This window comes from Aeromonas sp. QDB31, assembly GCF_027707605.1.
Classification (GTDB): Bacteria; Pseudomonadota; Gammaproteobacteria; order Enterobacterales; family Aeromonadaceae; genus Aeromonas; species Aeromonas media.
This window is the reverse complement of the sequence record NZ_JAPCIX010000021.1, coordinates 1-57,295: the sequence shown is the minus strand read 5'-3', so window position 1 is coordinate 57,295 and position 57,295 is coordinate 1. Positions and strand designations below refer to the sequence as shown.

Below are 57,295 nucleotides of genomic sequence, written 5' to 3'. Positions count from 1 at the left end.
AGCAGATCGAGCTCGCCGCAGCCCTGAAGCTGCTGCACCGCCCGCCCCCCTCGGTGGCGCTGGCCCTGCTCGAAAGCGGCCAGCATCCGGCCCAGCAGCGACTGGTTCTGGAAGAGCTGCTGGCCCACAACCTCTCCGTCCTCAAGGTACGCGCCCAGGCGCAGACCCAGCTGGCCCGCACCCTCAAGCCGGCCCCGGCCCTGGTGGAAAAGCTGCTAAGCGCCCTGCCCTTCACCCCCACCGGCGCCCAGAACCGGGTGGTGGCGGAGATAAGCCAGGATCTGCAACGCAGACATCCCATGATGCGGCTGGTGCAGGGGGACGTGGGCTCAGGCAAGACACTCGTCGCAGCGCTGGCGGCGCTGCAAGCCATAGGCAACGGCTGCCAGGTGGGGCTGATGGCGCCAACCGAACTCTTGGCCGAACAGCACGCCATCAACTTCGCCCACTGGCTGGAACCCCTCGGCATCAAGGTGGGCTGGCTGGCGGGCAAGCAGAAGGGCAAGGCGCGGGAGGAGGCGCTGGCCGCCATTGCCGACGGCAGCGTCAAGATGGTGGTGGGCACCCACGCCATCTTCCAGGAGCAGGTGGTGTTCCAGCGCCTGGCCCTGGTGATCATCGACGAACAACACAGATTCGGGGTGCACCAGCGCCTCGCCCTGCGGGAGAAGGGGGAGCGGGAGGGGGTGCATCCCCATCAGCTCATCATGACCGCCACCCCTATTCCTCGTACCCTGGCGATGACCGCCTATGCGGATCTCGATACCTCCGTCATCGATGAACTCCCCCCCGGCCGTACCCCCATCACCACGGTCGCCCTGCCGGACAGCCGCCGTCAGGATGTGATCGAGCGGGTCAAACTCGCCTGCGAGGAGGGCAAGCAGGCCTACTGGGTCTGCACCCTGATTGAGGAGTCCGAGGTGCTGGAGTGCCAGGCCGCAGAAGACACGGCCGCCGAGCTGCAAGCCAGGCTGCCCGGCCTGCACATAGGCCTGGTCCACGGTCGGATGCGCCCGGTCGAGAAGCAGCGGGTGATGGAGGAGTTCAAGGCGGGCATATTGCAACTGCTGGTCGCCACCACCGTCATCGAGGTGGGGGTGGACGTGCCCAATGCCAGCCTGATGATCATCGAGAACCCGGAGCGGCTGGGGCTGGCCCAGTTGCACCAGCTGCGCGGCCGGGTCGGCCGGGGGTCAGTGGCCTCCCACTGTGTGCTGCTCTACCATGCCCCCCTCTCCAAGACGGCCCAGAGCCGGCTCGGGGTGCTGCGGGAGACCAACGACGGCTTCCTGATCGCCCAGCGCGATCTCGAGCTGCGCGGCCCGGGGGAGCTGCTCGGCACCCGCCAGACCGGGTTGGCGGATCTCAAGATCGCCGATCTGGTGCGGGATCAGCCGCTCATTCCCCAGGTGCAGAAGATGGCACGCTTCCTTATGGACCGTCATCCCAACCATGTCGAACCGCTGATCCGCCGCTGGCTCGGCCTGCGGGATCACTACTCAAACGCCTGACAACAAACCTCAAAACAGGAGGAAAGCATCCATGAATTCCTGGCTACGCGCCCTGCTCTATCTGTTTGCCTTCCTGCTGCTATTCGTCTGGGTCGGCCTCGGTCTGTTCGACGCCGAACGGGCCAAGGGCCCCATCGCCGGCTGGATCAGCCAGCAGACCGGCGTGCCTGTCACCATAGGCCGGCTGGTGTTCAACCCGCTTCACCCCTACACCCTGCTGGCGGAGCAGGTGCAATACGGGGATGCGGTGCAGCTGGAGAAGATCTACCTGGAGATAGACAACATCGACTGGCTGAACCGGGACGTGCGCATCGCCCACCTGGATCTCATCCGCCCCGTCATCAAGCTGCCGCTGCCGAACCAGCTGCCGACCCTGCCGGTGCACTCCCTCACCATCAGCGACAGCACCATAGACAACCTGAGCCTGCAGAGCGAGACCCTGACTCTGCGCGGCCTGAGCGCCACCCTGAGCGACTGGGAGCTGATCGATCCGAAACGCCAGCCCCAGGCCAACCTGACCCTGGGCATCAACCAGCTGGAGACGCCGCAGCTCACCCTGGCCCGCCTCAGCCTCAAGGGGCGGCTGGAGGGGCAGGTGCTGAGCACGGACAGGCTGACCACCAACCTGTTCGAGGGTCTGCTGGAAACCGGCATGGTGCTGAACTGGCCAGAGCGCAGCCTGCAACTGCACACCTTGAAGGCCCGTGGCATGCGGGTCGAGCTCGGCGATCTCCCACAGGGTGAGTTTCCCCTGCGCCGCATCACCCTGGACCGGGGCCAGCTCGATCGGGTCAGCGTCAATGCCATAGAGCAGGAGCTCTCCCTCAACAACTTCAGCGGTCAGCTCACCGCCTTCGACTGGCAGGCGGGCAGCCAGCCAAGCGGATATCTCTCCGGCACCCTGGCGGATCTCGGCCGCGGCCTGTTCCAGCTGGAAGCCATCGAGGGCAAGCTCGCCTTCTCCCCCCGGCAGATCGATGCCGAGCTGCAGGGCAAAGCATACGAAGGGGAGTTCAATGTCGAGTTTGCCCTCGACACCCAACTGCAAAAACTGACCCTCAAGGACATGGCCCTGAGCGGCATGGACATCAGCCTGCCGGAAGGGTGGTGGCAGGAGTGGCAGGGCTGGCGCCCCCAGCAGATCGACGTGCGCAAGCTGGCCTTCGACAAGCTCAAGGTGCTCTCCTTCGACGATGCACTGCCCCTCTCCCTGACTGGCTGGCAGCTCTATCTGAGCGATCTCAGCCTGCGAGGCACCCAGCCGGGCCCGCTGCTCGGCCGTACCCGCATCGAGAGCAAGTGGTTCGAGCTGGTGTGGGACGGCTTGAGTGCCCGCAACGGCGTGCTGGACGGGGAGCTGACCCCCAGCACCTGGCAGCTCAACAGGCTCAGCAGCGAGCTGCCGGATGAGGGCTCCCTCAGCCTCAGCGGCCAATGGGGCAAGGTGCCCGGGCAGGAGAGCCGCCTGCAACTGCAGGGCAAGCAGCTGGATCTGGAGAAGTGGGGCGAACTACTGCATGCACCTGTCTCGCTGGCGGGCAAGGTGGATCTGGAGACGGATCTGCAGGCCGATCTGGCCCCCCAGCCGGAGCAGACTCCCGGCAACTGGCGCCGCACCCTGCAGGGCAGCCTGAGCCTTGAGGCCAGGGATCCCTTCTGGGACAAGGTCGGGATAGACCCGCTGCTGGACAACTGGTTCAAGGAGGCGACCCCGCCCACCCTGACTCCCGAGACCCTGTGGCAGGCGATGCAGCAGGGAGATACCCCCTTCTACCACATCAGGCTGAAGGCCAGGGCTGAGCAGGGCAAGCTGCAGATCGAGCAGGGCGGGGCTTCCACCATCACCCACCTGCTCGGGTTGCAGGGCGGGGTCGATCTCGCCAGCGACCAGTGGCAGCTGGATCTCGGCGTGCTGAACAAGCGGCGCTGTGCCGAACTGCTGGCGCGCTGGCGAGGCCCCCTTGAGAGCCCGGCCCTTGAATGGCGCTTCCCGAGCGGGGAAGCCACTTGCGACTGGGAGACTGGCGTACGCTACCCGGCCCAGGGGCGCAGCGGCCCGCTCTGGCGTCCACCACAGCCCAAGCCGGCAGCGCAATAACGAACAAGGCCTCATCATGAGGCCTTGTTGCTATCGGATGCCAGACGACGGGGTCAGTGCCCCGCCCGCTTGATGGGCAGCACCACGTACTGGCCGACAAACTCCACCGCCAGCTTGCGGCCGCTGAACAGCTGCACCCGCAGGCTGAACTTGGCGGACTCCCCGTTCTTTAGCGGCGCCAGCACGGCGGGCATCCCCTCCCGGGCGACCCTGGCCTCAGGCTCCTCGCTCACGGGTCTGTAGTATTTGATGTTGCCCTCCGCCAGCACAGTATCCCCGCCCAGACCGGCCTCTTTGAGCTGCAGCCAGATGAGGCCCCAGCCCGCCAGCACGCACTGACTGTAAATGCTGCCGGCAAACATGGTGTCGTGGACGTTGAGGTTGGCCGCCAGGTTGGCCTTGAGGTGGAAGGTCTGGCCATCGTAGTGGGTGATGTGCACCCCCATCTTCTCGCTGATGGGGATCCCCCTCGACCAGCGGGTGGTGAGATCCTGACACCACTCGGGGCGATACTGTATGGTCTGCAGCGGGCTGATGGATTTGATCATCTGACGATGGGGAATGCGGCCGAAGGAGACGGGCCCCTCACCCACCTCGAGAAAACCGCACCTGCGATAGAACTCCACCGCCTCCTGGCGTGCGTTCATCACCAGCCGTTTCACCTTCTCGTCACGGGCCAGCTGTTCGAGATCCTCCACCATGCGGGCTCCCAGCCCTTGACCGCGAAACTCCGGACGCAGCGCCATAAAGCGGATCTGGGCCTCGTCACCCCCGATGAAGAGGCGGCCGACGGCGATGGGGGTGCCGTCTTCGGCCAGCATCAGCCGATGAATGGCGACGGTATCGTATTCATCACGCTCGGAGCCCACGGGCAGATTGAAAGGCTTGCGCAGTAGTTCCCAGCGCAACTGGTAGTAGGCATCCAGCTCCGCTGGTGTTTCTGGGGTGACTACCCGATACATAAAGAGATCCTTGAGTTTGCGCCGACGGGCAGATTGAAGGGCTTGCGCACCAATGCCTCCCGGCGCAGCGGGTAGCTGGCATCCAGCTCCGCTGGCGTTTGGGGGGTGACCACCCGGTACATAGCGACATCCTTGAGTTACACTGGTCGAAAGCCATCTTGCCGTGCAAATTCATGGACTTCAATCTGCAAGCGTACCAAGCCGATCACTTATTGCACCTCAGCGCCAAACCCGAACGCCGCCTCTCCATCCTGGAAAATGCCCGCCACCGCTGGCTGGAAATGGACGGCGTGGTGCAATCCGCCATGAGCCTGAGCCAACCGGAACACCTCTGCCTGCCCCATCAGCAGAGCATCGCCGAGCGGCTGCCCGCACAGGCGAGCCGGATCCTGGAGCTGGGATTAGGAGGGGGGGATCTCACCCGTCATCTGGGGGCGCGCTGGCCCAAAGCCCGCCACGACTGCGTGGATCTGGACGCCGAGATCCTCACCCTGTTCCAGCAGTTTTTCCTGCCCTCGACTGGGGGTGCGCCACGGTTGCACCACGCCGATGCACTGCACTTCCTGCTGGAGAGTCGGGAGCAATACGACCTGGTGCTGCTGGACTTGTTCAGCCAGGACGGCAATCCCCTGCTGCTGTTCCAGGCTCCCATCTATCAGGCGCTGGCCAACTGCCTGCGCGGCACCCTCATCATCAATCTGTTGCCACGGACCCATCTCGAACTGGCGCAGGCCAAAAAGCTGGCCGAGGAGTGGATAGGCCCCACCACGGCCCACGGGGTGCCGGGCTATCGCAACGTCATACTGCACGCCACCAATCTGAGCGCCTAGGACCTGCTGCGGGCCCCTCACTCTTGCTGGCGGGTCGCCGCGAGAGCCCTCGACAGGGTGAACAGCTAGCGCAACCCGGGCGCCAGCAATGACGCCTACACCTGCAGCCAGAAGGTCACGGGGCCGTCGTTGAGCAGCCTGACCTTCATGTCGGCGGCAAAGCGTCCCGTCTCGGTCGGCACGCCGCTTTCCCTGGCCCTGGCAACGAAGTAGTCGTAGAGCCGCTCGGCATCGCTCGGGTGGGCACCGCCGGAGAAGCTGGGTCGCATCCCCTTGCCGGTATCCGCCGCCAGGGTGAACTGGGAGACTACCAGCAAGCTGCCCCCGACCTGGCCCACATTGAGGTTCATCTTGCCCTCTGCATCGGAGAAGATGCGATAGCCGCTCACCTTGTGCAGCAGCTTGTCGGCCTTGGTCTCATCGTCCCCCTGCTCTACCCCGAGCAGTACCAGCAGCCCTTGCCCTATGGCCCCGGTCACTTCTCCCTCGACGGTCACGCTGGCCTCGGATACCCGCTGAATCAATGCAATCACATCCCTCTCCTCTCAAAACAGAACGACCGCCGCCGTCGTCATGACGGGAGCGGTCGTTGATGCTACCAATAAATGCCCTGCCCGGGCCAACGCCTTTCCCACCCGGGGTCCGGCACACGATGGAAGGCAGGCCTCAGGCCAGCTCCTCTGCTCCCGGTTTCTCGTATTCCCCCAGGCAGGCGGTGGTCTCGGCGCCGAGCAACACCACCAACCAGCTCAGATAGACCCAGACGAACAGAATGGGGATGGTCGCCAGGGCGCCGTAGATGGCCTGATAGGAGGGAAAGTTGGTGATGTAGATGGCGAAGCCGCGCTTGGCCAGCTCAAACAGGGTGGCCGCCACCAGGGCGCCGATCAAGGCGTGGGTCAGCCGCACCTTGCAGTTGGGCACCACCGTATAGATGAGCAGGAAGCCGAACACCGAGAACAGGAACGGCAGGCTGCGCAGCACCAGATAGCCGGCGCCAAACAGGCTGTCAGCGGCAAACAGCTTCAGCGACAGTATGTAGGAGGAGATAGCGAGACTGGCCCCGATAAGCACGGGGCCCAGGGTCAGGATCATCCAGTACATGGCGAAGGCCTGAGCCAGCGGTCGATTCTGGGTCGAGCGCCAGATGTAGTTGAGGTTCTTGTCGATGGCCGAGATCAACATCAGGGCCACCACTATCAGGGCGCCTATGCCAACCGCAGTGGTGTTGGTGGCATTGGCCACGAAGCCGTCTATGTACTCCTTGAGCATCTCGCCGGCGGTGGGTACGAAGTTGTGATAGACGAACTGTTCCATCTGCTGTTTCAGGGTCTGGAACACCGGGAAGGCCGACATCATGCCGAACACCACGGCGACCATGGGCACCAGAGAGAGCAGGGTCACATAGGCCAGGTAGCCGGCGGTGACCGTCAGCCTGTCCTGCTGGAAACGACCCCAGACAAACTGGGCGAAATGGGCACCATCGTGGCGCAAGAAGGAGAGTGCGTGGGCCAGGCGGCCGCGGATTTGCTGCTGCATCTTGATTCTCGTAAGCGTCATCATGCAGATATTGTGTCAGATAGGGTGCCCATCTGACCACCCATGAGCCGGTTCAGTGCCATCCCGGAGGCGAGAAGCTACCACGCGACCATAAAAAAGAGGCCATAAGGCCTCTCTTTGGTCTGTCGATGAACAGCTATCGATCAAGCACGACCGGCGCGCTTGCGATCCATCTCGGTCAGCAGTTTCTTGCGGATACGGATGGCCTTCGGAGTGATCTCAACCAGCTCATCGTTGTCGATGAACTCGAGAGCCTGCTCCAGGGTCATGCGGATCGGCGGAGTCAGCACCTGGGCTTCGTCGGTACCGGAGGCACGCATGTTGGTCAGCTGCTTGCCTTTCAGGCAGTTGACGGTCAGGTCGTTGGAGCGGGAGTGGATCCCGATCACCTGGCCTTCGTACACTTCGGTCGCGTGACCGATGAACAGACGACCACGGTCTTGCAGACCGAACAGGGCGAAGGTCAGGGCCTTGCCGGTAGCGTTGGAGATCAGCACGCCGTTCTGACGCTCACCGATGCTGCCACCCTTGTGCGGACCGTAATGGTCGAAGGTGTGGTACAGCAGGCCGGTACCTGAAGTCATGGTCAGGAACTCGGTCTGGAAGCCGATCAGACCACGGCTCGGGATCATGAAGTCGAGACGGACACGACCCTTGCCATCCGGGGTCATGTTGGTCATCTCGCCCTTACGCAGGCCGAGTTGCTCCATGACGGAACCCTGGTGGATCTCTTCTACGTCCACGGTAACGGTTTCGAACGGCTCGTGCAGAACGCCGTCAACGGTGCGCAGGATAACTTCCGGACGGGATACCGCCAGCTCGTAACCTTCGCGACGCATGTTTTCGATCAGGATGGACAGGTGCAATTCACCACGGCCGGAGACGCGGAACTTGTCCGGATCTTCGGTCTCTTCCACGCGCAGGGCCACGTTGTGGACCAGCTCCTGGTTCAGACGCTCCAGAATGTTGCGGGAGGTCACGAACTTGCCTTCTTTGCCGGCGAACGGTGAGGTATTGACCTGGAAGGTCATGTTCACGGTCGGCTCGTCAACGGAGAGCGGAGGCAGGGCTTCGACGGCATTGTTGTCACAGATGGTGTCGGAGATCTTCAGCTCGCCCAGACCAGTGATGGCGATGATGTCGCCCGCTTGCGCGTCGGCCACTTCGGTACGGGACAGACCCAGGTAACCCAGCACCTGACCAACCTTGCCGGTACGGTTCTTGCCGTTGGCACCGACGATGGTGACCTGCTGGTTGGTCTTGACGCGACCACGGGTGATGCGGCCGATACCGATAACACCCACGTAGGAGTTGTAGTCCAGCTGGGAGATCTGCATCTGGAAGCCACCGGCGGGGTCACCCTTCGGCTGCTCGACGTTGTCAACGATGGCCTGGAACAGGGGTTCCATGTTATCGGACTCGACGCTCTGGTCCAGGGTGGCCCAACCGTTCAGTGCAGAGGCGTAAACAACCTTGAAGTCCAGTTGCTCATCGGTGGCACCCAGGTTGTCGAACAGGTCGAATACCTGGTCCATTACCCAGTCAGGACGCGCACCCGGACGGTCGATTTTGTTGATGACAACGATAGGCTTCAGACCCTGGGCGAAGGCTTTCTGGGTCACGAAACGGGTTTGCGGCATCGGACCGTCAACGGCGTCGACCAGCAGCAGCACGGAGTCAACCATGGACATGACGCGCTCAACTTCACCACCGAAGTCGGCGTGACCCGGGGTATCGACGATGTTGATGCGGTAGTCATTCCAGCGGATCGCAGTGTTCTTGGCGAGAATGGTAATACCACGTTCCTTTTCCAGATCGTTGGAATCCATCAGACGCTCTTGACCATCAGTGGTACGGTCCAGGGTTCCAGACTGCTGCAGCAGCTTATCAACCAGGGTAGTTTTGCCGTGGTCTACGTGCGCAATAATCGCAATATTGCGTAAATTCTCTAACATTCTCGCCTCAATCACCGGGTAAAATTGGGCGCTAATTGTACTCTCGCCTTTGTGATCTGCCTAGCATAATTGCAGACCATTCGCGCACAACAGGGGATCAGGATCATAGACCCCATGCTGAAAGCCTGCTTAGATGGTGGCTGATTGTGCTGGCGCACCACGATGGTGCACCAAAACGATCCAAGGTTGCACCACTTTGAAGCGCAACCAAGCATGAAAGCGGGTGTCCCGGCAGCCTGAAACGGTGCAAATGCCCTGAAATCAAGCTGTCACAAACTTGGCACGATACTGGCTTATGTGAATGTGATGACGCATTCACCCAAAGAGTTTTAACACCGGAGGTTACTTAGCATGTCAGCCCAGAACGTTTTGGCCCTGATCCAGGAACACGAAGTCAAGTTTGTTGATCTGCGTTTTACCGACACCAAGGGTAAAGAGCAGCACGTATCCATTCCCTCCCACCAGGTCGACGAAGACTTCTTCGAAGACGGCAAGATGTTCGATGGCTCCTCCATCGGCGGCTGGAAGGGCATCAACGAGTCTGACATGGTGCTGATGCCGGATCCGGCCTCCGCCAAACTGGACCCGTTCACCGAAGAGACCACGCTGAACATCGTCTGTGACGTGCTTGAACCTGCCACCATGCAAGGCTATGACCGCGATCCGCGCTCCATCGCCAAGCGTGCCGAAGATTTCCTGAAAGCCAGCGGCATCGCTGACACCGTGCTGTTCGGGCCGGAGCCGGAATTCTTCATGTTCGACAACATCACCTTCTCCAACACCATGGGCCACAGCTTCGTGAAGATCGAATCCGAAGAAGCTGCCTGGAACTCGGGTACCGAGTACGAGCACGGCAACAAGGGTCACCGTCCCTTCGTCAAGGGTGGTTACTTCCCGGTTGCGCCGGTTGACTCCTCCCAGGACATCCGCGCCGCCATGTGTCTGGTGCTGGAAGAGATGGGCCAGGTCGTTGAAGCTCACCACCACGAAGTGGCCACTGCCGGTCAGAACGAGATCGCAACCCGCTTCAACACCCTTACCCTGAAGGCCGACGAAGTGCAGGTCCTGAAGTACGTGATCCACAACGTGGCCCACGCCTACAACAAGACTGTCACCTTCATGCCGAAACCCATGTTCGGTGACAACGGCTCCGGCATGCACTGCCACCAGTCCCTGGCCAAGAACGGCGTCAACCTGTTCGCCGGCGACCTGTACGGCGGTCTGTCCGAGATGGCACTGCACTACATCGGCGGCATCATCAAGCACGCCAAGGCCATCAACGCCTTCGCCAACCCGACCACCAACTCCTACAAGCGTCTGGTGCCGGGCTATGAAGCCCCTGTCATGCTGGCCTACTCCGCTCGCAACCGCTCTGCCTCCATCCGTATCCCGGTGGTGCCGAGCCCGAAAGCCCGCCGCATCGAAGTGCGCTTCCCGGATCCGGCTGCCAACCCCTACCTGGCCTTCGCTGCTCAGCTGATGGCCGGTCTGGACGGCATCATCAACAAGATCCATCCGGGCGATGCCATGGACAAGAACTTGTATGACCTGCCGCCGGAAGAAGCCGCAGAAGTGCCGACCGTTGCCGGTTCCCTGGACGAAGCCCTGTCCGCACTGGATGCTGATCGCGAGTTCCTGACCCGTGGCGGCGTGTTCAGCGACGACTTCATCAACTCCTACCTGGAGCTGAAGCAGCATGACGTGGATCGTGTCCGCATGACCCCGCACCCACTGGAGTTCGAGCTGTACTACTCCGTTTAATCCGGTGCCCATTGCTTCATCATGACAAACCCGCCATCTGGCGGGTTTTTTATCTAAGGGGCTGAAATATCATGACTCATGGCATGATGCCTCAGAGTCGTCCGGCTCATCGAGCCCATGCTTCACCGCACATCCGACAATAGGCCCGACATTTTTTTCTCTGATAGGATTAAGGTGAACCCCGTCAAGGAGAGATGGATGAAAACAGTACACCCGACATGGACGCTGGGCCTCTTGCTGATGATCTCCTGCACCGCCCAGGCGGCCAGAGTCTATTCCTGGGTCGATCCCAAAGGGGTAACGCATTACACCGATGCCCCTCCCCCTGGCAAGAACGCCAGGGAATTAGACCTGCGGGTCTCCCCCCTCATCGGCACCTCACCCCATTCGGTCCAGGTTGATGATTTCAACCATCTGACCGGTGTCGATGCAAGGAAGGCTCTGGAAGCCGCCCCTCTGGAGATAGAGCTGCTCTCCCCCGAGCCGGGCAGCACACTGCGCGACAACACGGGCAACATCGTCTTCCAGGCACAGGTCCATCCCCAGGCGCCGGTGCAATATGACGTACGCCTGCTGCTGAACGACAAAGCTATTCCCCTCGTTCACAACAGCCTGGCCATCCGGGTGGAGAACCTGGATCGTGGCGCCTACGAGGCGCGGCTCGAGCTCCTCGCCAAAGACGGTACGATCCTTGCTAAATCCAAAGCAGCCACCTTTTACCTGCATAGAACGACTGTGAATCAGGCTCCCAAAGCCACCCCCAAGGCCAATTAGGGGTGATGTGACGCACCGATGCGGGTAAACTCAATGCACCATATCGGTGCATAATAGGTGTAAAGCACCGTTTTAGGGAGAAACCTGTGCCAACCCGCCTGGATCACGCCAAGACACTCTTGGACAACCTGCTGACCGCCGTCATCCTGATGGATGAACGGCTCTGCATTCAATTCGTCAACCCGGCGGCCGAACAGTTGCTTTCTCTCAGCGAACGGCGACTGATCGGGATCGAACTGCCCCATCTGCTGGAGCACATCTCCCTCGACCTGCAACGATTCAAGCAGTGCCTCATTTCAGGGCAGGGCTTCACCGACAGCGAAGTCACCTTGGTGGTGGAGGGAGAGCCCAGGCTGGTGGAGATCAGCGTAAGCCCCATGGCCGACCACGAGCAGCGGTTGATGGTGGTGGAGCTGCGCAAGATCGATCAACAGAAGAAGATCAGCCAGGAGCTGCAGCAACATGCCCAGCAGCAGGCCGCCAAGGAGCTGGTGCGCGGGCTGGCCCACGAGATCAAGAACCCCCTCGGGGGCCTGCGCGGCGCCGCCCAGCTACTACAAAAGGAGCTGCCGGACCCGGCCCTGCGTGAATACACCGGTATCATCATCGAACAGGCCGACCGCCTGCGGGTGCTGGTCGATCGGCTGCTCGGCCCCCAGCGGCCGGGACGCCATCAGATGCACAATGTGCATTCGGTACTGGAGCAGGTGCGCCGCCTGGTGGATCTGGAACTGCCGCCCCAGATCCGCATCGAGCGGGATTACGACCCCAGCATTCCCGAGTTCGAGATGGAGCCGGACCAGCTGCAGCAGGCGTTTCTCAACATAGTCCGCAATGCCGCCGAGGCCCTCGGTGATCAGACCGGGCTCATTCGCATCAAGACCCGCACCGCCTTCCAGATCACCATCCATGGTCAGCGCTATCGCCTGGCCGCCGAGATCAAGATCATCGACAACGGCCCCGGCATTCCCGATGCCATTCGCGACACCCTCTTCTATCCCATGATTACCGGCAAGGAGGGGGGCACCGGCCTTGGCCTCTCCATCGCCCAGAATCTGATCGATCAGCACAAGGGACGCATCGACTGCATCAGCTGGCCCGGCCACACCGAATTCACCATCTATCTACCACTTCGCAAGTAAGGGAACCTCATGACAGCAAAAGTGTGGATCGTCGACGACGACAGCTCCATCCGGTGGGTCCTGGAGCGTACCCTTGGCAGCGAAGGCTTCGAATGCGAGAGCTTTGCCGATGGCGAAGCCCTGCTGAGCTCGCTGGAGATGCGCTCACCGGACGTGATCCTCTCCGATATCCGCATGCCCGGCATCGACGGCCTCAGCCTGCTGGAGCAGATCCATCGCCGTCAGGCGGATCTGCCCATCATCATCATGACAGCGCATTCGGATCTGGACAGCGCGGTCAACGCCTACCAGCGCGGCGCCTTCGAATACCTGCCCAAGCCGTTCGACATCGACGAGGCGGTCACCCTGGTGCGTCGTGCCGAGAACCATCTGAAAGAACAGCGAACCAAGCGCAAGGCGCGCCAACAGGAGGCCACCACCACCCCGGAGATCATCGGTGAGGCCCCCGCCATGCAGGAGGTATTTCGCGCCATCGGTCGACTGTCGCGCTCCAGCATCTCGGTACTCATCAACGGCCAGAGTGGCACCGGCAAGGAGCTGGTCGCCCATGCTCTGCACAAGCACAGCCCGCGCGCCCACAAGAATTTCATCGCCCTCAACATGGCCGCCATCCCCAAAGATCTCATCGAATCCGAGCTGTTCGGTCATGAAAAAGGGGCCTTTACTGGTGCCAACAACATACGTCACGGCCGTTTCGAGCAGGCCGACGGCGGCACTTTGTTTCTCGATGAGATAGGCGACATGCCGCTGGACGTCCAGACCCGGCTGCTGCGGGTGCTCGCCGACGGTCAATTCTATCGGGTAGGCGGCCATCAACCGGTGCAGGTGGACGTGCGGATCATCGCCGCCACCCACCAGAATCTGGAGAAACGGGTCGCCGACGGCGAGTTTCGGGAGGACTTGTTCCATCGCCTCAACGTCATCCGCATCCATATCCCCGCCCTCAAGGAGCGCCGCGAAGACATTCCCCAGCTCGCTCAGCACTTCCTGCTCAGAGCCGCCAAGGAGCTGAACGTGGAGGCCAAGAGCCTGCACCCTGATACCCAGACCTACATCAGCCGCCTGCCCTGGCCGGGCAACGTGCGCCAGCTGGAGAACGTCTGCCGCTGGCTGACCGTGATGGCCTCGGGCCAGGAGGTGCTGGTCGGCGATCTGCCCACAGAGCTGCTGACCCCCATTACCAGCACGGCGGAACCAGGCCAGCCCGCGCTGACCGGTGGCTGGCAGCAACAACTACAGGACTGGGTGGGCGCCAAGCTGGCGCTGGGGGAGACCGACATCCTGGCCGATGCAATGCCCCAATTCGAGCGGATCATGCTGGAGACGGCGCTGGAGCACACCCATGGCCACAAGCAGGAGGCCGCCCGCCTGCTCGGCTGGGGTCGCAATACCCTGACCCGCAAGCTCAAGGAACTCGATATCCCCTGAGTTCTCGGGAAAAACGATTCCCATCACGCCTTGAGGGAAAGCCTGACCAATCACACCCCGTTTGCCCGCAAACGGGGTATCTTTTTCAAGATCCCCGCCTAGAATGACAGGCTTTCCAACCCGACTCGCAGAAGGCGCCACCATGATTGACAGATCCCTCCCCCTGACCGACCTGCACCGCCATCTGGATGGCAACATCCGTCCGCAGACCATTCTCGAGCTGGGTCGCCTGCACAACATCCCGCTGCCAGCCGATGAGCTGGAAGCGCTGCGCCCTCACGTGCAGATCGTCGAGAACGAGCCGAGTCTGGTGGCCTTCCTGAAGAAACTGGACTGGGGCGTGGCCGTGCTGGCCGATTACGACGCCTGCCGCCGAGTCGCATACGAGAACGTGGAAGATCTGCTGCGTGCCGGTATCGACTATGCCGAGCTGCGCTTCAGCCCCGCCTACATGGCGATGGCCCACAAGCTGCACCCGCAGGGGGTGGTGGAAGCCATCATAGACGGCGTGGCCGCCGGCAGCCGCGACTTCGGCATCAAGACCAACCTGATCGGCATTATGAGCCGCACCTTCGGCACCGAACAGTGCAACAAGGAGCTGGCAGCTTGCCTGGCCCATCGAGACAAGCTGGTCGCCATCGATCTGGCCGGTGACGAGCTGGGCTTCCCGGGGGAACTGTTCACCGACCACTTCCGCAAGGTGCGGGATGCGGGCATGCGGGTGACGGTGCACGCCGGTGAAGCGGCCGGCCCCGAGAGCATGTGGCAGGCCATTCGCGATCTCGGCGCCGAGCGTATCGGTCACGGCGTCAAGGCCATCCAGGACCCGGCCCTGATGGCCTATCTGGCGGAGCACCGCATCGGCATCGAGTCCTGCCTTACCTCCAACATCCAGACCACCACGGTCGCCAGCCTCAGCGATCACCCGATCCGCCAGTTCCTGGCCGCCGGCGTGCTGGCCTGCCTCAACACCGACGATCCCGCAGTGGAAGGCATCGACCTGCCCCACGAATACGAGGTGGCCGCCCCGGCCGCCGGCATGACGGAGAGCGAGATCCGCACCGCCCAGCGCAATGGTCTGATGTTGGCCTTCCTGAGCGAGGCCGAGAAGGCCGAACTGAGCGCCCGCGCGGCTCAGCGCTGAGTGCTGGCAAGCCCAATAAAAAAACCGCCGAGAGGCGGTTTTTTTATGTTCAGCGCCGACCGACGGCTCAGATCACCCGGGAGAACTGCTGCTGACGCGCCTTGCTGCGCAGGTAGACGTCGAAGCACATGCAGATGTTGCGAATGAGCAGCTGACCGGTGGAGACCACCTCCAGTCCGTCGTCGTTCATACGTACCAGGCCATCATCGATGAAGGTCTGCAGCAGCTTGAGGTCCTCGGCGAAATACTCCTTGAAGACCAGGCCATGGGCCTGCTCGACGGCGGCGAAGTTCAGGGAGAAGTCGCAGATGAGGCGCTTGATCACCTCGCGGCGGATCAGGTCGTCCCGGTTGAGGGAACACCCCTTCCATTGGGCATGGCCGAGCGTCTCCACCTGGGCGTAATAGGTTTTGAGATCCTTCTGGTTCTGGGAATAGGCATCCCCCATCATGCTGATGGAAGAGACCCCCAACCCCAGCAGATCGCAATCCCCCTGGGTGGTATAGCCCTGGAAGTTGCGATGCAGCTTGCCCTCGCGCTGGGCCACCGCCAGTTCGTCATCGGGCTTGGCGAAGTGATCCATGCCGATGAACTGATAACCCTGACCGGTGAGGAAGGCGATGGTGTCCTGCAGCATGGCCAGCTTCTCCCGGGGGGCCGGCATGTCCTCCTCCTTCAGCTTGTGCTGGGCGGCGAAGCGGCTCGGCAGATGGGCATAGTTGAAGATGGAGAGGCGGGCCGGATCCGTCTTGAGCACCTCCTCCAGAGTGTGGTGGAAGCTCTCCCGGTTCTGGTGCGGCAGGCCGTAGATGAGATCCAGGTTGGTGGAGCGGAATCCCAATGCCCGGGCGCGCTCCAGCATGGCGCGGATGAAGTCGTTGTCCTGCTCACGGTTGACTGCGACCTGGACCGCCTTGTTGAAATCCTGGACGCCGAGGCTGATGCGATTGAAACCGAGCTCCCGCAGCACATCCAGCATGGAGAGTTCGATCTCGCGCGGGTCGACCTCGATGCTGATCTCCCCTGCGTCCGCAAACTGGAAGTGCTCCCGCAAGATGGCCATCAGGCGACGAGTCTGCACCTCGTTCAGGTAGGTGGGGGTACCGCCACCCCAGTGCAGCTGAGTCACCAGCCGGTCCTTGAACAGGGGGGCCTGTGCCTTGATCTCCTGCTCGAGGTAATCGAGGTATTGATCGGCCTTGTGCTGGTGACGGGTGATCACCTTGTTGCAGCCGCAGTAGTAGCACAGCTTGTGGCAAAAGGGGATGTGCACGTAGAGCGACAGATTGCGCGCCGGATACTGGCCTGCGGCCTGGACGAAGTCCGGATAACCGAAGCCCTCGTTGAACTCCAGTGCGGTAGGATAGGAGGTGTAACGCGGGCCACTGTAGTTATATTTCTCGATCAGGGCCTGATCCCACACAATCTGTTCTGCTTGCACGCTTGCTTCCTCTTTCTTTGTTATCCAGGGCTCACCGGCTTAGCTGAAAGTCCTTCAGTCGGGCGACATCCTTGAGGATCTGCGCCTCCAGCTCGGCCTCGTAGCCGCTGCGCTCGAGATCCATCTTCATCACTTCGTTGCGCTTGAGGGCTCGCCTCGCTTCGTGAGTCGGCATCTCCTTCACCTTCTCGTAGAGGCCATAGAGACCGGGGAATTCACTGGCGAAGGCTCGTCCTCCCTTGATCTGCAAGGCGTCCAGCAGGTTGGTCAGCCGGATGGCCCCCTCCGAGTAGTCGCACTGACCATCCCGTACCGCATGGGCGATCACTCTGACGCTGTCGAGGATGCGCTCGTTGCGGGCCGCAATGGCTTGCCGCTGCATTTCGTGCTGACGCTTGAGACGCGCCAGCAGGGTGCCGGCATAGACAGCCAGCCCCAGCAAGACAAGGCCCCCCAGCAGGGCGGCCAGCATCCATCCACTCATCACTTCTTCTTCGGCTCGGGCTTGGGTTCAGGCTGATAGTCAACCTGGCTGAAACGCTCCCACAGCTCCTCCTCGGAGGCCGGCTGTCTCGGCTCTTCATACTCGACGTCATCAAAATCACCGTCGTCATCTTCGTCGGTGTCTATGATGCCGAGCTCGTCCATCAGCTCCTGATAGCGATCGACACGCTGATCGACCCAGACCTGCTCGGCCGCTTCCAGGGTTTCACCGGCATCCAGTCGATCCAGCAGATCGTTCAGGCGATCATCATTCTCGATGGAGGCCAGCTCCTGCTCGGGTGTCATCACCAACTTCTTCTCTTTTTGCGGCTTGGGCGCCACCGGCTTGCTCTGCTTCTCTTCCACGATCAGCACGACCGGCTTGCGGGAGCCGATACGCGGATCCTTGGCCTGCTTGCCATTGCCGCCCTTGTTGCCCTGCTCGACCTGTTGACGGGAGCCCGCCTTCAAGCCCTTGCGCTTGGCGGCGCGTTTGCGCTCACGACCTTCCAGGGCACTGGCATCTGATTCTTTGCGCTTGCCGGTAGGCTTGCGGATGGGTTGTTTGGCCGACATGAATGACTCCGACAAATAACTGGATTGAAACCCCCGGGATTGTTTCGTCCGGGGAGGATGCTGAAGCGGGGAACAGTAAATCTGGAACAAGAGTGGGATCCCGCACCAATTCGACCATATTCGGTCGCTGAACACCGCAGGATCGGCATCCTCTGGGCATGTTGCTGGTATTTTGACACAGAATGCCTTGGCGGGTTAATGACCCAACAGAAAAAAGGCAGCCTAAGCTGCCTTGATCCTGTCATGCGAGTCCCATTCCCTGGCTGCAAATCGCTTTATCCTTTGGCGTACCTCTGCGCATCATGTCGTTAGGTCTTCCTGACCCTTGTTGCTCGATCCTGAATGTGCGTGTGCTTGTCTAACCCATGCTGACAACATCCCATCGTCTTTCTGGGGTGGTTGCCTCCCGCAGCCCCGCTCATCCCTGGCAGTCACCATCCTGGTCTCTGACTCTCTTGCTCATCACTTGCCTGCTGAGCCGACTCCCTGTCCACCCGAACGCCAACAGCTCGCCCGGTCATTCCATGGGCTCACTGTAACAATTTCGCTGCGGGGCTCAATCCACTCGGCATTCTTTCAAACGAAGATAAGTGGCCATCTCATTTTTAACGTATTGAAAGTTATAGCTTCCGCATCGAAGGTTGAACGCTGTTTCAGCCCCGACCGGACTCGAAAATGGGAGATCTCTTACAACAATGCAGGGCATTTGCAGACATGGCGCCAGAAGCCCCAAAAAAGAACAGGGAACCTTGATAGTTCCCTGTTCTTTTCAACAAGATAGATTCAGGACCCTATCAGTGCAGACCCGCCACGTATTTGGAGAGCGCCTCGATGTCCTGATCCGTCAGCTTCTTGGCCACATCCCGCATCATGCCATTGGGGTCATTGTCACGGGCTGCCGCACGGAAGGCAGTGAGCTGCGCCTTGATATACGCAGGGTGCTGCCCGGACAAGCTGGGATACTTGGCCTGCTCGACGCCGGAACCGCGCGGACCATGGCAGGCGGTACAAGCGGCCAGACCACGTTCCATGTCGCCTCCCATATAGAGAGCTTTGCCTGCGGCAACCACGTCATCGGGCACGGCAACCGGAGTCACCTTCTGGCTGGAGAAGTAGGCGGCCAGGTCGTCCATGTCCTGATCGGACAAAGGCAACGCCATGGGTCCCATGATGGGAGCAACCCGACCAGTTTGGCCAGAAGCTGCAGCCTTCAGTTCAACTAATTGTTTTTTGATATATGATGCGTGCTGACCAGCAATCTTGGGATACATGTCGACTGGGCTGTTGCCGTCCGGTCCATGACAGGCCGCACAGACGGCAGCCTTGGTTTGTCCCGCAGCGGCATCGCCCTTGGCTTGTGCCATCCCAGTTACGCCAACCATCAGAGCAAGTGTAATGACTAGGTTCTTCATGGCGTTCCAACTTTCTCGTTATTAGACTTCCAGATCCCATGCCGCTGAAGGCATGTTAAAATAAACGCGTTTAAGCGACGCCATTTTACACGATTTCACAAAAAAGTAACTCTATAACCCTCTATCTCTATGGGGAATTTACGTTGGATACACAAACTCTGAATTTCAATAAGGTGCATTTTGTGACCAGCGCACCCGACATCCGTCACCTGCCAAATGATGGGGGTGTCGAGATTGCGTTTGCCGGGCGTTCCAACGCCGGTAAATCATCTGCATTGAATACCTTGACCAAACACAAGAACCTGGCACGGACCAGTAAGACACCGGGTCGTACCCAGCTGATCAACCTGTTTGAACTGGAGCCGGGCAAGCGCCTGGTCGACTTGCCGGGCTATGGTTATGCGCAGGTTCCGCTGGAAATGAAGCTCAAGTGGCAGAAGTCACTGGCTGAATACCTGCAGCGCCGCGAATCCTTGAAAGGTCTGGTGATCCTGATGGACATTCGCCATCCGCTCAAAGAGACCGACATGAACATGCTGGAATGGAGCTCACACCGCGAGTTGCCGGTGATGCTGCTGCTGACCAAGGCAGACAAACTGAGCCCGGGTCCCCGCAACAATCAGGTGATAAAGGTGCGTCAGGCAGTAGCCGAACTGGGTCCGCAGATCCAGGTTGAAGCTTTCTCCTCCCTCAACAACATAGGTGTCGAGAAGTTGGCCCAGACTCTGAGCGGCTGGTATCTGTCCAATACCGAAACCACTCAGACCGACATAGAAGAAGACCACCAGATCGAGGAGTAAGTCACTCCTCTTCTTGCTGCAATGAGCGGAGTTGGCCCTCCGCTGATTGAAAGACTTTCAGTTTTCTCCTGCCCGGGCCAGCCCCCACGTCCCCTTCTGTTACAACCCATCCCTATAGCTTATAAGTCTTTTTAATCAGAGAGATAGAAATTAGGCTGTTGTGAAAATTAACTTCCCCCCCTCCTTGACACCGTTTTCATTTTTCCCGCCAGACAAGCCGGAAATAATACCGAGCATCAACAAAACTGAAAATTTATTACAAGAAAGGAATAGGAAGGGATAAAAATGAGGCCAGTCTCGCTGTCGCGGGCCGGCCTGAAGAAATGAGTTCAAAAAATTGGGAAAAAGCGAGTTCTCGAGAACAAAGACGATTGGTTTTCCTCAAGAAATATCCCTATTCTAACAAAAGATTACTCGATTTAAAGCATTTACTCTAAATATTTTGCATAAAAAAACACCCCGACGATGACTCATCGGGGCTGCTATTCAGCCACATTCAATTACGTGAAATAAAAGGTCTGAAAGATAGAACATCTTACCTCTGTACCCTACGCTGATAACTGTACAGCAAAGCAGCAGAAAGTGAAAGTAATTTATGTAATTTAGTTTCACTTAAAATGAGAGAGGTAAATTTCTATATTTTTCAAATGGATAAAAAAACCCCCAGTATAAATACCGGGGAGTTATAAAGGTGACTAGCTAGCACTTCCTCAACTATCTAGTTAGTCAGCACCATTTCGCACAAGTTCCGCTGCTTTGAGAAAAAACTTGATAACCGCGAACGATACAAGCTTGAAATGACAGTAACTTATTGTTATTTATCGATTTAAATCCCACTTCAAAATGGTGACAACTTCACGCCCCTACCTGCGGGGAGCACTCTCCCCGAGGAAGAGAGATGTTCTGTTCAGAAACCAGAGGGTGAAGTTGCCAGAGCCCGTCTGCCGGACTGCACATTCACGGTTGTTCCACTCCCCACCGGATTGATAAGCGAACCGACCTACAAGGTGCCCAGGTTGCGCTTCAGCTCTCTCAACACCTGCTTGGTACCAGGCCGGATGCCACGCCACACGGTAAATGCTTCGGCGGCCTGCTCCACCAGCATGCCGAGCCCATCCATGGTCTGACGGGCGCCATGCTGCTTGGCCCAACCGATGAAGGCCGTATCCGTCGCACCGTACATCATGTCGTAGATAGCGATATCAACGTGGATCAGGGCAGGCGCCAGCGGTGGCAGCTCCCCTTGCAGACTGGCGGAGGTGGAATTAATGATGAGATCGAACGGCCCAGCCAACTGCTCATAGGTCTGGGCGGTCACGGGCCCCAGATCGTGAAATTCGGCAGCCAGCTGCTCCGCTTTTGCGTGCGTGCGGTTGGCGATGACCAACTCGTCCGGCTTCTCCGCCAGCAGTGGCGCCAGTGCACCGCGAGCCGCACCGCCTGCCCCCAGCAACAGGATCCGGCTGCCTGCCAGCGTCACCCCATGGGACTTGAGATCGGCTACCAGCCCGGCTCCATCGGTGTTGTCCCCCAGCAGCACACCATCATCCGTCAGCTTGATGGTATTGACCGCTCCTGCCCGCTTGGCCCTTGGACTGAGTCGATCGACCAGGGCGAACGCCTGCTCCTTGAAGGGCACTGTGACATTGCACCCCTTGCCTCCCTTGGCAAAGAAGCTACGCAGGGTAGCAGCAAACTCGTCGACGGCGGGCTCGGCCAGCCCATACTCCAGCTCTTGCTGGGTCTGTCTGGCGAACAGGGTATGGATGAAGGGGGACTTGCTGTGGCGCACCGGGTGGCCAAAAACCAGATAACAATCCATCAAAGAGTTCCATCAAAGGGTCATCACCCGATTTAACGGTTTTTCTCAGTCGGGAACAAGCCGAATATCGGCCAGTAAAAAGGGGCCCGTCATGGCCCCTCGAGTCACAGCCACTCTCGTGGCGTGAGGTAGTCGGTATAGAGCAAGGCCTCGGGGCTACCCGCCTCCGGCTGCCAGTCATACTCCCAGCGGGCCAGGGGTGGCATCGACATCAGGATCGACTCGGTGCGTCCACCGGTCTGCAGCCCGAACAGGGTGCCCCTGTCATACACCAGATTGAACTCCACGTAACGGCCGCGGCGATAGAGCTGGAACGCCCGCTCCCGCTCACCATAGGGCAGCGCCTTGCGTCGCTCGACGATGGGCAAATAGGCATCGAGATAACCCCGACCTACCGCCTGCATGAAGGCGAAGCAGTCGGCAAAGGGCCAGCGGTTCAGATCGTCGAAGAAGAGGCCCCCCACCCCCCGGGTCTCGTTGCGATGCTTTAGGAAAAAGTAGCGATCGCACCAGGATTTGAACTCGGGATAGATCTCCTGACCAAAAGGCTGGCAGAGATCATGGGAAACCCGATGCCAGTGCTGTACATCCTCGGCAAACGGATAGAAGGGCGTCAAATCGAAGCCGCCGCCAAACCACCAGATGGGCGCTTCGCCCTCTTTCTCGGCGATGAAAAAACGGACGTTGGAATGACTGGTCGGCACATAAGGGCTGTGCGGATGGATCACCAGCGAGACCCCCATGGCCTCGAACCTGCGGCCCGCCAGCTCGGGGCGGTGAGCGGTCGCCGACGCCGGCATGGCATCACCATAAACATGGGAAAAGTTGACCCCGCCCTGCTCGATCACAGCGCCATGGCGCAGCACCCGGGTACGGCCGCCACCCCCGCCTTCACGGCGCCAGGCATCCTCCACAAAGTGTCCGGCGCCGTCAGCCTGCTCCAGTCCCCGACAGATCTCGTCCTGCAACTGCAGCAGGAAGGCCTTGACCTGGGCCACATCCGGTTTGCTCATCTTGTCTCCAGTCAGGCAGGATCTTGATCGTCCCGTCCATTTTATATTGTGGTGTCACGCCATGAGCACATCGCCCGTCATGACTGCAAATCAGGCACTTGCCGCCCCTCAGGAGGGACGAATGATGGCGCCGGTACGGGCGTCCTTGATCTCGGATGGATTGGCTTGTCCCCCGACTTCACCGGGCAGGATATGGGCCAGCTGGCTTGCCAGCAGCTCACCTATCTCGGCTACCCGACGGGCAGGCTCCTCGCCAGTCAGGTTGGCACTGGTCGAGACCAGGGGTTTGCCAAAGGCACGGCACAAGGCCTGCACCTGAGGATGGGCCGTGACGCGCACAGCCAGGGTATCGAACTGCCCGGTCAGCCAGGCCGGCGTGGTCGCGCGGGCAGGCATGATCCAGGTGAAGGGGCCGGGCCAGCTCGCCTGCACGCGAGCAAGCTGCTCGCTGCTGAGCTGACTCAGGTCGATGTAATCCTGCAGTTGGGCCAGATCGGCGGCGATCAGGATCAGGCCCTTCTCCACCGGACGCTGCTTGATGGCCAGCAGGCGCCGTACCGCAGCCTCGGAGTCGGGATCACATCCCAGGCCAAAGACGGCCTCGGTGGCATAGGCGATCACCCCTTCGCGGTGCAGGGCGGCCATCGCTTGTTCAAATTCGTTTGGCATACAAAAAATGCGACAGCCGGGCTGTCACCTCTCATCACTGGGTTGTAAGTTGAACCGACATGAGGGCACCCTGGTGCCTTCACCTCTTCAGTACATTCGGACGTTTGACCCGCCAGAGCGCCAGCTCATCACCGGCCACTGCAGCGCCTGCGATGCCGGGCCACATGAGCAGGTCCAGAGGCTGGCGGCGCGGCAACATCGGGATCGGCGCCCAACGGCACGGCAAGGTGATAAATCCAGATGAAACACTCCCTTGCCAGCAAGCTGCCTGCGGGCTTATGGCGGCAGGATTATACCCGCTCAATCTGATGACAGCATTTCTTTTGCGGGCAGACCCAGCGCAGACTCCCTCTCACTTTCTTCTCGATCATGATGCCCCAGCCACACTCGGGGCAGGGCATGGGAACAGGCTTGTCATTCACCACGTACTTGCAGTGAGGATAGGCATCACAGGAGTAAAACTGTTTGCCATAACGGGAGGTGCGGCTCACCAGATGGCCCTTGCCACACTCTGGGCAGAGGATCTGGGTATCGTCGCTCTCCTGCAGGGACTCGATATGCTGGCAGGCCGGATACTGGGTACAGCCCACGAACAGGCCGTAGCGCCCCTTCTTGATTGCCAGTGGCTGGCCACAATCTGGGCAGGCCGATCCTTCGAGCACCTTTTCGATGTCGCGGCCGGAGGACGTCAAGGAACGAACAAAATCACAGGAGGGGTAGGCCGAACAGCCCAGGAAGGGGCCATGCTTGCCCTGACGGATCACCAGCTCGGCACCACACTGCGGGCACGGCTCGCGCTCGAATGCATGTTCGTGGGCAGAAAAGAGGTGATGATCGATTTTTGACATGGGCCGCGCCTTGGAATCCAGATGGCCTGAATTCTACCAGCGCGGCACCGGACTGTCAGTGAATGACACCGTCTGACTCGTCAAACACCAGCTCCTCCATCTGCTGGTAGGCATTCTCACTGCCCGGGACGTTGAACAACACCATCATGACGACCCACTTCAGGTCATCCAGCTCGATATCCGGCTTGTCCAGCTCCAGCAAGCGCTCGATACAGATTTCGCGGGTTTCGGCGTTAAGCACCTGGGCCTGTTCCAGGAACAGCAGGAAACCACGGCACTCGGTGCTGAGGCGAGCCAGCTCTTGCGGGGCGTAGATCCGCATCGAACCTTGCGCACTGGCGGTGACATACACCTCCCGCTCGCTATCATGCAAATTGGCCAGTCGTTCCAGCCAGTTGAGCGCCTTTTCAATCTCCTCCTGATTGAATCCGGCCCGGCTGAGTTCGTCGGTGAGTTCATCCTGCTCGACCATCACATCTGCATCGCTGTGGATGTAGGTCTCGAAAAGGTACATCAATACATCAAACATGATTCGCCCTCCTCGCTCTGACGTATCCACCGGCTACCGCCATCACTGCACCGGCCAGCTCCAGCTCTACCAACCTGCCCAATACCACTTCGACAGGAAGCTGGGCCCGCTCGGCAACGGTATCCACGCTCGTGGTCTCATAATCTACGTTATCCAACAAATCGGCATAAGGCAATTCGCTATTATGCAATGGCTCGGGAGAAGGGTTCGCCAGCCTCTTTAATGGCACAGGGGCAGGCAGCTCTTCCATGACATCTGCCGCATTCAATACCAGCTTGGCCCCTTGCTGAAGCAGCCGATTGCACCCCGCGGCCTGGGTATTTTGCGGCGCACCCGGTACGGCAAAGACCTCACGGCCCTGCTCCAACGCATAGCGGGCCGTGATGAGTGAGCCGCTTTGTTCGGCCGCCTCCACCACCAGCGTGCCCAGCGACAGACCACTGATGATGCGATTGCGGCGAGGGAAATGTTCAGCCAGCGGTCCCTGGTCCGGCGCTAGCTCGGAGACAAGCAGACCGCCATGCTCGAGGATCTGCATCGCCAGGCCCTGATGGCGCTTTGGATAGAGACAGTCAAGCCCGGAGCCCAGCACCGCCAACGTCACACCGTCCGATGCCAAGGCCTGCTGGTGACAGATTCCATCGATACCCAGCGCCAATCCTGAGGTGATCGCCAGGCCGTTTTCCACCAGTTCGGCGCACAAACGGGCGGCGTTGTCCTTGCCTGCATAGGTGGGATGACGGGTACCTACCATCGCCAGCTGTGGCAGGGAAAGGGCTGCAAGATCCCCGCGGCAATAGAGCAGCAAGGGGGCGGCGGGGATCTCTTTGAGCAAGGCAGGATAGGCGGGGTCATTGAGACAAAGGAGGTGATTGCCAGGCGCTTCGGCCCAGTTCAGCCCCTGCTCCACCACGGGTGACGGCCATCTCAGCTGCCGGAGTTGGGCAGATTGCAGGCCAAGCGATCTCAGTACACCATCATCACAGCCAAACAGGGCGTCGATGTCGCCGTCGAAATGCGCAAGAAGCCGTGCGGCGGTGACCGGACCGATACCGGTCACCGCATCCAGCGTCAGCCACAGCGACAGCCGCCCGAGTGGAAGTGGCACGTCAGAAATTGCTGACCTGATAACCCGAGCTGACCAGATCCTGGCTCTGCAGGATGAGGCCATAACTCAGCTTGTCATACACCTTGAACAACATGACCCGGGCAATCGCTTCGGCAGGCAGGGTCGATTTGCCAGCTGAGTGAAACGCCTTGTCATAGACGGAAGCATATTCCCGATATGAAACCTTGCCATTCTTGTCCACCATCTCGGCACCGGGACGCAGGATCTCGAGCACATCGCCAGGAGCTATCTGATCGCGCGACCCCTTGTTGATGAGGACAATGTCAAACTTGCCTCCCCCACGCACCTTGCTCGGCAACTCGATCACATAACCGGGGGAAATAACCGGCGCCGCCTTTGGCATAAAGACGGCAGAGAGGCTCTCCTGCGGTGGCAACGGGATAACCTTGTCTCCCTGATACACCTCGCGCCTGCTGTGCGTCAGAGTGACTCTGGTGCTGTCGTTCGCCAAGCGGTCCTCCGCTCGCACAGTACCGACGAAAATCGCCTCCTGACCGAGCTGCTCGCCGGTCAGTTTGTCCTTGTAAGTCACCCCAGGGCGATAGATGCCGTAACTCTGACCCGGATTCAGCGCCCCCTGCACATAGAGGGTGTCCCCCTCCAGCATGCCGATATGCTTGTCGTTATTGCCAAGCACATAGGGCAGATCCTTGCTCTGCTGGCTGTCGGCCAGAATGTGATCGGTCTGCAGGAAAGGAACTATCTCACTGAGGGGCAGGGTCGGAATGGGGTTGGCCTTGTTCTCGTAGCGATTCCTAGGGGACAGGTGAATAACCTGCTTGCCGTCCTGACTGGCCTTGCCCAGACGCGGCTCACCGTTGACCCAGCTCAGTTGCAGCACGTCTCCTGGGTAAATCCAGTGTGGATTGGCAATCTGGGGATTGATGTTCCAGAGACGTGGCCAGAGCCAGGGTTCGGCCAGATACTGGCCCGAGATATCCCAGAGGGTATCCCCCTTCTGCACCACATAACTCTCGGGATAGCCGGATTTCAGCGTCAACTGCTGTGCCATGGCACCATTGGCCAAGGCTGTCGCCAGACAGGCGATGATGATTTGCTTCAGATGCATAACACTCCCTGTTACTTCTGCACGCAAAGTGTTGCTGTTTTTTGTCGACGTAAATGACTAGAATTACGTCAATATTGACTGCGTTTATATGAAACTAAAGAAAAAACTATGGCCATTCTAGATGTATTGCGTTTCCCCGATGAGCGCCTGCGTACAGTCGCAGCCCCTGTCGAGACCATTACACCCGAGTTACAACAGATTGTAGATGATATGTTCGAAACCATGTACGCGGAGGAAGGCATCGGCCTGGCCGCGACTCAGGTCGACATTCATCAACGCATCATCGTCATCGACATCTCTGAAGACCGTGAAGATCAGCTGGTGCTGATCAACCCCGAGATCCTGGAGCAGTCAGGCAGCACCGGTATCGAAGAGGGTTGCCTCTCCGTGCCCGGCAGCCGCGCACTGGTGCCACGCGCCGAGTGGGTCAAGGTCCGGGCGCTGGATCGCCACGGCAAGCCATTCGAGCTGGAAGCGGACGATCTGCTCGCCATCTGCATACAGCATGAGATGGATCATCTGGTCGGCAAGCTGTTTGTGGATTACTTGTCCCCGCTCAAGCGCCAGCGCATCCGTCAGAAGCTGGAAAAAATGGCCCGTGAAGATCGCAAAGTCCTCTGAGGATCTGCCCCATTGAACAAGCTGAAACTGATTTTTGCCGGCACCCCCGACTTCGCCGCCCGTCACCTGGCGGCGTTGTTGTCTTCCGACCACGAGGTCGTTGCCGTTTACACCCAGCCCGACAAGCCGGCTGGCCGTGGTCAGAAACTCACTGCCAGCCCGGTCAAGGAACTGGCGCTGGCCCACGCTCTGCCTGTCTACCAGCCGGCGTCCCTGCGCAATGAAGAGGCCCAGGCCGAGCTGGCCGCCATTGGCGCCGATCTCATGGTGGTGGTGGCCTATGGCCTGATCCTGCCCAAGGCAGTGCTCGACACCCCGCGGCTGGGCTGCCTCAACGTGCACGGCTCCCTGCTGCCACGCTGGCGCGGTGCCGCCCCCATTCAGCGCGCCATCTGGGCCGGCGATAGCGAAACCGGCGTCACCATAATGCAGATGGATGTGGGGCTGGATACCGGCGCCATGATCCGCAAGGTGAGCTGCCCCATCGCCAGTGATGAGACCTCCGCCAGCCTCTATGACAAGCTGGCCGAGCTGGGCCCGCAGGCGCTGGTCGACACCCTGGATGCCATGGCCGCCGGTGACACAACGGCCGAGGTGCAGGACGACGCGCTGGCCAACTACGCCCAGAAGCTCTCCAAGGAAGAGGCCCGCATCGACTGGTCCATGGAGGCCGTCGCCATCGAACGCTGCATTCGCGCCTTCAATCCCTGGCCCATCAGCTGGTTCGAGGTCGCGGAACAGACCATCAAGGTATGGCAAGCCACCGTCATCGACAGCGACCATGGCCAACCCGTCGGCACCCTGCTCAAGGCCGACAAGCAGGGGATCGACGTCGCCACCGGCAAGGGGGTGCTGCGTCTGCTGACCCTGCAACCGCCCGGCAAGAAGGCCATGTCCGTCCCGGATCTGCTCAACTCTCGCCGCGACTGGTTTGAACCCGGCACGCAATTGCATTGAACTGGATTGAATTGACACAAGCGGGGCCCAGGTCCCGACTTGCGCATCTAAGGTAACGCTATGAAAACACGTGCACAGGCTGCTCTCGTTATTCAACAGGTGCTGGATCAGGGCCAATCCCTCTCCGCTGTTCTGCCTGCTGCCCAGGAGAAGGTGGCGCCTCGCGATCGCGCCCTCCTGCAAGAACTCTGCTACGGCACCCTGCGCTGGCTGCCCCGCCTCGATGCGGCGGTGAGCGAGATGATGGACAAGCCGCTCAAGAACAAGAGCCGCATCTTCCACTATCTGATCCTGGTCGGTCTCTATCAGCTCATCTACACCCGCATTCCGGCTCATGCCGCCGTGGCCGAGACCGTCAATGCCGTCAAGCTGCTCAAGGGCACCTCACTGCGCGGCCTCATCAACGGCGTGCTGCGCAACTTCCAGCGCAGCGCCGAAGTCATACTGCTGCGCATCGACAGGGTGCCCAGCATCCGTCTTGGTCACCCCGAGTGGCTCACCAAGCGCCTGCGTCAGGCCTATCCCGAGGATTGGGAGTTCATCATGGAGGCCAACAACCAGCGCCCTCCCATGTGGATCCGCAACAACAGCCAGCGCCAGAGCCGCGAACAGATGCTGGCCCGCATGGCCGAAGTGGGCATCAATGCGGTGGCAGGCGAAGAGGGGGAGGATTGCATCCTGCTGGAGCGCCCCTGCGATGTGACCAAGCTGCCCGGTTTCGAAACCGGTGACTGCTCGGTACAGGACGGTGCAGCCCAGCAGGCTGCCCGCCTGCTCGATCCCCAGCCGGGTGACTGGGTGCTGGATGCCTGCGCCGCCCCCGGTGGCAAGACGGCCCACCTGCTTGAGCTGCAACCCGCCCTCGCCGGTGTGGTCGCCGTGGATGCCGACGAGAACCGCCTCAAGCGGGTGCAGGAGAACCTGGATCGCATCGGCCTCACCGCCCGGGTGATCCACGGGGATGCCAGTACACCGGATCTGTGGTGGCCCGATGGCCAGTTCGACCGCATCCTGCTGGATGCCCCCTGCTCCGCCACCGGTGTCATCCGCCGTCACCCCGACATCAAGTGGCTACGTCGGGATCAGGACATCCGCGAGCTGGCCGAGCTCCAGCGCCGTATTCTGAACGCCCTCTGGGTGAAGCTGAAAAGCGGCGGCACCCTGCTGTATGCCACCTGCTCGGTGCTGCCGGAAGAGAACCGCGACCAGATCCGCGCCTTCCTGGCTGACACCAAGGATGCCCGTCTGGTGCCGCTGCACCAGCAAGACAACCCGGATTGTCCGGGTCGCCAGTTCCTGCCTGGCGAGGCGGAGATGGACGGCTTCTATTATGCCAAGCTGATCAAGCAGTAAGCTGCAGATAAGGGGTCGGGGCGCCGTATCTGGCGCCCTCGTTTCGAAGCAACCTTGGGCAAGATTTCTCTATGAAAATCATCATTCTTGGCGCAGGTCAGGTGGGTGGCACGCTGGCGGAAAACCTCGCCGGCGAGAACAACGACATCACCATAGTCGACACCGACAGCGACCGCCTGCGGGAGCTGCAGGACAAGTTCGACCTGCGGGTGGTGAACGGCCACGGCGCCCACCCCAGGGTGCTGCGCGAGGCGGGGGCCCAGGATGCGGACATGCTGGTCGCCGTCACCAACAGTGACGAGACCAACATGATCGCCTGTCAGGTGGCCTACTCCCTGTTCAACACCCCGAACAAGGTGGCTCGCATCCGCTCCCCCGCCTATCTGGTGGAACGGGATCGCCTGTTCCTGCCGGAATCCGTACCGGTAGATCACCTGATCGCCCCCGAGCAGCTGGTGACCGACTATGTGCGTCGCCTCATCGAGTATCCGGGCGCGCTGCAGGTAGTTGACTTTGCTGGTGGCAAGGTGGGTCTGGTGGCCGTCAAGGCCTACTACGGCGGCCCGCTGGTGGGCAATGCCCTCTCCACCCTGCGGGATCACATGCCAAACATCGAGACCCGGGTGGCCGCCATCTTCCGCCAGGGCCGCTCCATCCGCCCCCAGGGCACCACCATCATCGAAGCGGATGACGAGGTGTTCTTCGTCGCCGCCGCCGGTCACATCCGCGCCGTGATGTCCGAGCTGCAACGCCTCGAGAGCCCCTACCGTCGCATCATGATCGTCGGTGGCGGCAATATCGGTGCCGGCCTCGCCCGCCAGCTGGAGAAGCGCTACAGCGTCAAGCTGATAGAGCGCAACCAGAAACGGGCGGAGCAGCTCTCGGAGATCCTGGAGAACACCATCGTCTTCTGTGGCGACGCGGCGGATCAGGAGCTGCTGGCGGAGGAGCATATCGACCAGATCGACGTCTTCATCGCGGTGACCAACGAGGACGAGGCCAACATCATGTCGGCCCTGCTCGCCAAGAAGATGGGTGCCAAGAAGACAATGGTGCTGATCCAGCGCGGCGCCTACGTTGACCTGGTGCAGGGAGGCTCCATCGACATCGCCATCTCGCCCCAGCAGGCCACCATCTCGGCCCTGCTGACCCACGTGCGCCGTGCCGACATCGCCAACGTCTACAGTCTGCGCCGCGGCGCCGCCGAGGCCATCGAGGCCATCGCCCACGGTGACGAGAACACCTCCAAGGTAGTGGGCAAGACGGTGGGTGAGCTCAAACTGCCGCCCGGCACTACCATAGGTGCCGTCGTGCGCGGAGATGAGGTATTGATCGCCCACGATCGCACCCAGATCCAGCAGGATGACCATGTGGTGATGTTCCTGGTGGACAAGAAGTACATCCCGGAAGTGGAACGCCTGTTCCAACCCAGCCCTTTCTTCCTGTAAGCCCTACATGCAACAGGCAACGACATTCAGACCCGGACATTTCCCAGAGGGAAGGTCCGGGTCTTTTTTCAATCAACGACCAGGTTATCTTGCATGATCAAGCTGCGTCCCATCGTCTTCACCCTCGGGCTGGTGCTCTCCAAACTGGCCCTGTTCATGTGGCTGCCCACCCTGCTGGCACTGCTCACCGGCTCAGAAGGCTTCGTCGAGTTTCTCAAATCCGTGCTCATCACCCATGGCGCCGCCCTGATCTGCCTGCACTACGGGCGCAAGGTGGAGTTTCATCTCGGGGTACGGGAGATGTTCCTGCTCACCACCTCGGTCTGGGTGGTTGCCTGCATCTTCGGCGCTCTGCCGTTCGTCTTCATCACGCACATCAACTTTGCCGACGCCTACTTCGAGACCATGTCCGGCGTCACCACCACGGGATCTACCGTACTGTCAGGGCTGGACGGCATGGCCCACAGCATACTGCTGTGGCGCTCCATCCTGCAGTGGCTGGGGGGCGTGGGCTTCATCGTGATGGCGGTGGCCGTGCTGCCCTACTTAAACGTCGGCGGCATGAAGCTGTTCCAGACCGAGAGCTCCGATTGGTCCGACAAGAGCGCGCCGCGCGCCAAGACGGTCGCCAACAACATAGTGGTGGTCTATCTGGTGCTCTCCATGCTCTGCTTTCTCGCCTACTGGGTGAGCGGCATGACGCTGTTCGAGGCGGTCAACCACGCCATGACGACGCTGAGCACCGGGGGATACTCCACTTCGGATCAGTCCATGTCCCACTTCTCCAACTCGGCGCACTGGATCGGCACCCTCTTCATGTTCCTCGGCGGCCTGCCCTTCCTGCTCTATGTGCAGACGCTGTCGCGCCGTGACAACAGCCTGCTGCGGGATGCACAGGTGCAGGGCTTCTTCTGGCTCATCGTCTGGGTGACGGTCGTCGTCACCTTCTATCTCTGGGTAAGGGATATTTACGGCTTCATGGATGCCTTGCGCATCAGCAGTTTCAACATCGTCTCCGTGCTCACCACCACGGGCTATGGCCTCGGCGACTTCGGCACCTGGGGGCCCCTCACCAGTATCATCTTCATGATCCTGCTGGCGCTCGGTGCCTGCTCCGGCTCCACCTCCGGCGGCCTCAAGATTTTCCGGGTGCAGGTGGCCTTCGCCCTGTTCAAGAAGCAGATGCGCCAGCTGATGCACCCCTCAGCCGTGTTCCCGCAAAAATACAACGGCCGCCCGGTCAACGACGCCATCATCCGCTCCATGATCTCCTTCGTGCTGGCCTACTTCGCCATCATCTTGCTGATCGCCGCCCTGCTGGCCGCCATCGGCCTGGATCCCCTCACCGCCATCTCGGGCTCCATCACGGCGGTGGCCAACGTGGGCCCCGGCATGGGACCGGTCATCGGTCCCAGCACCAACTTCGCCAGCCTGCCGGATTCGGCCAAGTGGATACTGTCGTTCGGCATGCTGTTGGGACGGCTCGAGATCCTGACCGTGGCGGTGATCTTCTTCCCCTCCTTCTGGAAGCAGTAGGACCGCACCGGTACGGTGACGACAAAAAGGGCAGCCCGCAGGCTGCCCTTTTGTCTGCTTTCGGTCGCCTCAATCGGCGGACTCTTCCCGCTCCAGCGCGCGGTTGACCAGAGGTTCCGGCAGGGGCTTGGTGACCTCCACCCCCAGCTCGCGAAAACGCTCGGCCTGGGCGATCAGGTTGCCACGGCCGTTGACCAGCCGCCCCATCGCCTTGTCATAACTCTCCTGTGCCTTGTGCAGGCTGCCCCCCATCTGCTGCATCTCCTCTACGAACAGCCGCAGCTTCTCGTAGAGACGGCCGGCCCGCTCCGCTATCTGGCGCGAGTTCTGGTTCTGCCGCTCGTAACGCCACAGGTTCTCTATGGTGCGCAGCGCCACCATCAGGTTGGTGGGGCTCACCAGCAGGATGTTGTGATCCAGCCCATAGCGCACCAGGGAGGGGTCCGCTTCGAGGGCGGTGAGGAAGGCAGGCTCCACCGCCACGAACATCAGCACATAGTCCAGGGTGCGCACCCCGGGCAGTTGCTGGTAATCCTTGCGGCCCAGCTCGCGGATGTGGTTTCGCACCGAGGTGACGTGCTCCTTGAGCGCCACCGCCTTCTCAAGCTCGTCGTCCGAGTTGTACCAGCGCTCATAGGCGGTCAGCGACACCTTGGCGTCTATGATGATGTCCTTGTCCTGGGGCAGGTGGACGATGACGTCCGGCTGATAGCGCTTGCCCTTGTCCACCTCGATGTTGACCTGGGTGTGGTACTCGTGACCCTCCCGCAGGCCGCATTCGCTGAGGATCCGCGCCAGTACCACCTCCCCCCAGTTGCCCTGCTGCTTGCTGTCCCCCTTGAGCGCCCGGGTCAGGGCCGCCGCCTCTTCGGTCATGCGGGCGTTAAGCTCGGCGAGGCGCTCCAGCTCGAACTTGAGGCTGTGACGCTGGGCCGTCTCCTGGGCGTGAGTCTCCCCCACCTGGCGACGAAAGCCCTCGAGCTGCTCTTTCAGCGGTGTCAGCAACAGATCCAGGCTGTTCTGGTTCAGTTCGCGGAAGTTACCTGAGTTTTGTTCGAAGATACGGTTGGCGAGGTTTTCGAATTGCTGGCTGAGGCGAGCCTCCGCCTGCTGCTGTAGTTGCAGCTTCTCGGCGCTGGCGATGCGCTCGCTGCGCAGGGTGGCTTCGGCATCCTTGAGGCGGGCGGTGAGCTTGAGCAGCAAGGCCTGCTGCTGCTCCAGCTTCTGCTGGCCCAGCATCTTCTCATCCTGCAGCTCGTCGAACCTGTCCTGCAGCGCCTGATGACGCTCCTCGATCAGCAGGGTCTCCTCACGGGCCGTGCGACGCCCCGCCAGCCAGCCGAGGAGCAGGGCGAGCAGACCCGCCAGCAATGCAGGCAGCCAGGTCGTCATCGGGATCATCGCCGGCTCCGCTGACGCAGAAAGAGTTCGAGGTAACGGTTGAGCAGCAACCAGAACAGGACATAGATGAGATAGGCGGCCAGCACCACCCACTTGTGACTATTGACCCCGGTGTCGAGCTCGGCGAACTCGATCTCCTTGATGCGGCAGTAGGCCCACATCAGCAGGGGGAAGACATAGAGCAGAGAAGCACGCCACAGAAATAACCACATGAGTTCATCAGATCCCGCAAAAAGACTCGCCTAGCTTACACAAGGGCAACCCGGCTTGCGATCCTGGCCAGCGCTATTCTCTGGCTTGCTGGCGGAAAACTGGCTAAAATTAACCCCTAATAGGTATAGGGGTGGGCATGACTCATTTTTTCTGTCGCTGGCTGACGCACGCACTGGGGGGGCCCCGCAAACCGGACATGGTTTGCCACGAGGCACGCCCGCCCTGGGCCATCGAAGAGTCGCAATTCCTCTCTCTCTGCCGCCGCTGCGGCGAGTGTTTCAAGGCCTGCCCCAACGGCCTGCTCAAGCCTGCCGACCAGCCCGAATATGCAGGCACCCCCATCGCCGGCACCCCTGTGCTGGATCTCGCCTGTGGCCAGTGCAGCTACTGTGGCAGTTGCGCCAGAGCCTGCCCCACCGGTGCGCTGGATCTGAGGCTCGGCCGCCAGGTGCAGACCCGAGTGCGGATAGAGGCGAGCTGTCAGGCCCGTAAAGGCTTCTACTGCTTGCTGTGCGAGGATGCCTGCCCCCAGCAAGCGATCAAGGCCAGCAGCGAAGGGGTGAGCGTCAACATGGCTGCCTGCGACGGTTGCGGTGCCTGCGGCCTCGCCTGTCTGCACGGCGCCATCACCCTGATCCCCCAGCTCTGACGGCTCCGGCATCCCGACGCCCCCACATCCGTCCCAGCATGCATGCCAGACAGCAAAAAGGCCCCTCGGGGCCCTTTCACCGTCATGACCCTCAGGCCATGGTCAGGATATTATCCTGCTCTATCCCCAGCAGGTGGCACAGCCGGGTCGGATCCCGCACCGCATCCGCCAGGGTGTATTCCCCCAGCACCTCGAGGAAGGCGTTCATGGCGCGGCGCAAGATGCCCTGAATACGGCAGCCGCCGGAGAGGCGGCAGTTCTCGCGCTTGCAGTCCACCGGGCAGAGCACGTGCTCCATGTCCATCACCACATCGCGCAGGTTGATGGAGACGGCGGAGCGGCCGAGACGGATGCCGCCATGCTTGCCACGTACCGTTTCGATGTACCCCTTGATGCCGAGCTGATGCACTATCTTGACCACGTGGTTGCGGGAGATGGCGAAGGTATCGGCCACTTCCGTGATGGTCGACAGGCGATCACCGGGCTGGATCGCCAGAAACGTCAGGGTACGCAGGGCATAGTCGGTAAATCGTGTGAGTTGCATGGTCGCACTTGCCTCTTACTACAAGCCAGAAATCAGGACGACAGCCAGTGGCCAGAGAGGTGAGACTGCACGTGCGCCCGCACAGGTGTCGCGTCTTCAGCCGGGTCGTGGAGTGACAAGGTTAAGAGCAGCTCTAGCGGGTGTCGACGAAGATGTACATAAATCGACACTTTCTTTGATTGATCGCAAACTTGCCGGCTCGGGGCGGGGTTTTGGCCATTTCCGGCGGCTAAACTCCATCGGCAGGCACAGGGCTACAGTCCGGCGAACGGGACGGTTTGCGGCTGTCAGTGGGGATGTTTCAGCCAGTTTTTCAGGGCCTGGGAGGGGATGGAACTCTCGGAGGCAACCGCGAAGGCGCCCCAGTCCACCGCGCACTGCAGGGCATCCCTCATCGCCATGCCGCGGGCCAGACCGTGGATAAGGCCACCGGCGAAGGCATCCCCCGCCCCCGTGGTGTCGACCACGGACACAGGCCGCGCCGCCACCCGCACCTGCTCCTCGCCGTGGATGGCAACGGCCCCCGCCTTGCCCTCGGTCAGCACCAGCCATTCGAGCTGATCCCCTGCGAGTTGGCGGGCATGTTGCCAGGGGTCGCCCACCTCGGCGAGATCGGCACGGGAGGCCACCAGCACGTGGCAGGGGCGGCGAGCCTGCCCGCCCTTGGGATACTGGGCCACCACGAAACTCTTGCCCAGCATCTGGCGCATATAACCTATGATGGCGGTGCCGGGGTAGTTCACATAGAGGCAGTCCACCCCCTCCAGCGGCAGATCGCCAGGCAGATCCGGGCGACGTGGCCGTCTCAGAATGGTGCGCTCCCCGGTGGAATCCACCAGCACAAGCAGCTCCCCCGTCTCGCCGCCGAAGCGCTCCACGTGGGAGCAGTCCAGCCCATGGCCCGCCGCCTGCTCCAGCAGCCAATCGCCGGTTTCGTCCAGCCCGATGCGGGAAGCAATGATGACCTCGTGCCCCGCCCATACCAGCCCTATGCCGGTGTTGGCGGCGCCGCCGCCGAGCCTGCGCCCCTGATCCACGTATTGCAGGCGCGCCCCGGCCACCAGGGGTTCGGCCAGGGAGAGCACATGATCACAGTTGAGATTGGCAAGCAGCAGGATGCGGGACATGGGGACCTCGGCAGGGCGGGCAGGATCCGGCACCCAGCGGCACCGGATCTGTCACGGAAGACGACTCAGTAGACGGGCAGCTCCACCCCGACCAGCAGTTCGTCGATACGCGCCTGGGTCGGCTGCTGCATCACGTTCTGGATCATCTCCTTGGTGAGATGGGGGGAGAAGGAGCTGATGAAGTCATACATGTAGTTCTGCAAGAGGATGCTCTTGCTGAAGCAGAGCTGGGCCGGGCAGGGTTCGAACAGGTGCTCCAGATTGATGGCCACCAGGCCGGGGGCATCGGTGTCGTTGGCCACCAGCGACGAGATGATGCCGATGCCAAAGCCCAGCTCCACGTAGCGCTTGATGACCCCCGCATCCATCACCGTCATGTAGTAGTTGGGGCTGAGGCCGGCCGCCTGGAACACCCTGTCCTGCACCTGACGCCCGGTGGCGCCACTCTCGTAGCTGAGGATGGGGTACTGGCAGAGCTGCTCCAGGGTCGGTTTCTTCACCTTGGCCAGGGGGTGGTCCTGGGGCACCACCAGCGACAGGGTCCAGAGGTAGGCGGGCAGCGCGATCAGCTCCTTGTCGAAGCCTATCTCGTGGGCCACGATGGAAAAATCCGAGTAACCCTTGCTTATCTGCTCCTTGGTAGCCGACATCACGGGGTGCAGGTGGAACGAGATCTTGGGGTACTTCTTGGTGAAATAAGTGACGCTTTTCGGCAGCAGGTAGCGGGCTATGGTGTGGGTGGTGTGGATGTTGAGGGTGCCCACCGTCGGATCCAGATACTCCCGGGAGATGGCCTTGATCTTGCTCTCTATGTTGAGCATGGCCTCGGCGCACTTGATGATCTCCTCCCCCACAGGGGTGATCCTGTGCAGGTGCTTGCCGCGACGCTCGAAGATGCGCACCCCCAGCTCGCTCTCCAGCAAGCCGATCTGTTTGCTCACCCCAGGCTGGCTGGTATAGAGCGCATCGGAAGCGACGGAGACGTTGAGATTGTGGTCCCGCACCGCGATCAGATACTTCAACTGCTGTAGTTTCAAGGTTGCACCCTCACAGGCTGGCGCGGCTGTCGTCAGATGGACAAGGCCGCCACAAATGGCGGCCAGTGTACCATCCGAACTCGGCATATCACCGCTTGATCCTTCATTTTGCTACAAAATCTAGCATCTGCAGGGTGGATATGACAAACGGACGCTCAGCGCACGGCAGGCCCGACCGGCAGCATGCCGAGGAACTGCAGCAGCCACTGCATCATGGTGGCCGAGTCCACTTCCCCCTCCAGGGAGGAGAGGCTGCTCTGGTAGTGCTCGTCGGGCAACCGATCCCGCCGCCGCTCGATCAGCGCCCGGTTGTACTCCACCGAAAACTCCGGATGACCCTGGATGGCGACTATGTGATCCCCCTGCAGAAACATGAAGTTCGGGCAGAAGTCGTTGCCCGCCAGCAGGGTCGCCCCCGGGGGCAGCTGCTCCACCTGATCCTGGTGACTGGCCAGGATCCGTATGGTCTCGAGCCCCGGCTGCATCCAGGGTTTCGCCGCCTGCATGGGGTGAACCGAGACCCCCAGCCCCCAACCCTTGGTGGACTTCACCACCTCTCCCCCCAGCGCCTGGGCGATCACCTGATGGCCGAAGCAGATGCCGGCCAGCTTGACGTTGGCATCGTGGGCCCGCCGGATCCAGTCGCGCAGCGCCAGGATCCAGGGGATGTCGCTGTAGGCATCGTGGCGCGAGCCTGTGATGAGCCAGGCATCGCACTCGTTCAAGTCGCTCGGCAGCTCGCCGTCGAGCGCCGACCAGACCCTGTATTCCAACGCCGGGGCCAGGGCCCGGAATCCCTTGATAAACATCTCGGAGTAAACGGGGCCAAAACTCCCAACCAAGTCGGGGTCCAGCCGGTCACAATCGAGAATTCCCAGTCTCATTTGTTACTCCTTCACAGGGATAGCGGGACACGCCGGCGGACTCCTTCCGCCGGGCCATGCCAGGGCTAGCTGCTGCATGTTGATCATTTCATGGTCGGCATGGAGAACTCAGCGCCGGCCCGCAGGCTCTGGGGCCAGCGCGCTGTCACCGTCTTCATCCGGGTATAGAAGCGTACCCCGTCCGGCCCGTGCATGTTGAGCGGCCCGAAGATGGACCGCTTCCAGCCACCGAAGCTGTGAAACGCCATGGGCACAGGGATGGGTACGTTCACCCCTACCATACCGACCTGAACCCTCGTGGTGAAGTCCCTTGCGGTATCCCCGTCGCAGGTAAAGATGGCGGTGCCGTTGCCGTACTCGTGTTCGTTGATGAGGCGCAGGGCCGTCTCGTAGTCCGGTGCCCGCACTATGGCCAGCACGGGGCCGAAGATCTCCTCCCGGTAGATGCGCATCTCGGGGCCGACCCGGTCGAACAGACTGCCGCCGATAAAGTAGCCCTCACCGTGACTGACACCGCGACCATCGACCACCAGTTCAGCCCCCTCTGCCACCCCCTGATCCACGTAGCCGCGCACCTTGGCCAGGTGTTCGCGGCTGATGAGCGGCCCCATCTCGTTCTCCGGGCTCTGACCCAGACCGGGCCCGACCCGCAGGGCCGCCACCAGAGGCGAGAGTTTAGCGACCAGCGCATCGGCGGTGGCATCGCCGACCACCAGAGCCACCGAGATCGCCATGCAGCGCTCGCCGGCCGCACCGTAGGCCGCCCCCATCAGGGCGGAAACCGCCTGATCGAGATCCGCATCCGGCATCACCAGCATGTGGTTCTTGGCACCGCCCAGGGCCTGCACCCGCTTGCCGTGGGCCGAGGCGGTGGCATAGATGTACTGGGCTATGGGGGTGGAGCCGACGAAAGACACCGCCTGTACCCGTGGGTCGGTCAGCAGCACATCCACCACCTCCTTGTCGCCATTGACCACATTGAGCACCCCGTCCGGCAGGCCCGCCTGCTTGAGCAGCTCGGCCATGCGCAGGGCCAGGGAGGGATCCTTCTCGGAGGGCTTGAGGATGAAGCTGTTGCCGCAGGCCAGCGCCACCGGGAACATCCAGAGCGGCACCATGGCCGGGAAGTTGAACGGCGTGATGCCGGCGCAGACCCCCACCGGCTGCATCATGGAGTGGCTGTCCACCCCGCGGCCCACGTTGAGGGAGTGCTCTCCCTTGAGCAGATGAGGAATGCCGCAGGCAAACTCCACCACCTCCAGTCCCCGGGTCAGCTCCCCCTGGGCGTCGGAGAACACCTTGCCGTGCTCGCGGCTGATGAGGCGGGCCAGCTCGTCCCTGTGCTGCTCCATCAGCTCCTTGAAGCGGAACATCACCCGCGCCCGCACCAGCGGCGGGGTCTGGGACCAGTCGGCGAAGGCGCGCTCGGCACTGGCGATGGCATCGAGGCACTCGGCAGCGGTGGAGAGGGCCACAGTGCCCTGCTGCTGGCCGGTGGCCGGATCGAAGATGGCGCCGAAACGCTCGCTGCGGCTCTCTATGGTTTCACCGTCGATGAAGTTGTCGATCCTGTAACTCATAAATCCTCCGTGATGGGTCATTCGCGTCATTCCTGCGCGCGGCCGTGGGCATCAGGCACAGGAAGAGGGCGCCCGACGGGCGCCATGCAATTGGGTGAAACGTTATTCCTGGGTCTGCAACACGTCCTGCAGCAGAGTGAAGAGGTCGTCAATCTGGCTGCGCTCGATGATGAGGGGGGGTGACAGGGCGATGATGTCGCCGGTCACCCGGATAAGTGCCCCCTTCTCGAAGCAGCGTACGAACACCTCGTAGGCCCGCTTGCCCGGCGCGTCTGGCAGGGATTCGAGCTCTATGCCCGCCACCAGACCGTAGTTGCGCACATCTTTGACATGCTTGCAGCCCCTGAGGGAATGGGCCGCCTCCTCCCAGTAGCCCGCCAGATCGGCGGCGCGGGTCAGCAGATTCTCGTTGCGGTAGATCTCGAGCGTCGCCAGACCCGCGGCGGCGGCCACAGGGTGACCGGAATAGGTGTAGCCGTGGAACAGCTCGATGGCCCCCTTGCCTGCGGCCATCATGTCGTCATAGATGTGGTTCTGGACCAGCACAGCACCCATGGGAATGGCGCCGTTGGTGAGCCCCTTGGCGCAGGTGATAATGTCGGGGATGACGTCGAACTCCTGGGCGGCAAAGGCGGATCCCAGGCGACCGAAGCCGGTGATCACCTCGTCGAAGATCAGCAGGATGCCGTGTTTGGTGCAGATCTCCCTCAGCCGCTTGAGGTAGCCCTTGGGGGGCATGATGACGCCGGTGCTGCCAGCGATAGGCTCGACGATGACGGCCGCTATGTTGCTGGCGTCATGGAGGAAGACGATCTTCTCCAGCTCGTCGGCCAGGGTGAGATCTTCCTCGGGCAAGCCCCTGGTGAAGGCATTTTTCCCTATGTTGAGGGTGTGGGGCAGGTGATCCACCCCCCCAAGCAGGGAGCCGAACCACTTGCGGTTGCCGGGGATGCCACCCACAGAGATGCCGCCGAAGCCGACCCCGTGGTAACCGCGCTCGCGGCCGATCAGCCGGGTGCGGGTGCCCTGACCGCGGGCCCGCTGCCAGGCCAGCGCTATCTTGAGCGCCGTGTCGACGGATTCGGAGCCGGAGTTGGTATAGAAGACGTGGCCGAAACCCTTGGGGGCTATCTCCACCAGCTGGTTGGCCAGCTCGAACGGCAGAGGGTGTCCCATCTGGAATGTGGGGGCGAAATCGAGGTGGGAGATCTGCTGGGAGACCGCCTCGGCAATCTCGCGCCGACCATGGCCCGCGTTGCAACACCAGAGCCCGGCAGTACCATCCAGTATCTTGCGGCCATCCTCTGAGTGATAATACATCCCCTCTGCCGACTTCAGAATGCGCGGCGCCGCCTTGAACTGCTGGTTGGCGGTGAAGGGCATCCAGAAGGCGGACATGTCGGGGGTATTGATGTCGCTAATCGGTTTCATGGTCACCTCATCCTTAAGGCGTTTAGTAACACTTGGCTGATGCCTATTAAATTAAACACCTGAGTTCCTAAAAAGGGGCGGTTTATCGCCCCTGCTTGGTGTCACCCCCTCGGGGTGGTATAAGATATTTAACACAATTTTAATAATAGTAAACAGTCAAGGAGTGTCTATCGATGGATATCGGTCACCGCCTCAAGGCGGTTCGCACCAAGGCGGCCCTCTCCCAGCGCGAGCTGGCCAAGCGCTCCGGTGTGACCAACGGTTTTATCTCCCAGATCGAGAAAAATCAGGTGAGCCCCTCGGTCGCGTCGCTGCGCAAGGTGCTGGAAGGCATCCCCATGTCGCTCGCCAGCTTCTTCACCGATGAGACGGAGATGGATTCCGAGGTGATCTTCCGCGCGGATGACATGCCGGATCTCGGCACCCACCCCATCAGCTATAAATTGGTGGGCCACAGCCGGGCCAACCGCGCCATCGGCATGATGCAGGAGGTGCTGCCCCCGGGGGCCGACACCGGCGACGACATGCTGAGCCACGAGGGGGAAGAGTGCGGCATCGTCATCAGGGGACAGGTGGAGGTCACCGTCGGCGAGCAGGTACACCTGCTGGCCCCAGGGGATGGCTACTACTTCGACAGCCGCACCCCGCACCGCTTCCGCAACGTGGGGGAGCAGGAGTGCGTGCTGATCTCTGCCAACACGCCGGCCAGCTTCTGATCCCCATGGGTAGCCAGGGCCGCTCGCCCCTCCACGAGACAGCCCTGCAGCCTGGATGAGGTCAGCCACAGATCGGGGTCTGGACTCGGGCACGGAGCGGCAAGTGTTTAATGAATTGTTACAAGATGGATTTACAAGCGGCAGGATGTTTAGCATATTGATACGCGAAGACATTTTTTGCCGGTTCAAGGAGTGAACATGAGTGACCTGACCCTGGCCCAGTGGCAACACAAGGCCGCCCATCTGACCCTGCCCTCGCAAGCCTTTATCGACGGCAGCTACCGGGATGCCGTCAACGGCGCCACCTTCGATTGCATCAACCCGGCCAACGGCCAGTTGCTGACCAAGGTGGCCTCCTGCGACGCCGCCGACGCCGAGCTGGCGGTGCAGGCCGCCCGCGCCGCCTTCGATGACAAGCGCTGGAGCGGGCTCTCCCCGAAACAGCGCAAGCTGATCATGCAGCGCTTCGCCGAACTGATGCGCCTCAACCAGGTGGAGCTGGCCCTGCTGGAGTCCCTGGACATGGGCAAGCCCATCGGCGATGCCATGGGCTATGACGCCCCGGCCGCCGCCAACTGCATCGCCTGGAACGCCGAAGCCATCGACAAGATCTACGCTCAGGTCGCCCCGGTGGAAGAGTCCGCCCTGGCCCTGGTGACCCGGGAGGCGCTCGGGGTTGTGGCGGCCATAGTGCCCTGGAACTTCCCGCTGGTGATGGCCTGCTGGAAGCTGGGCCCGGCGCTCGCTACCGGCAACTCCGTCATCCTCAAGCCGTCTGAAAAATCCCCCCTCACCGCCCTGCGCATCGCCGGCCTTGCGAAAGAGGCGGGCATCCCGGACGGCGTCTTCAACGTGCTGCCGGGCTTTGGCCACACAGTGGGCGAGGCGCTGGCCATGCACATGGACGTGGACGTGGACTGCATCACCTTCACCGGCTCCACCAGGATCGGCAAGCATCTGGTGCAGTGCTCCGGCAAGTCGAACCTCAAGCGCGCCTTTATGGAGTGCGGTGGCAAGAGCCCCAACATAGTGCTGGCGGACGCGCCGGATCTGGACGCCGCCGCCAGGAGTGCCGTGGGCGCCATCTTCTACAACCAGGGCGAGGTGTGCACCGCCGCCTCCCGCCTGCTGGTGCAAAACAGCATCAAGCCGCAGTTCATGGAGCGCCTGCTGGCCCATGCCCGCGAGTGGATAGCCGCCAACCCGCTGGATCCCGCCACCCGCATCGGCGCCATGGTGGACGGCATCCAGATGGAGCAGGTGCTGAACTACATCTCCATCGGCCAGCAGGAGGGTGCCAAGCTGCTGCTGGGGGGCAAGCGCACCCACACAGAGAGCGGCGGCTTCTATATCGAGCCCACCATCTTCGACGACGTAACCCCGCAGATGCGCATCTTCCGGGAGGAGATCTTCGGCCCGGTGCTGGCGGTGACCGGCTTCGACACCCTCGAAGAGGCCATCGCCCTGGGCAACGACACCGACTACGGCCTGGCGGCGGCGATCTGGACGGCGGATCTCAACAAGGCGGTCAAGGGCTCCCGCGCCCTGCGCGCCGGCACCGTCTTCGTCAACAACTGGGATGGGGGCGACATGACGATGCCGTTCGGCGGCTTCAAGCAGTCCGGTAACGGTCGCGACAAGTCACTGCACGCCCTGGAGAAATATACCGAGCTGAAAAGTACCTGGATCCAGCTCGATTAACGTCGTATATGACTAGATCAGGCAATAAAGGGGGAGAAATCCCCCTTTTTCATTTTTACCCTTTCCTCAACAGCTTCAATCGATATAATCATCAAATAGACAAGCCCTTAAATATAAAGATAAAAATGCTGTTTTTTCTGGGAAGTGTACTGTTTCTGGTGGTGGGCCTGCCGCTGCTCTTCTTCATGCTGGGCGAGGGTGAGGCCTATGTGACCTGGGGTCCCTGGATCTCCGCCATCGCACTCATGCTGTGGCTGCTCATGGATGTAGAGAAGATCCGTCGCGGCGGTCGGCGCTGAGTCGATTCCATGCTGTAAAAATCTCGCCAAACGGCATTTATTAACTTCTTTCCCCCCAAAAGGATCGCTACACTGACTTTTTGCGATGTTTTCCAACATCCAACTCTCCAGTGAAGGTTATCCGCATGCAGCAACAGATCCAGCGCCAGGGCATCATCTATGCCCTGTGCGCCTATACCCTTTGGGGCTTGGCGCCCATCTACTTCAAGACAATTTCCGCCGTCCCGGCCGCCGAGATCCTGACCCACCGCATGATCTGGTCCTGCGCCCTGCTGATGGTGCTGACCCTGATCGGCCGCCAGTGGCACAAGGTGCAGGCGGTGTTGCGCCAACCCAGGGTGCTGCTCACCCTGGCCTTCACCTCGGTCACCGTCGGCGGCAACTGGCTGCTATTCATCTGGGCCATCAACAACGGTCACATGCTGGATGCCAGCCTCGGCTACTACATCAACCCGCTGTTCAACGTGCTGCTCGGCATGGTGTTTCTGAGCGAGAAGCTGCGTCGCCTGCAGTGGTGGGCGGTGGGACTGGCGGTGATAGGGGTTGCCGTCCAGCTCATCGCCTTCGGCTCCCTGCCCTGGATAGCCCTGGTGCTGGCCTCGAGCTTCGCCATCTATGGCCTGATCCGCAAGAAGCTGGCCCTGGATGCCCTCACCGGCCTGCTGATCGAGACCATGATCATGTTGCCGCCGGCCGCCATCTACCTCTGGGGATTCGCCGACAGCCCCACCAGCCACCTCACGCAAAACGACTGGCACCTGAACCTGCTGCTGATCGCCGCCGGGGTCGTGACCACGGCGCCCCTGCTCTGCTTCACCGCCGCCGCCACCCGGCTCAAGCTCTCCACCCTGGGCTTCTTCCAGTACATAGGCCCCAGCCTGATGTTCATCCTGGCGGTCACCCTCTACGGGGAGGCGCTGGCGCTGGACAAGATGATCACCTTCGGCTGCATCTGGAGCGCTCTGGTGCTGTTCAGCCTGGACGGGTTGCGCAGCGGCAAGCGGCGTCAGGGGGCCGGTTGAGCAGCCGAATGCCCGGCCACTGCAATAATCTACAAGCCAGGAGTCGGCTTTCGGGTTATCAATAGGCCATGAGCGCCTCTCCATCCCGCATCCATTACTGGCAATCCCGGCTGCTGCCGGGGGTTGAACTCTCCCACTCCCATCACAGGGAGTTCAGCTATGGCCGCCACGTGCACCTGGACTACCACATAGGTCTGGTGCAGCAGGGCGGCCAGAAGTTCATCCACAAGGGCAGCAGCCACAACCTGGTGCGCGGCCAGCTCTCTACCGTCAACCCTGACGAGATGCACGACGGCCTCAGCCTGCTGCCGGAAGGGTACGAGGTGCGAGTGTTCGCCATCGCCCCTGAGCAGCTGGCCCGCTGGCTGCCGGACAGCCCGGAGCCCTTCTTCGACCAGGGCTTGCAGCGTCGACCCGACCTCTATCAGGGCTTCGCCCGGCTGCACATGTATCTGGATCAACCCGAGCCCGATGCCCTGCTGGCGGAGAGCCAACTCTTGGCCCTGCTCGGCGAGCTGCTGCACCTGGCGCCGGAGCGCCATGCCCTGGCGGATCCCCAGATAAGGTTCCTGCGCGACCATCTGCTGGGCCAGCTGGACGGGCACCACAGCCTGGAGGATCTGGCCGCCCTGTTCGGGCTGGATCGCTTCGCCTTCCTCCGTCAGTTCAAGAAGAAGACCGGCATGACCCCCTACGCCTGGCTCAAGCGGCTGCGTCTCGAGCGCGGCAAGCTCCTGCTCGCCCGTGGCCTGCCGGTGAGCGAGGTGGCGCTGGCGGTCGGTTTCTTCGATCAGAGCCACTTCCACCACGGCTTCCGCCAGGCCTTCGGGCTCACCCCGGCGGACTACCGTCAGCAGATGCTCCCCGGCTGACCGATCCCGCTGCAATCTTTTACAAGCCAGCCCCTGCCCCCATCCCCCATGCTGCTGCCTCATCTTTGTAGCGAGGTATGCCATGTTCACCAGCCTGTTTCTGACCATAGGTCTCATCCACCTGATCGCCCTGGCGAGCCCGGGCCCGGATTTCGCGCTGATCCTGCGCACCAGCCTGCACAGGCCCACGGCGCTCGGGGCCGCGCTTGGCATCGCCATCGCCATCCTGCTGCACGCCACCCTCAGCCTCACCGGCATCAGCCTGCTGATCGCGAGCCAACCCTTGCTGTTCCTGGCGGTGAAGGTGGTGGGTGCCCTCTATCTAGGCTGGCTCGGCTGGGGGGCTATCAAGGCGGCGCGCCGCGACTCCGCCACCCAGGCACTGCGGGCTGGCGGTGAGTTGCAGGGCTGGAACCGGGGGTTGAGAGCCGGGATCGCCACCAACCTGCTCAACCCCAAGGCGCTGCTGTTCTTCATGGGGTTGCTGGCGGCCATGGTGACGCCCCAGGTGGATGGCCTGACCCGGGGCCTGCTGATCCTGGAGCTTTTCCTGCTCTCCCTGGCCTGGTTCGGGTTGCTGGCCTGGAGCCTCTCCACCGCCCGGGCCCAGCACCTGCTAAGCCGGGTGCAACGGCCCCTGAACCTGGTCACTGGGCTGCTGTTCGGCGCCGTCAGCCTCTCCATCCTGGTGGAGCTGGCCGGGGAGGCGAGCGCATACATCTGAGCAATGCAAGCCACACCCATCCCCGAGCGGGCCCAGCAGCGGCTCGGCCGAGTACAACGGCCTGCTGTTCGGTGCCGTCAGCCTCTCCATCCTGGCCGAGTTTGCCGTCGAGGCGAGCGCCTATATCTGAGGCCCTGACCGCGAGATTGCCCTGAGCGGGCTGGCGTCGGACTCATTGTGGGATTAGGATGCACGCCTTCACCACAATAACGTTATGGACGTATCGGCATGACTCGACAATGGTCGCTCCCCATCGTGGCACTCGCGGGGGGAGCGTTACTCTGGCTCGGCAACACCTTTGGTATGAAATGGGCTCTGATGGCCCTGATCGGATTCGGCTTCGGCTTCACCCTCTCCTTCAGTCGCTTCGGCATCGTGTTCGGTTGGCGCGAAATGCTGACCAAGCGCAACAGCTACTACGTGCGGGTTCACCTGCTCACCATCGCCATCGAAATTCTGCTGTTCACCAGCTTCCTCTCCTTTAGCCACGCCCTGTTTGGTGATGCCATGGTGGGCAACGTGATGGCCATCGGCGTGCCCTTCATCGTCGGCGCCTTCCTGTTCGGCATCGGCATGCAGCTGGCGGGCGTCTGTGCCACCGGCACCCTTTACTGCTGCGGCGAGGGGCAACCCCGCTTCTGGCTGGTGTTGCTCTGCTACGGCATCGGCACCCTGATCAGCAATCAGTTCCGGCCCGAACTGGATGCCACCTTCTCCAGCCAGGTGGTGCTCGCCAAAGATCTGACCGGCAATATCTGGAGCGGCATGCTGCTCAATCTGGCACTGGTCGCCTTGCTGTTCTGGCTGTTTCGCAGCAGTGAGTTGAAGCGCACCGGCGAGATCAAGCCGATCTTCGGCGGCGGCAACCTGTTCTGGCGCGACGGCCGCTTCACCGTGTTGACCGGCGGCATCATTATCGCGGTGCTCAACTCCAGCGTCGTCGCCCTGCACGGCTCGGCCTGGACCATCACCGGCGCCGTCTATGACATGGCACTGCGCGGTGCCTCCCTGTTCGGCCTGTTTGAGGGCAACCCCAAGCTGGCCCAGCCGCTGTTCATCAACCCCATGGTCGGCATGTTCTGGCTGGGGATCCTGGGGGCGGCGCTGGCCCGTTGCCTGAGCGGCGGTGGCAATCACACCCCGATCCGCATAGGCAACAGCCTGGCGGCCATCATAGGCGGTCTGTTGATGGGGATGGGGGCCATGTACAGCGCCTGCAACCTGGGCGGCTTCTTCGACGGCACGGCGTCGGGCAGCCTGCACGGCTGGGTCTGGATGCTGATGGCCCTGGCGGGCAGCATCATAGGCATACGTCTGCGGCCACTGTTCAAACTCTGATGCAGTAACGGGATGGCGCGGTAGACGCCATCCCGTCAATCTCCCTCCCCTGCATCCCGCCAATTACGGCGCCAGACGCTGGACACGCCGCCCTGGTCACTCCCCCCGTTGCTTCACCTTGCGCAGGTAGAGATATCCCTCCCCCGGGCTGCCCCAGCGCTGGCGGGCGCCGTTGTCATAGGCCCTGTCCAGCAGCCTGACGCTGTTGGGGCCTATCCAGAGGTACTGCACCAGGGTAGTGGCGCCGCCAAAGTCGGTGGCACAGCTGCCGACCTTGCTGTGCCCCGCGTACTCCCCGCTGGCCTGACGGGTCAGCCAGATCTCGCAGCCCTGGCGCAGGGAGAGTTGCTGCGGGGTGAGGGAGTCGAGCAGTTCGGGTTGACGCCAGGCGCCGGCAAAGTCGGTGGCCCTCGGCATGGTCAGCTCGGCCATCAGGATGCGGCCATCGGGCAGCGGGGAGAAACGGTAGATGCGCTGACGGAACGGGCGCACCGCCCGCTCGCTCAGGAACTGCTCGGCATAGACCCAGCGAAAGGGACCTTCCCCGGGCCAGATCTCCACCAGCCGCAGCTCGGCGCTGGTGAAACGCGGGTCGTAACCGGCCTGCTCCTGGCTGGAGAACTCACCGGTAAACCAGGAGAGCAGCGGCTCCATCTTCCCCTGCACCGGTGACGGACTGGCCACGAAGGGAACGGGGTTGGCCCACACCAGGCAGGCGTAAAACAACCCCAGCAGGGCCACCATCAGCTTTGTCATCGAATCCTTCCGAGTCGCTTGCATGGCGGCGATTATATGAGCGAACGGCGACAATAACCTCAACCTTGATCAACTCCTTGCCAATACGCTGAAAAATCACTGTGTTAGCGAAGAAGTGCGACGCAGGACCGCGATCATGGCCACGGCAAGGCCAGAGCCCGAAACGTCCCCCTCCCCCTGTCACCTTACGCCGTTTGTCCCCGCTGAGAACGCTACGCTGTGCCAGACTTGACGGTGGCTGACTGGCGCATCGGGTCTCCTTGATCTTGCCCTGGGCCGCTTCCATGCTCATGTTTCAACGTGCATCCAGAGAACCTCCTATGAACTCACCCCGTTTTTCCCCCATAGATCCCATCTCCCGCTACTCGGAGATCCTGTTCGGCCTGCTGATGGTGCTCACCTTCACCGGTTGCTTCAATGCGTTCGAGGCGGGACGCGCCGAGGTCAGGGATCTGCTGATCGCCGGCATCGGCTGCAACATCGCCTGGGGCATTATCGATGCCATCGTCTACCTCATCACCACCCTGACCGAGCGGGGCCGAGCCCTGCGGTTGTTGCAACAGTTGCACCTGCTGACACCCGGTGATGAGAGGGGCATAACGGCACTGCGAGACGCCCTGCCCGGCCCGCTGGCGGCGATCTGCCGCGACCCTGAGCTCAGGGACTGGCAGGTGCGTCTGCAGCAACACCCCGAACTGGGCCAGGGGGGCATCTGGCGCTGGAATGACCTGCTCAACAGCCTGGGGGTCTTCTTCATGGTGTTCCTCTCCACCTTCCCCGTGCTGCTGCCCTTCTTCTTCATGCAGGACCCCGTTCCGGCCCTGCGCCTCTCACACACCATCGCCCTGCTGATGCTGATGGGAATTGGCTACGGGCTGGCCCGCTATGCCGGTTCACCACGCCCTTGGCTTATCGGCGTGATCTTCACAGTCGCGGGCGTCGCCATCGTACTGCTCACCATCGCCTTGGGCGGTTGAGGAGAAGCGCGGCGGGAGGCTTGTCCCTTGTTCCCGGCCAACTTCGGCATGGGCGACTATTCTTGCTGCGGACCAACCGAGGAGGAACCCCTCATGACGACAAGAATTGTGACCCTGCACCGCGTACTCAAGGCCCCGCCGATGCGGGTATACAGAGCCTTTATCGAGGCGGACGCCCTGGCCAAGTGGCTGCCGCCCCATGGCTTCACCTGCCGGGTAGAGCAGCTGGAGGCCCGCGTCGGCGGCACCTTCAGGATGGCGTTCTTCAATTTCGGCAACGGCCACAGCCATGCCTTCGGCGGCGAGTATCTCGAGCTGGAACCGGGCAAGCGTATCCGCTATACGGATCGCTTCGACGACCCCAATCTGCCGGGGGAGATGCACGTCACCATCACCCTCACCCAGGTGCTGTGCGGCACCGATCTCGCCATCGAACAGGCAGGGATCCCGGCAGCCATCCCGGTCGAGATGTGCTACCTCGGCTGGCAGGAGTCCCTGACCCAGCTCGCCGCCCTGGTCGAACCCGAGATCCCGAACGAATAACCCGGCACCATCCCGGGGATGCCGGGCCCGCAAAAAAGCAAAGAGCCTGCCGGATGGCAGGCTCTTTTCATGTGCAATGCCCAGCACTCATTGCAGGTTCAGGCCACCCAGGTAATCCCGCTTGCCGAGATCGACGCCAGCCTGGCGCAGCAGGGCATAGGTCATGGTCAGGTGGAAGTAGAAGTTCGGAATGCCGTATTCATGGACACAGGTGTGGCCGTCCATCCCCTTGCCACCGGCCCAGTAGGGGTAGTAGTGGCCGCTCGCATACTGGCTGAAATCGGCGTCCAGCTTGCTCTGCAGATAGACGATGGTCTTGGCCACGTGGGCGCGCAGATCCGCCATGGTTTTGGGATCATCCCCCAGCACCGGCGGCTCGCTCAGGCTGGCGGTGGCGACCACGGCGCGCGCGCTGTCACAGCAGATCAGCACCTGCTTGGCCAGCGGCAGCATGTCGACGATGAGGCGCTCATTGAAGAAGTTGTCCACATTGAACTTCTTCGCCTCGGCGTGGGCCTCGGCCTTGGCCAGACACTGGTCCAGGTTTGTCAGCATCTTGATGAACTGGGCGGCGATATCACGATTCATAATGCACTCTCGGTTGGTTGAAGGCGGTAAAACGAGCGGCTCCACTATAGCGCATCCCCCTCGCAGTTCGAGCCCGGAGAGATGGAAAGCGGGGGCACCCTCCCCACCCTGCGACAGGCAGTGGCGGCCTCGGCGAGGCACCCGTTGCCAGCGCACCTGGGCTGCCCGCCACCCTGAGTCCCTCTTTCCCCTTTTTTTGATCTGTGACAGGCATCTCGTTTTTCGATGGGCGTAGTCTGGAGCCCGTTGCCCCGGCACGGGCCGGGGCGCCAATCCCACAAGGAGAATGCCATGAAGATCTACGATCGAAACCGCAATGTGCTGACCCTGGGCCAACGGGTGATGATTGCCGCCACCGGCGCGGTCGACACCCTGAAGGAGGCGCACACCGACAACCTGACCCCCTATGAGGCGGAGCATGAGAAGTGCGTGCTGCTGGCGAACAGCCAGGGGCGTTACGCCCCCATCGAGTTGATTAGACTAGGCTGATCCCGCTTTCCGTCACCCTACTCTTTACAATTCACCCGGCCGCCGCGCCCTGTCGGTGGCCGGGTTTCTGACTCCCATCTGTTTCTTCGAGATGTGCTCGCGCCATCTCCCCGTTATCTGGCGTCGATGGCTTATCCAACAGAGTGGAGGCCCCAGCTTCCCCGCACCCCAGGATGTCGCCCGCCACCGGCCGGCACGAGTCACTTGCATAATGGAAGTAAGGACCGTATGGTTACTTCCATTATGCAAGTAACCTGATGGCACAACATGCGCAAGAAGAGTCTGAGTGAACAGCAATGCCCCATCGCCCGCAGCCTGGATCACGTCGGCGAATGGTGGAGTCTGCTGATTATCCGCGATGCCATGCATGGCCTGTCGCGCTTCGATGAATTTCAAAAAAGCCTTGGCATCTCCCCCAACATACTGACCCGACGCCTGACCGCCCTGGTCGAGGGGGGCCTGATGGAGAAGCGGCTCTACTCCGAGCGCCCCCCTCGCTATCAATATGCACTCACCCCCCGCGGCCAGGATCTCAGCGCCGTGCTGATCGCGCTGCTCACCTGGGGCAACAACCACCTGGCGCCCGAGGGGGCCAGCATCCAGCTGAAGGATGCCCAGACGGGCGAACTGGTCGAGCCCATGCTGGTGGACAGGCACACCGGTCAGGAAATTTCACCCTCGCGCCACAGATTGGTGCCGGGACCGGCCGCTGGCGACGGCATGAAGCAGCGTCTGTGCCATGCCAATGGCGTGATGAGCGGCGATAACCCTTCGAAACAGGAATCAGAGTCATGAACGCACATCGTATCGTGGTAACGGGAATGGGAGCGGTGACCCCGCTTGGATATGGGGTGGAAACCGTGTGGCAGCGACTGCTGGCGGGCCAGTCCGGCTTGCGCCGCCTGCCGGAGGTCTTCACCGAAGGGCTGGCCGCCAAGGTGGGCGCCATGGTGCCGACCCTGGCCGAGGATCCCCTGGCAGGGTTTGACCCCGATGCCGTGGTGTCGACCAAGGAGCAGAAGAAGATGGATCGCTTCATCCTGTTTGCCATTGCCGCGGCCAAGGAGGCCCTGTTGCAAGCCAACTGGGCCCCCGAGACGGCGGAGCAGCAGGAGCGCACCGCCACCATCATCGCCTCCGGCATCGGCGGCTTCCCCGCCATCGTCGATGCGGTGCGCACCACGGATGAGCGGGGACCGCGTCGCTTGTCGCCGTTCACCATCCCCTCGTTCCTGGTCAACATGGCGGCGGGCCATGTCTCCATCAACTTCGGCTTCAAAGGCCCGCTCGGAGCACCGGTCACGGCCTGCGCCGCCGGGGTGCAGGCCATTGGCGACGCCGCCCGCCTCATTCGCTGCGGTGAGGCCGACATCGCCATCTGTGGCGGGGCCGAGGCCACCATAGACCGCGTCAGCCTGGGCGGGTTTGCCGCGGCTCGCGCGCTGTCGTCCGCCTTTGCCGATGATCCCGAAGCGGCCTCCCGCCCCTTCGATGTCGATCGCGACGGCTTCGTGATGGGCGAAGGGGCCGGGATCCTGGTGATCGAGTCCCTGGAGCACGCCCTGGCCCGGGGTGCCAGCCCCATAGTGGAGCTGGTGGGATATGGCACCAGCGCCGATGCCTATCACCTCACCGCCGGCCCGGAGGATGGAGACGGCGCTCGCCGCGCCATGATGGCGGCCCTGGCTCAGGCCGGCATTCAGGCTGCGGATGTCCAGCACCTCAATGCCCATGCCACCTCGACCCCGGTGGGTGACAGGGGGGAGCTCGCCGCCATCAAGCGCGTATTTGGTGACAACAACCAGATAGCGGTGACCTCCACCAAGTCCGCCACCGGCCATCTACTGGGGGCCGCCGGGGGGATAGAGGCCATCTTCACCGCCCTGGCCATTCGCGATCAGAGAGTGCCTGCGACCCGCAACCTGCAGCAAGCCGACCCCCTCGCCGACGGCGTGGACATAGTGCGGGGCGCGGCCCGTGACATGGGGATCGAGCACGCCATCTCCAATGGCTTTGGTTTTGGCGGCGTGAATGCCAGCGTGCTGTTCAAGCGCTGGCGGGGGGCCTGATCTCGCCGGCGACTGGGCTGCTTGCCGTTGACTAACCTGTCGGCGAACACCTCGCCGACACTCTTATTCATCTTGGGACACCCACCTTTTTGAGCTCGACCGCCAACCACTGCGACACGCACAACAAGATGGGTGTCCCAGATTTCCTGCTCAAAAAGATGGGAGACCCGAACTTCCGCCTCCCAGATCTCCTGCCATAAAAAGACCCAAACTGAAGGGCTCAGTCTGGGTCAGATTGCGAGTCAGTTGACTAGCAGAGGGTCATCATTTGCTGCTGATATCGTCCAGGATCAGCAGCTCAGGATCCACGCCACCCGCACTGTCAGACAGGGCCGCGGCTGTCAGCACCTGACCATTGACCAGGGTGACCGGCAGGGGACCGATGACAGGTGTCTTGTCACCCGAGGCCGTGACGGTGACATAGTAATCCCCGGCAGCAAGGGCAAGATAACCACTGTCAGCCTTGAAGGGTACGGCGCTGAGCGCCGGTGACGCACCGCTGATGTCCGACCCCGCAGTCAGGTAGACGTCCACCGCCGGTGCCGTGGGGGCGGCATGGAGCACACGCAGTTGTGCCTCTGTCGCCACCACACGACCGCTGTCGTTCAGCAGCAAGGGCTCTATGGTTTCACCGGATGGGTCCAGCAACTGACCCACGGCAAACAGGGAGTAGCGGGCACCCGCCTTGAGCGGCACGTCGCTGGCATTGATGACTTCCGGGGTAGTGGCTCCGGTTGGCGTGACCACAAAGTCATAATCGGCGGCGGCCAGGCTCAGGTAGGAGGTGTTCGCCTTGAAGGCCAGTCCTTGCAGCGGGGCCGCTGTCGGCGCAACGCCATTCACCCAGATATCGACGGCAGGGGCATCAGCGACGGCATGGACCACCCTCAGCTGAGCCTGCTCATCGGTAGACAAGATGGGGGTGGCGCCCTCATCACCGATGGCGAGCAGTTGTACCGGGCTTGGCCCCGCCCCCAGGTTGTCGATCGCCGCCATCAGCAAGTCGGTACCCGCGTTGAGCGTCAGCGGACCAGAGTCATAAACCACATCCACTGTCCCCGGCAAGGTCAGCCTGATCTGGTATTCGCCTGCTGGCAGGGTGAGGGGATCGCTGTAGGTCTTGAACGGAATATTGGCCAGCGTCGGGCTGGTCAGGGCGGCCCCCGGCGCAGTGACATGGATGTCGACGGCCGGTGCACCGGGTGCGGCATGCACCACCTGCACACGAATATCGCCTCCCGTTGGTGCCTGGTTCGGCCGCTCAATCACCAGCGGGCCGAAGGCGGTATCCCCGCTCCCCGCCAGTTTGCCCACTGCCAACACGTCGTACTGAGTGTCGGGTTTCAGGTCGAGGGATACCGGGCCTATGACGGTCGAGGTGCCGCTCGGCAAAATACCATCGACTGCAACTTCGTGACTGCCAGCCGTAACCGGCTTGAGCCCGCTACTGGCGCCATAATCGACGGCCGTCAGTAAAGGAGCGCCGTCGACATTGACATTCACCTTGGGGGCATCAGGGGCTAAGTGGCTGATCCTGATGGCGGCATTGGGCGGACTACTGTCATTTTCACTGCCTCCGCATGCGGCCAGACCCAATACCATAGCTAGTGCGGCACAACGTTGAATCCATTTCATCTGGTCATTCTCCATTGGTTGGTCCCCACGGGCATATGCAGCTCGCTAATGACTGGATCATCACCCTTTGATTTTTATTTGATCAGGCGGTGGCGCGGCATGGACGGCAGACACCCCCTTCCAGCCCCCGCCACGCCGGCAGAGAGCGCCTCGCTCACATAGCGGGAGTTCCTGCCCCCTCTCCCCTTACCATTCATTACTGCCAGTGAATTTTCATATCAACCGAGTGCCATTTTAGTGAACACCCCACCGCCCTAGACTGCTTCTCGAACCTTAACGAGGAGTCTGATATGAAATCCCCCCAAGTCGCTTTGCTGGCCGGCGCCATCGCCTCGGCTCTCTCTTTCAACACCTTCGCCGGTGATTTGGTCTCGGTGCAGTTCAGCAACTCTTTTTCTTGGGACACCCACCTTTTTGACAGCGCTTTACCTCTGTTCTTGACTGAAAGGGAAATCGCAGGAGGTTGCCATGACCATTGCCCGTTCCCGTCAAATCAGTCTGCAAGATACGCCCTACTACCACGTGGTCAGTCGCTGCGTGCGACGGGCCTTCTTGTGCGGCGAAGATGCCCATTCCGGCCAGAGTTACGAGCACAGGCGCCAATGGGTGGTCGACAAGCTGGGGCAGTTGTCACGGCTGTTTGCCATCGGTGTCTGTGCCTACGCGGTGATGAACAATCACTATCATCTGGTGCTCAAGGTTGAACGAGATATCGCCATCCGCTGGAGTGAGCAGGAAGTGGCCGAGCGTTGGGCCGCACTGTTTCAGTGGCCCCTGCTGGTGCGACGCTGGTACCAAGGAGAATCCCTGATTGAACCGGAGCTGATGGTCGTACAACAGCTAATCGCCCAATGGCGTGAGCGACTGCATTCCATCAGCTGGTTTATTCGGTTGCTCAATGAAAACTTGGCCCGCCAGGCCAATCAGGAGGATGGTTGCAAGGGCCATTTCTGGGAAGGGCGCTTCAAGAGCCAGGCCTTGCTCACCGAGTCAGCCCTGCTGGCCTGCATGGCCTACGTCGACCTCAATCCGATACGGGCAGCGATTGCCGACAGACCCGAAGAGAGCGACTACACCAGCATCAAGCAGCGCCTCGTGGACCAACAACCCGCAGCATCGTTGCCACCTCTGTTGCTGCCGTTTTCCAGCCAAGGCAAGCCAGATGACCTGCCCTATGCCTTTCTCGACTATCTGGCGCTGGTCGACTGGACAGGACGAGCCATCAGAACCGACAAGCGCGGTCATATTCCGGTTCACCTTGCGCCCATACTGGTGCGACTGGGGTTGGATGAAGCTCGCTGGCTGAAACAGGTGACACTGTTTCGGCGGCAGGGCATCAGAGTGGTGGGTGACAGAGAACATTGCCGGCTGTTCGCACAGCACTGCGGCCAGCGGCGATGTCACCAGCTGCCTGTTTGAATCGCTAGTTCCCGCGTCACATCACACCCCGGCGTGTCACCCGATGCCGGGCATGACGTTGCCTGAACAAGAGGCTTTTTAGGCCAGAACAGCCACCTTGTTGCTCCCGCTCCAACCCTCGAGCCAACTATCCGTCATCGCATCACCAATCTGGATACGGCTTACTCAAAAAGGTGGGTGTCCCAGGTTTCTTGGAGTAAATCCGTAAAAATATTTTTCCGTCGCGATCGTCCGATTACGCTTCGCTAATCGAACCTACAGCCCTATGGCAAAATTGCTGCATATCACATCCCAAGATCAAAAGGCTTCAGACAAGGCCTATGCTGCTGTAGACTAAGGAAGGTGCGAATAAGCGGGGAAATTCTTCTCGGCTGACTCAGTCATTTCATTTCTTCATGTTTGAGCCGATT

At 61.4% G+C, this 57,295-nt stretch carries 54 protein-coding genes (1 of these 54 cut by a window edge); 28 read left to right on the top strand and 26 right to left on the bottom strand.

Annotation, left to right across the window (positions count from 1 at the left end; translation table 11 throughout):
• On the top strand, positions 1-1,511 hold the 3' portion of the coding sequence (gene recG / locus PG898_RS17420; RefSeq protein ID WP_270824674.1) for an ATP-dependent DNA helicase RecG. The gene continues 559 nt to the left of window position 1, outside the view; the window shows 1,511 of its 2,070 coding nt (coding positions 560-2,070); its start codon lies beyond the left edge, outside the window; its stop codon occupies positions 1,509-1,511.
• Between the two features lie 31 nt (positions 1,512-1,542).
• Entirely contained in the window at positions 1,543-3,609 is a 2,067-nt protein-coding gene (locus PG898_RS17415) for an AsmA-like C-terminal region-containing protein (protein ID WP_270824673.1), read from the top strand.
• Positions 3,610-3,662: 53 nt separating this feature from the next.
• On the opposite strand, the gene PG898_RS17410 is transcribed toward PG898_RS17415, so the two are convergent.
• On the bottom strand, positions 3,663-4,571 hold the full coding sequence (locus tag PG898_RS17410) for a bifunctional GNAT family N-acetyltransferase/hotdog fold thioesterase (RefSeq protein WP_161506778.1): 909 nt from the start codon (positions 4,569-4,571) through the stop codon (positions 3,663-3,665).
• Between the two features lie 173 nt (positions 4,572-4,744).
• Here PG898_RS17410 and PG898_RS17405 point away from each other — a divergent pair, with 173 nt between their 5' ends.
• The gene (locus PG898_RS17405) at positions 4,745-5,401 is read left to right on the top strand and encodes a spermidine synthase (RefSeq protein ID WP_270824672.1); all 657 of its coding nucleotides are present in this window, start codon (positions 4,745-4,747) and stop codon (positions 5,399-5,401) included.
• Between the two features lie 95 nt (positions 5,402-5,496).
• Here PG898_RS17405 and dtd read toward each other — a convergent pair whose 3' ends face one another.
• The 3 genes from dtd to typA all read right to left on the bottom strand — a co-directional run bounded on the left by dtd (position 5,497) and on the right by typA (position 8,916).
• Positions 5,497-5,934, bottom strand: a complete 438-nt coding sequence (gene dtd / locus PG898_RS17400) for a D-aminoacyl-tRNA deacylase (protein ID WP_270824671.1) — start codon at positions 5,932-5,934, stop codon at positions 5,497-5,499.
• A 133-nt stretch (positions 5,935-6,067) separates the two neighbouring features.
• Positions 6,068-6,940, bottom strand: coding sequence for a virulence factor BrkB family protein (locus PG898_RS17395; protein WP_042648881.1), 873 nt, complete (start codon positions 6,938-6,940; stop codon positions 6,068-6,070).
• A gap of 164 nt (positions 6,941-7,104) precedes the next feature.
• Positions 7,105-8,916 (bottom strand): translational GTPase TypA, encoded by a 1,812-nt coding sequence (gene typA, locus PG898_RS17390; protein WP_041206669.1) that lies wholly within the window; start codon positions 8,914-8,916, stop codon positions 7,105-7,107.
• 351 nt (positions 8,917-9,267) lie between these two features.
• Here typA and glnA point away from each other — a divergent pair, with 351 nt between their 5' ends.
• The 5 genes from glnA to add all read left to right on the top strand — a co-directional run bounded on the left by glnA (position 9,268) and on the right by add (position 15,165).
• Positions 9,268-10,677, top strand: coding sequence for a glutamate--ammonia ligase (gene glnA / locus PG898_RS17385; RefSeq protein WP_025325354.1), 1,410 nt, complete (start codon positions 9,268-9,270; stop codon positions 10,675-10,677).
• A 198-nt stretch (positions 10,678-10,875) separates the two neighbouring features.
• On the top strand, positions 10,876-11,451 hold the full coding sequence (locus tag PG898_RS17380; RefSeq protein WP_270824670.1) for a DUF4124 domain-containing protein: 576 nt from the start codon (positions 10,876-10,878) through the stop codon (positions 11,449-11,451).
• Positions 11,452-11,537: 86 nt separating this feature from the next.
• Complete coding sequence (gene glnL, locus PG898_RS17375; RefSeq protein WP_042648883.1) at positions 11,538-12,593, top strand: nitrogen regulation protein NR(II); 1,056 nt, start codon at positions 11,538-11,540, stop codon at positions 12,591-12,593.
• 9 nt (positions 12,594-12,602) lie between these two features.
• The gene (gene glnG, locus PG898_RS17370; protein ID WP_041206666.1) at positions 12,603-14,021 is read left to right on the top strand and encodes a nitrogen regulation protein NR(I); all 1,419 of its coding nucleotides are present in this window, start codon (positions 12,603-12,605) and stop codon (positions 14,019-14,021) included.
• 142 nt (positions 14,022-14,163) lie between these two features.
• Positions 14,164-15,165 carry an adenosine deaminase gene (add, locus tag PG898_RS17365; protein WP_270824669.1) on the top strand — a complete coding sequence of 334 codons (1,002 nt, stop codon included), beginning with the start codon at positions 14,164-14,166 and terminating at the stop codon, positions 15,163-15,165.
• 67 nt (positions 15,166-15,232) lie between these two features.
• Here add and hemN read toward each other — a convergent pair whose 3' ends face one another.
• The 4 genes from hemN to PG898_RS17345 all read right to left on the bottom strand — a co-directional run bounded on the left by hemN (position 15,233) and on the right by PG898_RS17345 (position 19,077).
• Positions 15,233-16,606, bottom strand: coding sequence for an oxygen-independent coproporphyrinogen III oxidase (hemN, locus tag PG898_RS17360; RefSeq protein ID WP_270824668.1), 1,374 nt, complete (start codon positions 16,604-16,606; stop codon positions 15,233-15,235).
• A gap of 31 nt (positions 16,607-16,637) precedes the next feature.
• Entirely contained in the window at positions 16,638-17,078 is a 441-nt protein-coding gene (locus tag PG898_RS17355; RefSeq protein WP_263684938.1) for a DUF2489 domain-containing protein, read from the bottom strand.
• An 11-nt stretch (positions 17,079-17,089) separates the two neighbouring features.
• Complete coding sequence (yihI, locus tag PG898_RS17350; protein WP_270824667.1) at positions 17,090-17,665, bottom strand: Der GTPase-activating protein YihI; 576 nt, start codon at positions 17,663-17,665, stop codon at positions 17,090-17,092.
• 794 nt (positions 17,666-18,459) lie between these two features.
• Positions 18,460-19,077, bottom strand: coding sequence for a c-type cytochrome (locus tag PG898_RS17345; protein WP_041206664.1), 618 nt, complete (start codon positions 19,075-19,077; stop codon positions 18,460-18,462).
• Positions 19,078-19,220: 143 nt separating this feature from the next.
• On the opposite strand from PG898_RS17345, the gene yihA reads away from it, so the two are divergent.
• Positions 19,221-19,877, top strand: a complete 657-nt coding sequence (gene yihA / locus PG898_RS17340) for a ribosome biogenesis GTP-binding protein YihA/YsxC (protein ID WP_263684879.1) — start codon at positions 19,221-19,223, stop codon at positions 19,875-19,877.
• 1,000 nt (positions 19,878-20,877) lie between these two features.
• On the opposite strand, the gene aroE is transcribed toward yihA, so the two are convergent.
• From aroE to PG898_RS17305, 7 genes are all read right to left on the bottom strand, one after another.
• Positions 20,878-21,699 (bottom strand): shikimate dehydrogenase, encoded by an 822-nt coding sequence (gene aroE / locus PG898_RS17335; RefSeq protein WP_270824666.1) that lies wholly within the window; start codon positions 21,697-21,699, stop codon positions 20,878-20,880.
• A gap of 104 nt (positions 21,700-21,803) precedes the next feature.
• Positions 21,804-22,712, bottom strand: a complete 909-nt coding sequence (gene hemF, locus PG898_RS17330; RefSeq protein ID WP_270824665.1) for an oxygen-dependent coproporphyrinogen oxidase — start codon at positions 22,710-22,712, stop codon at positions 21,804-21,806.
• 108 nt (positions 22,713-22,820) lie between these two features.
• Positions 22,821-23,381 carry a Sua5/YciO/YrdC/YwlC family protein gene (locus tag PG898_RS17325; protein ID WP_270824664.1) on the bottom strand — a complete coding sequence of 187 codons (561 nt, stop codon included), beginning with the start codon at positions 23,379-23,381 and terminating at the stop codon, positions 22,821-22,823.
• A gap of 290 nt (positions 23,382-23,671) precedes the next feature.
• Positions 23,672-24,229: a DNA topoisomerase family protein gene (locus tag PG898_RS17320; protein ID WP_270824663.1), complete on the bottom strand. Its 558-nt coding sequence runs from the start codon at positions 24,227-24,229 to the stop codon at positions 23,672-23,674.
• Between the two features lie 55 nt (positions 24,230-24,284).
• Entirely contained in the window at positions 24,285-24,758 is a 474-nt protein-coding gene (locus PG898_RS17315) for a DUF494 family protein (protein WP_041206662.1), read from the bottom strand.
• A complete protein-coding gene (gene dprA, locus PG898_RS17310; RefSeq protein ID WP_270824662.1) occupies positions 24,751-25,866 on the bottom strand; it encodes a DNA-processing protein DprA in 1,116 nt (371 codons plus the stop codon). The genes PG898_RS17315 and dprA overlap by 8 nt, the downstream gene beginning before the upstream one ends.
• A 1-nt stretch (position 25,867) precedes the next feature.
• Positions 25,868-26,956 carry a LysM peptidoglycan-binding domain-containing protein gene (locus PG898_RS17305; protein WP_161506767.1) on the bottom strand — a complete coding sequence of 363 codons (1,089 nt, stop codon included), beginning with the start codon at positions 26,954-26,956 and terminating at the stop codon, positions 25,868-25,870.
• Between the two features lie 108 nt (positions 26,957-27,064).
• Here PG898_RS17305 and def point away from each other — a divergent pair, with 108 nt between their 5' ends.
• From def to PG898_RS17280, 5 genes are all read left to right on the top strand, one after another.
• Positions 27,065-27,577 (top strand): peptide deformylase, encoded by a 513-nt coding sequence (def, locus tag PG898_RS17300; protein ID WP_161506766.1) that lies wholly within the window; start codon positions 27,065-27,067, stop codon positions 27,575-27,577.
• Between the two features lie 12 nt (positions 27,578-27,589).
• Positions 27,590-28,534 carry a methionyl-tRNA formyltransferase gene (fmt, locus tag PG898_RS17295; protein ID WP_161506765.1) on the top strand — a complete coding sequence of 315 codons (945 nt, stop codon included), beginning with the start codon at positions 27,590-27,592 and terminating at the stop codon, positions 28,532-28,534.
• 60 nt (positions 28,535-28,594) lie between these two features.
• Positions 28,595-29,887 carry a 16S rRNA (cytosine(967)-C(5))-methyltransferase RsmB gene (gene rsmB, locus PG898_RS17290; protein ID WP_161506764.1) on the top strand — a complete coding sequence of 431 codons (1,293 nt, stop codon included), beginning with the start codon at positions 28,595-28,597 and terminating at the stop codon, positions 29,885-29,887.
• A gap of 71 nt (positions 29,888-29,958) precedes the next feature.
• Positions 29,959-31,335 (top strand): Trk system potassium transporter TrkA, encoded by a 1,377-nt coding sequence (trkA, locus tag PG898_RS17285; protein WP_005326185.1) that lies wholly within the window; start codon positions 29,959-29,961, stop codon positions 31,333-31,335.
• Between the two features lie 93 nt (positions 31,336-31,428).
• On the top strand, positions 31,429-32,871 hold the full coding sequence (locus PG898_RS17280) for a TrkH family potassium uptake protein (RefSeq protein WP_270824661.1): 1,443 nt from the start codon (positions 31,429-31,431) through the stop codon (positions 32,869-32,871).
• A gap of 69 nt (positions 32,872-32,940) precedes the next feature.
• Here the strand turns inward: PG898_RS17280 and rmuC are convergent, their stop codons facing one another.
• Positions 32,941-34,272, bottom strand: coding sequence for a DNA recombination protein RmuC (gene rmuC / locus PG898_RS17275; RefSeq protein WP_270824660.1), 1,332 nt, complete (start codon positions 34,270-34,272; stop codon positions 32,941-32,943).
• The gene (locus PG898_RS17270) at positions 34,269-34,484 is read right to left on the bottom strand and encodes a hypothetical protein (RefSeq protein ID WP_005326182.1); all 216 of its coding nucleotides are present in this window, start codon (positions 34,482-34,484) and stop codon (positions 34,269-34,271) included. Before PG898_RS17270 ends, rmuC begins: the two co-directional genes overlap by 4 nt.
• A 137-nt stretch (positions 34,485-34,621) precedes the next feature.
• Between PG898_RS17270 and PG898_RS17265 the strand changes: the two genes are divergently transcribed.
• On the top strand, positions 34,622-35,134 hold the full coding sequence (locus PG898_RS17265; RefSeq protein ID WP_043132220.1) for a ferredoxin-type protein NapF: 513 nt from the start codon (positions 34,622-34,624) through the stop codon (positions 35,132-35,134).
• Between the two features lie 91 nt (positions 35,135-35,225).
• Here PG898_RS17265 and PG898_RS17260 read toward each other — a convergent pair whose 3' ends face one another.
• The 6 genes from PG898_RS17260 to PG898_RS17235 form a co-directional block, all read right to left on the bottom strand.
• Positions 35,226-35,678, bottom strand: coding sequence for an Rrf2 family transcriptional regulator (locus PG898_RS17260; protein WP_005326180.1), 453 nt, complete (start codon positions 35,676-35,678; stop codon positions 35,226-35,228).
• A 287-nt stretch (positions 35,679-35,965) separates the two neighbouring features.
• Complete coding sequence (locus PG898_RS17255; protein WP_263684895.1) at positions 35,966-36,805, bottom strand: PfkB family carbohydrate kinase; 840 nt, start codon at positions 36,803-36,805, stop codon at positions 35,966-35,968.
• Between the two features lie 65 nt (positions 36,806-36,870).
• The gene (locus PG898_RS17250; protein ID WP_005326177.1) at positions 36,871-37,842 is read right to left on the bottom strand and encodes a LysR substrate-binding domain-containing protein; all 972 of its coding nucleotides are present in this window, start codon (positions 37,840-37,842) and stop codon (positions 36,871-36,873) included.
• 155 nt (positions 37,843-37,997) lie between these two features.
• On the bottom strand, positions 37,998-38,726 hold the full coding sequence (locus tag PG898_RS17245; protein WP_270824659.1) for a glutamine amidotransferase-related protein: 729 nt from the start codon (positions 38,724-38,726) through the stop codon (positions 37,998-38,000).
• Between the two features lie 83 nt (positions 38,727-38,809).
• Entirely contained in the window at positions 38,810-40,306 is a 1,497-nt protein-coding gene (locus tag PG898_RS17240) for a CoA-acylating methylmalonate-semialdehyde dehydrogenase (RefSeq protein ID WP_042650123.1), read from the bottom strand.
• Positions 40,307-40,408: 102 nt separating this feature from the next.
• Positions 40,409-41,737, bottom strand: a complete 1,329-nt coding sequence (locus tag PG898_RS17235; RefSeq protein ID WP_270824658.1) for an aspartate aminotransferase family protein — start codon at positions 41,735-41,737, stop codon at positions 40,409-40,411.
• A 173-nt stretch (positions 41,738-41,910) separates the two neighbouring features.
• Between PG898_RS17235 and PG898_RS17230 the strand changes: the two genes are divergently transcribed.
• The 7 genes from PG898_RS17230 (at position 41,911) to PG898_RS17200 (ending at position 48,409) form a co-directional block, all read left to right on the top strand.
• Positions 41,911-42,453: a cupin domain-containing protein gene (locus tag PG898_RS17230; RefSeq protein ID WP_042650125.1), complete on the top strand. Its 543-nt coding sequence runs from the start codon at positions 41,911-41,913 to the stop codon at positions 42,451-42,453.
• A gap of 198 nt (positions 42,454-42,651) precedes the next feature.
• Positions 42,652-44,154 (top strand): aldehyde dehydrogenase, encoded by a 1,503-nt coding sequence (locus PG898_RS17225; protein ID WP_270824657.1) that lies wholly within the window; start codon positions 42,652-42,654, stop codon positions 44,152-44,154.
• Positions 44,155-44,279: 125 nt separating this feature from the next.
• Positions 44,280-44,453 carry a hypothetical protein gene (locus tag PG898_RS17220; RefSeq protein WP_163138165.1) on the top strand — a complete coding sequence of 58 codons (174 nt, stop codon included), beginning with the start codon at positions 44,280-44,282 and terminating at the stop codon, positions 44,451-44,453.
• 125 nt (positions 44,454-44,578) lie between these two features.
• On the top strand, positions 44,579-45,475 hold the full coding sequence (gene rarD / locus PG898_RS17215) for an EamA family transporter RarD (protein WP_182786896.1): 897 nt from the start codon (positions 44,579-44,581) through the stop codon (positions 45,473-45,475).
• Positions 45,476-45,543: 68 nt separating this feature from the next.
• Positions 45,544-46,347, top strand: a complete 804-nt coding sequence (locus PG898_RS17210) for an AraC family transcriptional regulator (RefSeq protein WP_270824656.1) — start codon at positions 45,544-45,546, stop codon at positions 46,345-46,347.
• A gap of 82 nt (positions 46,348-46,429) precedes the next feature.
• Positions 46,430-47,071, top strand: coding sequence for a LysE family translocator (locus tag PG898_RS17205; RefSeq protein WP_270824654.1), 642 nt, complete (start codon positions 46,430-46,432; stop codon positions 47,069-47,071).
• Positions 47,072-47,299: 228 nt separating this feature from the next.
• Entirely contained in the window at positions 47,300-48,409 is a 1,110-nt protein-coding gene (locus PG898_RS17200) for a YeeE/YedE thiosulfate transporter family protein (RefSeq protein WP_270824653.1), read from the top strand.
• Positions 48,410-48,505: 96 nt separating this feature from the next.
• On the opposite strand, the gene PG898_RS17195 is transcribed toward PG898_RS17200, so the two are convergent.
• Entirely contained in the window at positions 48,506-49,165 is a 660-nt protein-coding gene (locus tag PG898_RS17195) for a chromophore lyase CpcT/CpeT (RefSeq protein WP_202619474.1), read from the bottom strand.
• Positions 49,166-49,485: 320 nt separating this feature from the next.
• Between PG898_RS17195 and PG898_RS17190 the strand changes: the two genes are divergently transcribed.
• The gene (locus tag PG898_RS17190; RefSeq protein WP_270824652.1) at positions 49,486-50,142 is read left to right on the top strand and encodes a hypothetical protein; all 657 of its coding nucleotides are present in this window, start codon (positions 49,486-49,488) and stop codon (positions 50,140-50,142) included.
• 93 nt (positions 50,143-50,235) lie between these two features.
• On the top strand, positions 50,236-50,685 hold the full coding sequence (locus tag PG898_RS17185) for an SRPBCC family protein (protein WP_270824651.1): 450 nt from the start codon (positions 50,236-50,238) through the stop codon (positions 50,683-50,685).
• An 87-nt stretch (positions 50,686-50,772) separates the two neighbouring features.
• Here the strand turns inward: PG898_RS17185 and PG898_RS17180 are convergent, their stop codons facing one another.
• Entirely contained in the window at positions 50,773-51,273 is a 501-nt protein-coding gene (locus PG898_RS17180) for a DUF1993 domain-containing protein (RefSeq protein ID WP_043132239.1), read from the bottom strand.
• A gap of 291 nt (positions 51,274-51,564) precedes the next feature.
• Here PG898_RS17180 and ydfZ point away from each other — a divergent pair, with 291 nt between their 5' ends.
• The 3 genes from ydfZ (at position 51,565) to fabF (ending at position 53,831) form a co-directional block, all read left to right on the top strand.
• A complete protein-coding gene (gene ydfZ / locus PG898_RS17175) occupies positions 51,565-51,762 on the top strand; it encodes a putative selenium delivery protein YdfZ (RefSeq protein WP_161506752.1) in 198 nt (65 codons plus the stop codon).
• 267 nt (positions 51,763-52,029) lie between these two features.
• On the top strand, positions 52,030-52,557 hold the full coding sequence (locus PG898_RS17170; protein WP_161506751.1) for a winged helix-turn-helix transcriptional regulator: 528 nt from the start codon (positions 52,030-52,032) through the stop codon (positions 52,555-52,557).
• Positions 52,554-53,831 carry a beta-ketoacyl-ACP synthase II gene (gene fabF / locus PG898_RS17165; protein WP_270824650.1) on the top strand — a complete coding sequence of 426 codons (1,278 nt, stop codon included), beginning with the start codon at positions 52,554-52,556 and terminating at the stop codon, positions 53,829-53,831. The genes PG898_RS17170 and fabF overlap by 4 nt, the downstream gene beginning before the upstream one ends.
• 264 nt (positions 53,832-54,095) lie before the next feature.
• Here fabF and PG898_RS17160 read toward each other — a convergent pair whose 3' ends face one another.
• Positions 54,096-55,433, bottom strand: a complete 1,338-nt coding sequence (locus PG898_RS17160) for a DUF4397 domain-containing protein (RefSeq protein WP_270824685.1) — start codon at positions 55,431-55,433, stop codon at positions 54,096-54,098.
• Between the two features lie 501 nt (positions 55,434-55,934).
• Between PG898_RS17160 and PG898_RS17155 the strand changes: the two genes are divergently transcribed.
• The gene (locus PG898_RS17155; protein WP_270824649.1) at positions 55,935-56,885 is read left to right on the top strand and encodes a transposase; all 951 of its coding nucleotides are present in this window, start codon (positions 55,935-55,937) and stop codon (positions 56,883-56,885) included.
• The last annotated feature ends 410 nt before the right edge of the window (positions 56,886-57,295 follow it).

Coding starts and splice junctions, on each gene's coding strand:
- PG898_RS17185 (WP_270824651.1), top strand. CDS start 50,236: ATGACGACAAGAATTGTGACCCTGCACCGCGTACTCAAGGCCCCGCCG.
- PG898_RS17200 (WP_270824653.1), top strand. CDS start 47,300: ATGACTCGACAATGGTCGCTCCCCATCGTGGCACTCGCGGGGGGAGCG.
- PG898_RS17315 (WP_041206662.1), bottom strand. CDS start 24,758: ATGTTTGATGTATTGATGTACCTTTTCGAGACCTACATCCACAGCGAT.
- PG898_RS17195 (WP_202619474.1), bottom strand. CDS start 49,165: ATGACAAAGCTGATGGTGGCCCTGCTGGGGTTGTTTTACGCCTGCCTG.
- PG898_RS17160 (WP_270824685.1), bottom strand. CDS start 55,433: ATGGTATTGGGTCTGGCCGCATGCGGAGGCAGTGAAAATGACAGTAGT.
- rarD (WP_182786896.1), top strand. CDS start 44,579: ATGCAGCAACAGATCCAGCGCCAGGGCATCATCTATGCCCTGTGCGCC.
- PG898_RS17260 (WP_005326180.1), bottom strand. CDS start 35,678: ATGCAACTCACACGATTTACCGACTATGCCCTGCGTACCCTGACGTTT.
- PG898_RS17205 (WP_270824654.1), top strand. CDS start 46,430: ATGTTCACCAGCCTGTTTCTGACCATAGGTCTCATCCACCTGATCGCC.
- PG898_RS17380 (WP_270824670.1), top strand. CDS start 10,876: ATGAAAACAGTACACCCGACATGGACGCTGGGCCTCTTGCTGATGATC.
- PG898_RS17225 (WP_270824657.1), top strand. CDS start 42,652: ATGAGTGACCTGACCCTGGCCCAGTGGCAACACAAGGCCGCCCATCTG.
- PG898_RS17230 (WP_042650125.1), top strand. CDS start 41,911: ATGGATATCGGTCACCGCCTCAAGGCGGTTCGCACCAAGGCGGCCCTC.
- PG898_RS17270 (WP_005326182.1), bottom strand. CDS start 34,484: ATGTGGTTATTTCTGTGGCGTGCTTCTCTGCTCTATGTCTTCCCCCTG.
- rmuC (WP_270824660.1), bottom strand. CDS start 34,272: ATGATCCCGATGACGACCTGGCTGCCTGCATTGCTGGCGGGTCTGCTC.
- PG898_RS17210 (WP_270824656.1), top strand. CDS start 45,544: ATGAGCGCCTCTCCATCCCGCATCCATTACTGGCAATCCCGGCTGCTG.
- PG898_RS17355 (WP_263684938.1), bottom strand. CDS start 17,078: ATGCTGGCCGCCCTGCTGGGGGGCCTTGTCTTGCTGGGGCTGGCTGTC.
- PG898_RS17240 (WP_042650123.1), bottom strand. CDS start 40,306: ATGAGTTACAGGATCGACAACTTCATCGACGGTGAAACCATAGAGAGC.
- PG898_RS17220 (WP_163138165.1), top strand. CDS start 44,280: ATGCTGTTTTTTCTGGGAAGTGTACTGTTTCTGGTGGTGGGCCTGCCG.
- PG898_RS17235 (WP_270824658.1), bottom strand. CDS start 41,737: ATGAAACCGATTAGCGACATCAATACCCCCGACATGTCCGCCTTCTGG.
- yihI (WP_270824667.1), bottom strand. CDS start 17,665: ATGTCGGCCAAACAACCCATCCGCAAGCCTACCGGCAAGCGCAAAGAA.
- def (WP_161506766.1), top strand. CDS start 27,065: ATGGCCATTCTAGATGTATTGCGTTTCCCCGATGAGCGCCTGCGTACA.
- PG898_RS17255 (WP_263684895.1), bottom strand. CDS start 36,805: ATGTCCCGCATCCTGCTGCTTGCCAATCTCAACTGTGATCATGTGCTC.
- PG898_RS17180 (WP_043132239.1), bottom strand. CDS start 51,273: ATGAATCGTGATATCGCCGCCCAGTTCATCAAGATGCTGACAAACCTG.
- glnA (WP_025325354.1), top strand. CDS start 9,268: ATGTCAGCCCAGAACGTTTTGGCCCTGATCCAGGAACACGAAGTCAAG.
- aroE (WP_270824666.1), bottom strand. CDS start 21,699: ATGGATTGTTATCTGGTTTTTGGCCACCCGGTGCGCCACAGCAAGTCC.
- PG898_RS17305 (WP_161506767.1), bottom strand. CDS start 26,956: ATGCATCTGAAGCAAATCATCATCGCCTGTCTGGCGACAGCCTTGGCC.
- PG898_RS17345 (WP_041206664.1), bottom strand. CDS start 19,077: ATGAAGAACCTAGTCATTACACTTGCTCTGATGGTTGGCGTAACTGGG.
- PG898_RS17405 (WP_270824672.1), top strand. CDS start 4,745: ATGGACTTCAATCTGCAAGCGTACCAAGCCGATCACTTATTGCACCTC.
- PG898_RS17280 (WP_270824661.1), top strand. CDS start 31,429: ATGATCAAGCTGCGTCCCATCGTCTTCACCCTCGGGCTGGTGCTCTCC.
- PG898_RS17410 (WP_161506778.1), bottom strand. CDS start 4,571: ATGTATCGGGTAGTCACCCCAGAAACACCAGCGGAGCTGGATGCCTAC.
- fabF (WP_270824650.1), top strand. CDS start 52,554: ATGAACGCACATCGTATCGTGGTAACGGGAATGGGAGCGGTGACCCCG.
- hemF (WP_270824665.1), bottom strand. CDS start 22,712: ATGAGCAAACCGGATGTGGCCCAGGTCAAGGCCTTCCTGCTGCAGTTG.
- PG898_RS17190 (WP_270824652.1), top strand. CDS start 49,486: ATGAACTCACCCCGTTTTTCCCCCATAGATCCCATCTCCCGCTACTCG.
- PG898_RS17395 (WP_042648881.1), bottom strand. CDS start 6,940: ATGCAGCAGCAAATCCGCGGCCGCCTGGCCCACGCACTCTCCTTCTTG.
- ydfZ (WP_161506752.1), top strand. CDS start 51,565: ATGAAGATCTACGATCGAAACCGCAATGTGCTGACCCTGGGCCAACGG.
- PG898_RS17170 (WP_161506751.1), top strand. CDS start 52,030: ATGCGCAAGAAGAGTCTGAGTGAACAGCAATGCCCCATCGCCCGCAGC.
- PG898_RS17325 (WP_270824664.1), bottom strand. CDS start 23,381: ATGCCAAACGAATTTGAACAAGCGATGGCCGCCCTGCACCGCGAAGGG.
- glnG (WP_041206666.1), top strand. CDS start 12,603: ATGACAGCAAAAGTGTGGATCGTCGACGACGACAGCTCCATCCGGTGG.
- typA (WP_041206669.1), bottom strand. CDS start 8,916: ATGTTAGAGAATTTACGCAATATTGCGATTATTGCGCACGTAGACCAC.
- add (WP_270824669.1), top strand. CDS start 14,164: ATGATTGACAGATCCCTCCCCCTGACCGACCTGCACCGCCATCTGGAT.
- PG898_RS17155 (WP_270824649.1), top strand. CDS start 55,935: ATGACCATTGCCCGTTCCCGTCAAATCAGTCTGCAAGATACGCCCTAC.
- rsmB (WP_161506764.1), top strand. CDS start 28,595: ATGAAAACACGTGCACAGGCTGCTCTCGTTATTCAACAGGTGCTGGAT.
- PG898_RS17265 (WP_043132220.1), top strand. CDS start 34,622: ATGACTCATTTTTTCTGTCGCTGGCTGACGCACGCACTGGGGGGGCCC.
- PG898_RS17245 (WP_270824659.1), bottom strand. CDS start 38,726: ATGAGACTGGGAATTCTCGATTGTGACCGGCTGGACCCCGACTTGGTT.
- PG898_RS17415 (WP_270824673.1), top strand. CDS start 1,543: ATGAATTCCTGGCTACGCGCCCTGCTCTATCTGTTTGCCTTCCTGCTG.
- trkA (WP_005326185.1), top strand. CDS start 29,959: ATGAAAATCATCATTCTTGGCGCAGGTCAGGTGGGTGGCACGCTGGCG.
- PG898_RS17320 (WP_270824663.1), bottom strand. CDS start 24,229: ATGTCAAAAATCGATCATCACCTCTTTTCTGCCCACGAACATGCATTC.